This is a genomic window from Nocardia macrotermitis (genome assembly GCF_009604405.1).
GTDB classification, from domain to species: domain Bacteria; phylum Actinomycetota; class Actinomycetes; order Mycobacteriales; family Mycobacteriaceae; genus Nocardia; species Nocardia macrotermitis.
This window is the reverse complement of sequence record NZ_WEGK01000002.1, coordinates 403,245-460,915: the sequence shown is the minus strand read 5'-3', so window position 1 is coordinate 460,915 and position 57,671 is coordinate 403,245. Positions and strand designations below refer to the sequence as shown.

At 66.0% G+C, this 57,671-nt stretch carries 43 protein-coding genes (2 of these 43 cut by a window edge); 9 read left to right on the top strand and 34 right to left on the bottom strand.

The features are described 5' to 3' along the window. Positions 1–1,439: the 3' portion of a prolyl oligopeptidase family serine peptidase gene (locus tag NRB20_RS05800; protein WP_406603784.1), read on the top strand. 643 nt of this gene lie to the left of the window's left edge; only the last 1,439 of its 2,082 coding nucleotides appear in the window; the start codon falls outside the window, past its left edge; it ends in the stop codon at positions 1,437–1,439. Between the two features lie 187 nt (positions 1,440–1,626). Here NRB20_RS05800 and NRB20_RS05795 read toward each other — a convergent pair whose 3' ends face one another. The 6 genes from NRB20_RS05795 to NRB20_RS39500 all read right to left on the bottom strand — a co-directional run bounded on the left by NRB20_RS05795 (position 1,627) and on the right by NRB20_RS39500 (position 7,989). Then, positions 1,627–2,487 (bottom strand): alpha/beta hydrolase family protein, encoded by an 861-nt coding sequence (locus NRB20_RS05795; protein WP_153408182.1) that lies wholly within the window; start codon positions 2,485–2,487, stop codon positions 1,627–1,629. Positions 2,488–2,768: 281 nt separating this feature from the next. Further along, positions 2,769–4,442 (bottom strand): NAD-binding protein, encoded by a 1,674-nt coding sequence (locus NRB20_RS05790; protein WP_153408180.1) that lies wholly within the window; start codon positions 4,440–4,442, stop codon positions 2,769–2,771. A 265-nt stretch (positions 4,443–4,707) separates the two neighbouring features. Beyond that, on the bottom strand, positions 4,708–5,340 hold the full coding sequence (locus tag NRB20_RS05785; RefSeq protein WP_227833225.1) for a TetR/AcrR family transcriptional regulator: 633 nt from the start codon (positions 5,338–5,340) through the stop codon (positions 4,708–4,710). Between the two features lie 423 nt (positions 5,341–5,763). Then, positions 5,764–6,810: a 4-hydroxy-2-oxovalerate aldolase gene (dmpG, locus tag NRB20_RS05780; protein ID WP_153408178.1), complete on the bottom strand. Its 1,047-nt coding sequence runs from the start codon at positions 6,808–6,810 to the stop codon at positions 5,764–5,766. A gap of 14 nt (positions 6,811–6,824) precedes the next feature. Then, entirely contained in the window at positions 6,825–7,748 is a 924-nt protein-coding gene (locus NRB20_RS05775) for an acetaldehyde dehydrogenase (acetylating) (protein WP_319944516.1), read from the bottom strand. Then, on the bottom strand, positions 7,741–7,989 hold the full coding sequence (locus tag NRB20_RS39500; protein WP_406603783.1) for a hypothetical protein: 249 nt from the start codon (positions 7,987–7,989) through the stop codon (positions 7,741–7,743). Before NRB20_RS39500 ends, NRB20_RS05775 begins: the two co-directional genes overlap by 8 nt. Before the next feature lie 127 nt (positions 7,990–8,116). Between NRB20_RS39500 and kstD the strand changes: the two genes are divergently transcribed. Continuing rightward, positions 8,117–9,802, top strand: a complete 1,686-nt coding sequence (kstD, locus tag NRB20_RS05765) for a 3-oxosteroid 1-dehydrogenase (protein ID WP_153408176.1) — start codon at positions 8,117–8,119, stop codon at positions 9,800–9,802. 104 nt (positions 9,803–9,906) lie between these two features. Next, a complete protein-coding gene (locus tag NRB20_RS05760; protein ID WP_153408175.1) occupies positions 9,907–10,770 on the top strand; it encodes a MaoC family dehydratase in 864 nt (287 codons plus the stop codon). A gap of 138 nt (positions 10,771–10,908) precedes the next feature. On the opposite strand, the gene NRB20_RS05755 is transcribed toward NRB20_RS05760, so the two are convergent. From NRB20_RS05755 to NRB20_RS05715, 9 genes are all read right to left on the bottom strand, one after another. Then, positions 10,909–13,323, bottom strand: a complete 2,415-nt coding sequence (locus NRB20_RS05755; protein ID WP_153408173.1) for an SDR family NAD(P)-dependent oxidoreductase — start codon at positions 13,321–13,323, stop codon at positions 10,909–10,911. A gap of 136 nt (positions 13,324–13,459) precedes the next feature. Continuing rightward, a complete protein-coding gene (locus NRB20_RS05750) occupies positions 13,460–14,485 on the bottom strand; it encodes a zinc-binding dehydrogenase (RefSeq protein ID WP_153408171.1) in 1,026 nt (341 codons plus the stop codon). A gap of 560 nt (positions 14,486–15,045) precedes the next feature. Beyond that, positions 15,046–15,729 carry an O-methyltransferase gene (locus NRB20_RS05745; protein ID WP_153408169.1) on the bottom strand — a complete coding sequence of 228 codons (684 nt, stop codon included), beginning with the start codon at positions 15,727–15,729 and terminating at the stop codon, positions 15,046–15,048. Next, positions 15,716–16,528, bottom strand: coding sequence for an L-tyrosine 3-hydroxylase (locus NRB20_RS05740; RefSeq protein ID WP_194289737.1), 813 nt, complete (start codon positions 16,526–16,528; stop codon positions 15,716–15,718). The genes NRB20_RS05745 and NRB20_RS05740 overlap by 14 nt, the downstream gene beginning before the upstream one ends. Further along, entirely contained in the window at positions 16,525–18,051 is a 1,527-nt protein-coding gene (locus NRB20_RS05735) for an aromatic amino acid ammonia-lyase (RefSeq protein ID WP_194289736.1), read from the bottom strand. The genes NRB20_RS05740 and NRB20_RS05735 overlap by 4 nt, the downstream gene beginning before the upstream one ends. A 186-nt stretch (positions 18,052–18,237) precedes the next feature. Next, positions 18,238–19,479: a wax ester/triacylglycerol synthase domain-containing protein gene (locus NRB20_RS05730; protein WP_153408167.1), complete on the bottom strand. Its 1,242-nt coding sequence runs from the start codon at positions 19,477–19,479 to the stop codon at positions 18,238–18,240. Positions 19,480–19,817: 338 nt separating this feature from the next. Next, positions 19,818–20,261 carry a hypothetical protein gene (locus NRB20_RS05725; protein ID WP_153408165.1) on the bottom strand — a complete coding sequence of 148 codons (444 nt, stop codon included), beginning with the start codon at positions 20,259–20,261 and terminating at the stop codon, positions 19,818–19,820. A gap of 537 nt (positions 20,262–20,798) precedes the next feature. Next, positions 20,799–21,395, bottom strand: a complete 597-nt coding sequence (locus NRB20_RS05720; RefSeq protein ID WP_153408163.1) for an NADPH-dependent F420 reductase — start codon at positions 21,393–21,395, stop codon at positions 20,799–20,801. 25 nt (positions 21,396–21,420) lie between these two features. Continuing rightward, on the bottom strand, positions 21,421–22,245 hold the full coding sequence (locus tag NRB20_RS05715; protein WP_153408161.1) for an inositol monophosphatase family protein: 825 nt from the start codon (positions 22,243–22,245) through the stop codon (positions 21,421–21,423). Positions 22,246–22,380: 135 nt separating this feature from the next. Between NRB20_RS05715 and NRB20_RS05710 the strand changes: the two genes are divergently transcribed. Continuing rightward, positions 22,381–23,304: a LysR family transcriptional regulator gene (locus NRB20_RS05710; RefSeq protein ID WP_319944515.1), complete on the top strand. Its 924-nt coding sequence runs from the start codon at positions 22,381–22,383 to the stop codon at positions 23,302–23,304. Positions 23,305–23,410: 106 nt separating this feature from the next. Here the strand turns inward: NRB20_RS05710 and NRB20_RS05705 are convergent, their stop codons facing one another. Then, entirely contained in the window at positions 23,411–24,049 is a 639-nt protein-coding gene (locus NRB20_RS05705) for a Uma2 family endonuclease (RefSeq protein ID WP_319944514.1), read from the bottom strand. 114 nt (positions 24,050–24,163) lie between these two features. On the opposite strand from NRB20_RS05705, the gene NRB20_RS05700 reads away from it, so the two are divergent. Beyond that, the gene (locus tag NRB20_RS05700; RefSeq protein WP_153408157.1) at positions 24,164–24,916 is read left to right on the top strand and encodes a hypothetical protein; all 753 of its coding nucleotides are present in this window, start codon (positions 24,164–24,166) and stop codon (positions 24,914–24,916) included. A 42-nt stretch (positions 24,917–24,958) separates the two neighbouring features. Here NRB20_RS05700 and NRB20_RS05695 read toward each other — a convergent pair whose 3' ends face one another. The 6 genes from NRB20_RS05695 to NRB20_RS05670 form a co-directional block, all read right to left on the bottom strand. Then, positions 24,959–25,720: an ESX secretion-associated protein EspG gene (locus NRB20_RS05695; RefSeq protein ID WP_194289735.1), complete on the bottom strand. Its 762-nt coding sequence runs from the start codon at positions 25,718–25,720 to the stop codon at positions 24,959–24,961. Beyond that, positions 25,717–27,063, bottom strand: coding sequence for a hypothetical protein (locus NRB20_RS05690; RefSeq protein WP_153408155.1), 1,347 nt, complete (start codon positions 27,061–27,063; stop codon positions 25,717–25,719). Before NRB20_RS05690 ends, NRB20_RS05695 begins: the two co-directional genes overlap by 4 nt. Next, positions 27,063–27,476: a hypothetical protein gene (locus NRB20_RS05685; protein ID WP_153408148.1), complete on the bottom strand. Its 414-nt coding sequence runs from the start codon at positions 27,474–27,476 to the stop codon at positions 27,063–27,065. Before NRB20_RS05685 ends, NRB20_RS05690 begins: the two co-directional genes overlap by 1 nt. A gap of 74 nt (positions 27,477–27,550) precedes the next feature. Further along, positions 27,551–28,105 carry a DUF3558 domain-containing protein gene (locus NRB20_RS05680; protein WP_194289734.1) on the bottom strand — a complete coding sequence of 185 codons (555 nt, stop codon included), beginning with the start codon at positions 28,103–28,105 and terminating at the stop codon, positions 27,551–27,553. Positions 28,106–28,374: 269 nt separating this feature from the next. Continuing rightward, positions 28,375–28,575: a DUF397 domain-containing protein gene (locus NRB20_RS05675; protein ID WP_319944513.1), complete on the bottom strand. Its 201-nt coding sequence runs from the start codon at positions 28,573–28,575 to the stop codon at positions 28,375–28,377. Continuing rightward, positions 28,572–29,465 carry a DUF5753 domain-containing protein gene (locus NRB20_RS05670; protein ID WP_153408145.1) on the bottom strand — a complete coding sequence of 298 codons (894 nt, stop codon included), beginning with the start codon at positions 29,463–29,465 and terminating at the stop codon, positions 28,572–28,574. The genes NRB20_RS05675 and NRB20_RS05670 overlap by 4 nt, the downstream gene beginning before the upstream one ends. A 975-nt stretch (positions 29,466–30,440) precedes the next feature. Here NRB20_RS05670 and NRB20_RS05665 point away from each other — a divergent pair. Further along, positions 30,441–30,839 (top strand): prevent-host-death protein, encoded by a 399-nt coding sequence (locus NRB20_RS05665; RefSeq protein WP_153408143.1) that lies wholly within the window; start codon positions 30,441–30,443, stop codon positions 30,837–30,839. Positions 30,840–31,097: 258 nt separating this feature from the next. On the opposite strand, the gene NRB20_RS05660 is transcribed toward NRB20_RS05665, so the two are convergent. The 8 genes from NRB20_RS05660 to NRB20_RS05625 form a co-directional block, all read right to left on the bottom strand. Continuing rightward, positions 31,098–31,526 (bottom strand): hypothetical protein, encoded by a 429-nt coding sequence (locus NRB20_RS05660; protein ID WP_153408141.1) that lies wholly within the window; start codon positions 31,524–31,526, stop codon positions 31,098–31,100. Next, positions 31,523–32,797, bottom strand: coding sequence for a DUF58 domain-containing protein (locus tag NRB20_RS05655; protein ID WP_319944512.1), 1,275 nt, complete (start codon positions 32,795–32,797; stop codon positions 31,523–31,525). The genes NRB20_RS05660 and NRB20_RS05655 overlap by 4 nt, the downstream gene beginning before the upstream one ends. Before the next feature lie 94 nt (positions 32,798–32,891). Beyond that, positions 32,892–33,854 (bottom strand): AAA family ATPase, encoded by a 963-nt coding sequence (locus NRB20_RS05650; RefSeq protein ID WP_153408140.1) that lies wholly within the window; start codon positions 33,852–33,854, stop codon positions 32,892–32,894. A gap of 32 nt (positions 33,855–33,886) precedes the next feature. Continuing rightward, complete coding sequence (locus NRB20_RS05645; RefSeq protein ID WP_153408139.1) at positions 33,887–34,408, bottom strand: hypothetical protein; 522 nt, start codon at positions 34,406–34,408, stop codon at positions 33,887–33,889. Positions 34,409–34,487: 79 nt separating this feature from the next. Beyond that, complete coding sequence (locus tag NRB20_RS05640) at positions 34,488–35,429, bottom strand: DUF4129 domain-containing protein (protein ID WP_319944511.1); 942 nt, start codon at positions 35,427–35,429, stop codon at positions 34,488–34,490. Positions 35,430–35,637: 208 nt separating this feature from the next. Next, a complete protein-coding gene (locus tag NRB20_RS05635) occupies positions 35,638–36,864 on the bottom strand; it encodes a PucR family transcriptional regulator (RefSeq protein WP_153408137.1) in 1,227 nt (408 codons plus the stop codon). Between the two features lie 112 nt (positions 36,865–36,976). Continuing rightward, positions 36,977–37,243, bottom strand: a complete 267-nt coding sequence (locus tag NRB20_RS05630; protein WP_153408136.1) for a hypothetical protein — start codon at positions 37,241–37,243, stop codon at positions 36,977–36,979. 530 nt (positions 37,244–37,773) lie between these two features. Next, on the bottom strand, positions 37,774–38,121 hold the full coding sequence (locus NRB20_RS05625) for a hypothetical protein (RefSeq protein ID WP_153408135.1): 348 nt from the start codon (positions 38,119–38,121) through the stop codon (positions 37,774–37,776). Positions 38,122–38,172: 51 nt separating this feature from the next. On the opposite strand from NRB20_RS05625, the gene NRB20_RS05620 reads away from it, so the two are divergent. Together NRB20_RS05620 and NRB20_RS05615 are read left to right on the top strand one after the other, a co-directional pair. Continuing rightward, entirely contained in the window at positions 38,173–38,760 is a 588-nt protein-coding gene (locus tag NRB20_RS05620; RefSeq protein ID WP_153408134.1) for an LppU/SCO3897 family protein, read from the top strand. 212 nt (positions 38,761–38,972) lie between these two features. Continuing rightward, positions 38,973–41,207 (top strand): 3'-5' exonuclease, encoded by a 2,235-nt coding sequence (locus NRB20_RS05615; RefSeq protein ID WP_153408133.1) that lies wholly within the window; start codon positions 38,973–38,975, stop codon positions 41,205–41,207. Here NRB20_RS05615 and NRB20_RS05610 read toward each other — a convergent pair. Together NRB20_RS05610 and NRB20_RS05605 are read right to left on the bottom strand one after the other, a co-directional pair. After that, positions 41,170–46,161 (bottom strand): DEAD/DEAH box helicase, encoded by a 4,992-nt coding sequence (locus NRB20_RS05610; protein ID WP_319944510.1) that lies wholly within the window; start codon positions 46,159–46,161, stop codon positions 41,170–41,172. The two genes, NRB20_RS05615 and NRB20_RS05610, sit on opposite strands and share 38 nt — an antisense overlap. Then, positions 46,158–49,526, bottom strand: coding sequence for a hypothetical protein (locus tag NRB20_RS05605; protein ID WP_153408131.1), 3,369 nt, complete (start codon positions 49,524–49,526; stop codon positions 46,158–46,160). The genes NRB20_RS05610 and NRB20_RS05605 overlap by 4 nt, the downstream gene beginning before the upstream one ends. 243 nt (positions 49,527–49,769) lie before the next feature. Here NRB20_RS05605 and NRB20_RS05600 point away from each other — a divergent pair, with 243 nt between their 5' ends. After that, positions 49,770–51,533, top strand: a complete 1,764-nt coding sequence (locus NRB20_RS05600; protein WP_153408129.1) for a DEAD/DEAH box helicase — start codon at positions 49,770–49,772, stop codon at positions 51,531–51,533. Positions 51,534–51,538: 5 nt separating this feature from the next. On the opposite strand, the gene NRB20_RS05595 is transcribed toward NRB20_RS05600, so the two are convergent. Together NRB20_RS05595 and NRB20_RS05590 are read right to left on the bottom strand one after the other, a co-directional pair. Further along, entirely contained in the window at positions 51,539–56,671 is a 5,133-nt protein-coding gene (locus NRB20_RS05595; protein WP_153408127.1) for an AAA domain-containing protein, read from the bottom strand. A 99-nt stretch (positions 56,672–56,770) separates the two neighbouring features. Further along, a protein-coding gene (locus NRB20_RS05590) for a serine/threonine-protein kinase (protein ID WP_319944509.1) crosses the window boundary here: on the bottom strand, positions 56,771–57,671 show its 3' portion. 572 nt of this gene lie beyond the right edge of the window; 901 of the gene's 1,473 nt are visible here — the last part of the coding sequence; its start codon lies off the right edge, out of view; its stop codon occupies positions 56,771–56,773.

The window sequence follows — 57,671 nt, the reverse complement described above, 5'->3', positions numbered from 1 at the left end:
CCATCCTGGAAGGTGCGGCGAGCGACGTCACGGTATCCGCCGGATACGACCGCACCCCCGGCTATGAACGCCATTTCGTCTCTCGCGCAACGGATTTCTACAACGAGATCTCCTACCTGATCGAGGACGACGGCACCCTGCGCCGCCTGGACACCCCCACCGACGCATCGGTCTCCTGGCACCGCGACTGGCTGCTGCTGCGCCTGAAGACGCCATGGGAGGTGGGCGGACAGACCCATCCGGCGGGCGCGCTGATCATCATCGACCTGAACGAATTCCTGGACGGCGCAAGGAATTTCGACACCCTCTTCACCCCCGACGAGCACACCGCACTGCACGGCTACGGCTGGACCGAACACCATCTGCTGCTGATCACCCTCGAGGATGTGCAGACCAGGCTCTACGTGCTGACCCCGTCGCAGGACGGCTGGACCCGCGAAACCCTCGCCGACGTCCCGCCGATGGCCACCACCAACGTCATGAACCTCGACCCGCTCGACGGCGGCGACGAATTCATGCTCACCTCCAGCGGTTTCACCACACCCGCCACCCTGCTGTCCGGTTCGGTGGGCGGCGCGACCACGCTGCTCAAACAGGAACCCGGCTTCTTCGAGGCCGAGGGCATCGAAACCGAACAGTTCTTCGCGCGGTCCGACGACGGAACGATGGTGCCCTACTTCGTGATTCGGCATCGCGACCGGCGTGGGCAGGCCGGGCCGACGGTGATGTCCGGTTACGGCGGCTTCGAGATCTCCCGCACGCCGGGCTACAACGCGGCCTCCGGAATGGGCTGGCTCGAACGCGGCGGCACCTGGGTGATGACGAATATCCGCGGCGGCGGCGAATACGGGCCGAGTTGGCACACCCAGGCGGTCAAGGAGGGTCGGCACCTGGTCTACGAGGATTTCTCCTCGATCGCGAAAGACCTTGTGGCGCGCGGTATTACGACCGCCCCGCAGCTGGGTGCGGTGGGTGGCAGCAACGGCGGGCTGTTGATGGGCGTCATGCTCACCCGGTATCCGGAACTGTTCGGCGCGATCGTCTGCCAGGTGCCGCTGCTGGATATGCGGCGCTACCACCTGCTGCTCGCCGGAGCCTCCTGGGTCGCAGAATACGGCGATCCGGACAAGCCGCAGGAGTGGGAGTACCTCGGCAAATACTCCCCCTACCAGCACACCGACCCCGATCGCCCATATCCGCCGATCCTGCTCACCACCTCCACCCGCGACGACCGCGTGCACCCCGGTCACGCCCGCAAGATGGCCGCGCTGCTGGAGGAACAGGGCCACACCGTCTGGTACCACGAGAACATCGAGGGCGGTCACGGCGGCGCGGCCGACAACAAGCAGATGGCGTTCCAGGCGGCGTTGATCTACGAGTTCTTCACCCAGACGCTCATGGACGAACAAGCAGATGGCACTGCGCCGGACGGGCGCTGATCCACGAGTTCTTCACCCAGACCCTCATGGACGAACAAGCAAATGGCACTGCGCCGGACGGGCGCTGATCCACGAGTTCTTCACCCAGACCCTCATGGACGAACAAGCAAATGGCACTGCGCCGGACGGGCGCTGATCCACGAGTTCTTCACCCAGACCCTCATGGACTCCTGACGCTCCGCGCGCATCACCGCTCCCGCAGCCAGGTCTCGATTCTGTCGACAGTGCTGCGCGGATCGGTGATCCATCCGTTGTGCCCCAACGGTTTCGGCTCGTGCCACGTGCTCACCGAGGCGTTGGGCAGTTTCTCCAGCAGATGCCCCGCCGAACCGCGCGGGCTCAGGTCGTCCCCCTCGACGGTGATCGACAACACCGGCAGTTTCAGCCGCGCGATGCGTTCCTCGTAGTCGATATCCGCGCCGACGGGCACGAATCGCCCGGTGCGGGCCAGCCGCGCCCAGTCGGAGATCAGTACCTTGGATTGGCGGCCGAACCCACCGGCGGTGATGCGGTCGCCGGGCCAGAAGCCCGCGAGGTTGGCCGTCAGCGAGATCGCGGCCGGGCCCAGCAGCATTCCGGATCGGAAGATACCGCTGTAACCACGGAAATACGGTGTGCCGGAAGCGATCAGGATCAACCCGCCGAGCCGGCCCCGGATCCGCGCCGCGTACATCACCCCGAGTTGCCCACCCATGCTGTGCCCCAACAGAATCGGCGTACTGTCCGGAAACCGGTCCCGCACCACCTCGAAGATCGCCGGAAAATCCACCGATACGAGTTCGTGGTACCCGTACGTACTGTCCGCATCCGGCTTCGGCCGCGAATCCCCGTTCCCGCGCAACTCCCCGATCGCCACATCCACCCCGCGACCGGCCAGTTCCTTCGCGAAATCGCTGTAGAAGATCCCCGGCACCCCGAGCCCGGGAATGATCACCACCACCGCCCGCGGCGCATCCGGCGTGATCGGATGCCGATGCTCGCCCCGCGCCGCGATCAACCGCACCGGCACGGTACTACCATCGGGCACCTGAATCGGAACAGTCTCCATCAGGGCACGCTACCGCGCCCGACAGCTACTTTCGCGATCCTCACCCGATCCCGCGAGCCGACCGTCCGCCCGGCAGCCGCCCACGCGAACGGATGCGCGCGTACTGCCCTGCTTCCCATGATATTTCGGTATCCGATCGAATCCGGCACGCTACCCGATCCGGCCCAGGCAAAGCCCAGCCAGGTACTGAGTGCATCCAGCCCCGGAGCCGCGCGCTCGGTGCCCGCCGATGCGGCAGACATTCACCGCGTCCGGCCACGCTCCGCGAGGCGCCGACCGATTCAGGCGCTGACGGAATCCGGTTCGGCCGGATCGCCTTCCGCGCCCTCGCTGCGCTGCAACAGTTCTCCGAGGCCGGTGCGGGTGGTCACGACGACGATCTGATTGCCTTCGGCGAGTTCGGTATCCGGGGCGGGCTGCCATTCCAGGCCCGCGCCGCCGCTGCGCTGCATGGCGATGACGCGGGTGTGTTCGGGCAGGTCGGCGGTGTCGAGCGGCTTGCCGACCAGGTCCGAACCCGGTTGCACCGGAAGTTCGGCGACCATCAGGGTGGCCGCGCCGACCGAGAGCGTCGCGATCACCCGGCGTTCGCTCATCGCCGCGGCGAAACCGTCGGCGGCGAGCTGGAAGACGCTGCGCACCACGGCTTTACGCAGACTGCGCTGCACCCGGTCGGCGAGGTCGTCGTCGGACAGGCGCAGTACCACGCGCAGATCGTCGCGATAGGACTGACCGAGCATGGCGGCCTCGAGATTCACCGCGTCACTGCTGGTCGCCACCACCAGCGCCTGCGCGCGTGCGACACCGGCCGCGCGCAACGTATCGTCCCAGGTGGCCTGCCCGATCACGACCGGAATCCCCAGCGCGCGGGCCTGCGCCACCCCGCGCGCGTTCTCGTCGTGATCCAGTCCGACCACGCGAACCCCGAGGTCATGGAGCTGTTCCACGACCCGGCGGCCGACATTGCCCAACCCCGCCACGATGACGTGATCGCTGAACCGCGCCGGATCGGGCACCCCGACATCGGACAGTTGCGCCCGCAGCACCCCGCCCACCACCAGCGCGGTCACCACCGGCGTCATCGCCAAGCCCAGGAAGGTGATGCCCAGCTGCACCACCTTGTACATCGTGGTCTTCTCCGGTTCGGGCGCGGCCGACCCCGCCGCGTCCAGCATAGTTTCGTAAACTGCTGCACCCCAACCACTTCCGACCACGACCAGCAGGCAGCAGCCGAGCGCGATCAGCGCGATGATCCCCATCAGCAGCCGAATCAGGTCGTGCCGCACCAGATATCGGATCAGGTTCAACCAGACCCGGCGCGCACCAGGGGAATACGGTTCCCGCCCCGACAACGCCAGCACCCGTCCGCCCGCGGGTACGACGGATGTCAGCGCGATATCCGACCCGACCCCTTCGACGAGCCCGCACACCACCCGATCCGCGGGCGTCTCGGCCGAATTCCCCACGTACAGCGCGCGATCCGCGAGCCGCAGATAGTCGACCGCGCTCTCACTGACCGCCGCCGCGATGAACGAGGGCGCGGCCATCTGCGACATGGACAGCACCACACAGTCCGCGAACAGCGTCCGGATCCGAAACCCCAACCCGGTGTTGAACATTCGGATCACCAGCCGGATCTCCGGATTCAGCTCGTTGGCCCGCAACGCCGCGTGGAAGTTCTCCACATCGGCCTGATCCACCAACGCCAACGCCCGAGCCTCCGCCACCCCCGCCGCCCGCAACGTCTTCTCATCGATCCGCGAAGCACACTGGATCCGAACCCGCTCCAACCGCTCCAACTGCGGAACGTAACTCCCCTCCAGATTCGGCACCACCACCGTCACCGTGGCCCGGGAAAACCGCGTAACCAGCTGCAACGCCAACTGATACACGAGCGGATTATCCCCGCACACAACAAATCCCGGCCCCACCGCACCTTCCTGCCCCGAACTCACACCCCGATGCTAACCGGCCGCACCCCGCCGCACCGGACCTCCATGATCCAACCGGCCGCAATCGACTCCGCCGACACCGTGCTACAACACCGATTCACACACGGAGACAACCCCGCACCGCTTCTGCCGAGCTCGCGACCCGATAAGCAAGCAGGCCTTCACTTCGCCCAATCCCACAGCGACACAACCACTTCCACCCAGCGCCGTCGAACACCGGAAGCAATGTTCGCGGCCCGGTGCGTCTCAGGGGGCCGCGAGCTACAGCTCAAGCGCCCACCGCGCCGATGATGATCCTGCGTAACACCCGAATGATGTCGTCCAGGCTGGGCCGGGGGTCGGTGCCGCTCCACGCGTCGACGACGTAGTTGACCGCGCCGATGATGGCCAGCATCCGCATCTCGTAATCGCCCGTGGGGATTTCGCCGTGCAGCGCGGCGTCTTCGGCGGCGCCGGCCAGTAGCGCACCCCAGGTGCGCCGCAATTCCAGCCGGAACTTCTCCACCTTCGGGCCCGCGCCGACCACTTCGACCAATGCCACGCGGGCCTTGCGCGGATCGCGGCCGACGGCCTCGATATACGCGCGCACGCAGGCGTCGATCACCTTGACGGCCGGTTCTTCGGCATGGTCGGCCAATGCGGCGGCGACCGCGTCGCGTGATTGCCGGTCGATCTGTTCGTAGAGCTCGAGTAGCAGCGATTCGCGGCCGGTGAACTCCTCGTAGAACTGTCGCGAGGAGAGACCGGCGTCTTTGCAGATCGCTCCGACCGAACTATTCGCGTACCCGTCTCTGGCGAACACCGTCAATCCGGATTCCAGAAAACGCGCACGTCGTTGTCGCTGCCGGTCTTCTACGGGCTGCCCGGCGTACATCCTGCCCGCATTCGTCTCCTGTGACATTGCGCCAGACAATACAGAAAGGCCCGATCCCCTCGTCATGGATCGGGCCCTTCGTTTTCACCTTCGGCCAACCGAGCATTAGCCGAAAGTTGGCTGTATAACCGGTATTACCGATGACCTACCGCATCGGGCCGGTGACCAACCGTTAGCCGACTCGAAGCTTTCCGAGCAGCCCTGGCAATCATAACCGTTTTATAGGATTTTTCTAGAGTTAATTTGAACCGTCTCAATGAACGCACGTCGAACCGCCCGCCATTCCGGGAAAACATCCGGGACGACCCAGTCCACACATCGGCGCCGCCCCGATACTCGTTACACCCGAAATCTGACACCGGTTCCAGCGCGACGCCCGACAGCCCTTCCCGCACAACGACGGAGGGCCGCGAACGGCATTCCGTCCACGGCCCTGCCACGCGCCTGGGCTCAGGCGGTGAGTTGCTCCCGCTGGAGTTCCAGCGCGATATCGATCAACTGATCCTCCTGCCCACCGACGAGCTTGCGCTGCCCGGCCCGCACCAGCATCTCCGCCGCGGAAACCCCGTACCGCTCGGCCTGGCGCTCGGCGTGCTTGAGGAAACTCGAGTACACCCCGGCGTATCCCATCATCAGCGCCTGCCGATCGAGCAGACACTCCTGCGGCATAGCAGGACGCACCACATCCTCGGCCGCGTCGGCGATCGCGAAGAAGTCGATCCCGGTCTTGATCCCGATCTTGTCCGCGACCCCGATGAACGCCTCGACCGGAGTGTTCCCGGCCCCCGCGCCGAACCGCCGCGCACTCCCGTCGATCTGCTTGGCCCCCGCGCGCACCGCGTAGATCGAATTCGCCACGGCCAGATCGAGATTCTCGTGCCCGTGGAACCCGACCTGCGCGTCGTCACCGAGCTCGGCCACCAGCGCGGAGATCCGATCGGACACCTGATCCAGCACCAGCGCGCCCGCCGAATCCACGACGTACACGCACTGACATCCGGCGTCAGCCATGATCCGCGCCTGTTCGGCGAGCACCTCCGGCGGCTGCGAGTGCGACATCATCAGGAACCCCACGGTCTCGAGGCCCAGATCCCGCGCGTACCCGAAGTGCTGGATGGACACATCGGCCTCGGTGCAGTGCGTGGCGATGCGCACGATCGACGCGCCGTTGTCCTGCGAGATCTTGATGTCCTCCTTGACGCCCACCCCGGGCAGCATGAGCACCGCGATCTTGGCCCGCTTCGCGGTCTGCGCCGCGATCGTCACCAGTTCCTGCTCGGGGGTTCTGGAGAATCCGTAGTTGAACGAGGAGCCGCCGAGGCCGTCGCCGTGCGTCACCTCGATCACCGGAATCCCCGAATTGTCCAGCGCCGCAACGATATCGCGCACCTCGGTGGCGGTGAACTGGTGTCGCTTGTGGTGCGACCCGTCCCGCAGCGAGGTATCGGTGACGCGAACGTCCAACTCCTGCGAATAGGGCTGCTTCACGTAAGTCATGACGATGCTCCCTTCTACACCCGGGCCGAGATGATCTGATCGGCGACGACCTCGCCGACCCGCGTCGCGGCGGCGGTCATGATGTCCAGATTGCCCGCGTACGGCGGCAGGAAATCGCCCGCGCCCTCCACCTCCACGAACACCGAAACCTTCGCCATCCCACCGGATATCACGCTCGGCTCGTCGTACTGCGGTTCGTTGAGCAACCGGTATCCCGGCACGTACTGCTGGATGTCCGCGACCATCCGGTGGATGGATACGGTGATCGCGGCGGTGTCGGCGTCCTCGGGAATCGCGGCGAAGATGGTGTCGCGCATGATCATCGGCGGTTCGGCCGGATTCAGGATGATGATCGCCTTACCGCGCTTCGCCCCGCCGATGGTCTCCACGCCCTTGGACGTGGTCTTGGTGAACTCGTCGATGTTGGCGCGGGTGCCGGGCCCGGCCGACACCGAGGACACCGACGCCACGATCTCCGCGTAGGGCACCTCGACCACCCGCGAGACCGCGGCGACGATCGGAATCGTCGCCTGCCCGCCGCAGGTGATCATGTTGACGTTGGGTGTATCCAGATTCGCGTCCAGGTTCACCGGCGGCACCACCGCCGGACCCACCGCGGCGGGCGTCAGGTCGATCGCGCGGATCCCGGCCGCGGCGTACTTCGGCGCGTACTCCCGATGCACGTAGGCCGAGGTCGCCTCGAACAGCATGTCCGGCTTCTCCGGCAGCCCCAGCAGCCAGTCCGCGCCCTCGTGCGAGGTCTCCAGCCCCAGCCCGGCCGCGCGCTTCAAACCCTCACTGTCCGGGTCGATTCCGATCATCCAGCGCGGTTCGATCCGGTCGGACCGCAGCAGTTTGTACAGCAGATCGGTGCTGATGTTGCCGGACCCGACGATGGCTGCCGTGACCTTCTTCCCGGCATTCCCGTTGTCACTCACTCGAAATCTCCTCGGTGCAAACGCAGACGGACAGCGCCGAGTCCGTCGAACTCGGCATGGCACTCATCCCCCGGCCGGGCACGAATCCGACCTCCACCTCGACCCTCGGACAGAGATATTTCGAGGTGTCCACAGGTGTGTTCTCGAACACTTCCAACTCGCCGAGCAGGTGGCCGTAGTCGGGTTCGTCGACGCCCATCAACTGCCGCATGGCCGCCCAGGAGAGCCCGTCGGACAGCACGCTGGTTCCTTCCGCCGGGGCCCGGCCCGGAAACTGGAACGAGTTTTCCTGCGAAAACCCAGCCCAGCAGTCCCATCTGCCAGACCAATATAGACCAAACGTAGTCTGATTCTATAACGTGTTCTACATGACTGATCGGGAATACGACGTGGTGGTGGTCGGCAGCGGTGCCGCCGGTATGACAGCCGCACTCACCGCGGCGCATCACGGCCTGCGCGTGGTGCTCATCGAGAAGGCCGCGCACTACGGCGGGAACACCGCGCGCAGCGGAGGCGGTGTGTGGGTCCCGGGCAACAAGGCGTTGCGGGCCTCGGGCCGCCCCGACGACCGCGAGGACGCGCGCACCTACCTGCACGCGATCATCGGCGACGGCGCGCCCGCCGAGCGGATCGACACCTACATCGACCGCGGCGCGGAGGCGTTCGACTTCGTGCTCGACCACACGCCGTTGCAGATGCGGTGGGTGCCGAACTACTCCGACTACTACCCCGAAGCCCCCGGCGGCCGTTCCTCGGGACGTTCGTGCGAACCCAAGCCGTTCAACGCCAAGATCCTCGGCGAGGAGCGGTTCAACCTGGAACCCCCGTACGCGAAGGCTCCGCTGAACGTCGTGGTCACCCAGGCCGACTTCGTCAAACTGAACCTGATCCGGCGTCATCCGCGCGGCATTCTGACCGCGATGCGCGTCGGCGCGCGCACCTATCTCGCGAAGTGGACCGGCAAGCACCTGCTCGGCATGGGTCAGGCGCTGATCGCCGCCATCCGCAAGGGCCTGCTGGACGCGAACGTGCCGCTGCTGCTGAACACCCCGATGACCGGCCTGGTCGTCGAGGACGGGCGCGTGGTCGGGGTCGAGGCGACGCAGAACGGCGAGCCCGTCACCTTCCGCGCGAAGTACGGCGTCGTGCTCGGTTCGGGCGGTTTCGAGCACAACGAACAGATGCGCCACAAGTACCAGCGTGAGCCCATCGGCACCGAGTGGACAACGGGTGCGACCGGAAATACCGGTGACGGCATCGTCGCGGGCATGGCCGTGGGCGCGAACATCGACGTCATGGAGGATTCCTGGTGGGGTCCGACGCTGTTCAAGGGTGGTAAACCGTGGTTCGCGCTGGCCGAGCGGAATCTGCCGGGCAGCATCATGGTCGACGCGGCGGGTAAGCGTTTCGGTAACGAGTCCGCTCCTTACGTCGAGGCCGTGCACACCATGTACGGCGGCAGGTACGGACAGGGCGAGGGTCCGGGCGAGCACGTGCCCGCGTGGCTGGTGTTCGACCAGCGCTACCGGAACCGCTACATTTTCGCGGGTCTGCAACCGGGACAGCGGATTCCGTCCCGCTGGATGGAAAACGACCTGATCGTCAAGGCCGACACCCTCGCGGAGTTGGCGGGGAAGATCGGTGTTCCCGAGGACGCGCTGGCGGCGACCGTCGAGCGGTTCAACGGCTTCGCCGAGACCGGTAAGGACGAGGACTTCGGCCGCGGCGACAGCGCGTACGACCGGTACTACGGCGATCCGACCGTGAAGCCGAACCCGAGCCTGGCCGGGCTGGTGCAGGGGCCGTTCTACGCGGCCAAGATGGTGCCCGGCGATCTGGGCACCAAGGGTGGGCTGGTCACCGACGTGTCCGGGCGGGTGCTGCGCGAGGACGAGAGCGTCATCGACGGGCTGTACGCCTCGGGTAACTGCTCGGCTCCGGTGATGGGTCACACCTACGCCGGTCCCGGCGCGACCATCGGGCCCGCGATCACGTTCGGTTATCTTGCGATCAAGGACATCGTCGACCGGGTGAAGCCCGCCGCCGCGAAGTAGCCGTCGACGGTTGGCCCACACATCGAATACATTGCGGGCCAACCGTTCCCGCGTACGCCGTCGCCGGACACGGGCCCGGCAGCACTCGTCTAGGAGCACAACACATGCCGATTGATCCGAAAGTCGCTCTCGGAGCGGCACTTACGCCGCAGGAGTTCGCCTGGACCCCTTCGGATGTGCAGCTGTACCACCTCGGTCTGAGCGCGGGTGCGCGCTGGACCGATCCGGGTGAGCTGCGTTATCTGGACGACCGCGCACCGCAGGTGCTGCCGACGTTCGCGACGGTCGCGCCGACCATGCGCGTCACCGAGCCGCCGCGGGTGAGCTTCCCGGGCGTGGAGATCGACCTGGCCAAGGTGGTGCACGCCAGTCAGGAAGTGGTGCTGCACCGGCCGATTCCGGCGGCGGGCAAGGCGTCCAGCACCGGGCACATCACCGAGGTGTGGGACAAGGGCTCCGCGGCGGTGGTCGCGCACGAGACCGAGGTGACCGGTTCGGACGGGGAATTGCTGTGGACCGCCAAGTCGTCCATCTTCGCCAAGGGTGAGGGCGGCTTCGGCGGCGAACGCGGACCGAGCAGCAAGATCGAATTGCCGGACCGGGCACCGGATTTCAATGTGACCACCCCCACCCTGCCGCAGCAGGCCCTGCTCTACCGCATGTGCGGCGACCGCAACCCGCTGCACTCGGACCCCGAATTCGCCCGCGCCGCAGGCTTTCCCAACCCGATCCTGCACGGACTGTGCAGCTACGGCCTGGTCTGCAAGACCGCCGCGGACACCGTCCTGGACTCCGACACCAGCCGGATCACCGGATTCCGAGCACGTTTCGCCGGTGTGCTGTACCCCGGGGAAACAATCCGGTCCCGAATGTGGTTGGAAACAAATGAACTTGTCATCGCGGCCACAGTGGTGGACCGTGAAGAAGCACCGGTTCTCAGCGACGTCCGCCTGACCTTCACGTCGTAGAACCGCCCGAACTCCGCCGCCCCGGCGCTGGAGAAGACCCGCAACGGTCCCTCATCCCGCTGCGGTCTTCGGCCCGCCGGGGCGGCGGACGCCATTTTCGGGGGCCGGATCGATGAGGGCGGACGCCGAAGCCGGGGCTCAGCGGCGGCCGGGATGGATGAGGGCTTCTTCGACGGTGACGTAGTTGCCGGTTGCGTGGTCGGCTGAGCCCAGGGCGATGTCGACGAGGGCTCGGGTCGAGTGGGCGATCGGGGTGAGGCCGCCGGATTCGCGAAGGTCGGTGGCCCAGGCGAGGATTCGGTCCTCCCACGGGTTGCCGGTGTGGCCGCGGTCGAAGTGGGCTCGGGTGATGCCGATGTCGACCAGGCCGGGATCGAATGCGAGCGTGGTGATTTCGGTGCCGCGGAGTTCGGCGGCGAGGTTGGTGGTCAGGGAGATGATCGCGGCCTTGGAGACCGAGTAGGCGGCGGCGTGCGGCCAGCGGGTGCGGCCCGCCTCGCTGACGATGTTGATCACCCTGGCGCGTCCGGACATTCGGGGGAGCACGGCCCGGGTGGCGGCGAGGGTGCCGCGCAGGTTGACCTCCATCGTGTGCCACCAGTCGGATTCGTCGACCTGCCACAGTTTGCCGGTGGGGCCGGGGATTCCGGCGTTGTTGACCAGGACATCGATGGTGTCGAGGGCGTCCACGGCGGCGGTGAGGGCGGCGGGGTCGAGGAGGTCGGCGACCACGTAATCGGCTGTGCCGCCGGCGTCCCGGATGCGTTTGGTGGTGTCCAGGAGTCCGGCTTCGTCGCGGCCGAGCACCGTCACGGCGGCACCGGCGGCGGCGAGCGCGTCGGCGAATGCCCTGCCGAGGCCGCGACTTCCGCCGGTGACGAGAACGTTGATCGGTTGTGGGACTTGGGGTTTGCCCGTTGACGAACGTGGGATCGCGCTGACCCGTTCGATCATGCGGATGCGTTGGGCAGGGGCGACGCGTTCGCTCACGTGGCGTACGAGATCGGCCAGCGGGACGTTCTCGTCGAGTACGACGTGCGCGCGCGGCAGCTCTCCCGCGACCGGGTCGGGCACCCCGCTGACCTTGGCCTCCCTTACGGCAGGATGGGTGAGCAGCACCTCCTCGAGCACGGCCGGGGAAACCTGATGGCCCTTGTACTTGATCATCGCCTTGAGCCGACCGACGATCCGGACGAAGCCGTCCGCATCCTGGGTGATCAGATCGCCGGTGCGCAGGAAGCCGTCCTCGGTCCGCACCATCGACGGATCGTCCCCGGCGGGCACCACCTGTGGACCGCGCACCCACAATTCGCCGGACCCGCCCATCGTGACCGCCTGCCCGGTGTCCGTGTCGATGATGCGAATCTCCGTGCCGGGCACCGGAATTCCCACCGAACCGGCCGGAACCTCCCGATCATCCGGACTGAAGAACAGGCACCCGGCCTCGGTCATCCCGAACCCCTGCACCACCGGAACGCCCAGCCGCTCCGCCGCGTCCCGCGCCACCGAATCCGGCAGCGGCGCACCCCCGGAAACCACCCGCCGCAACGCCGGATACCCACCGGTCACCGGTTCGCGTCCGATCTCGGCCAGCACACTGGGCACCAGGTAGGCCAGCGTCACCCGGTGTGCCCGCAGCGTATCCAGCAGCTCCGGAATGGACAGCGGCGTCGCCGGAAGCACCAGCGTGCCCCCGGCGCGCAACACCGGATTCAACGCCATCTGCATCCCGTAGATATGCCGCAGCGGCGGCACCACCGCCACCGCCTCCCCCGCCTCGACCCGATGCACCGCGTGGATCTGCGCCAGGTTCGCGACGAGGTTGTGGTGAGTTACGGTGATACGCTTCGGCTTTCCGGCGCTTCCGCTGGAGGAGAGCGCGACGGCGGCTCGTTCCCCACCCGTGAACGTCGGCAACTCGCCTTCGGTCCGTAACGCTTCATCCCACGGAATAGCCTCTCCCGCAGCAGTATCCGAATCGGCGACCGTATTCACGCCTGCATCGGCACAGCCATCGGCATCGACACTGGTAGTCGCTTCGGCTTCGGCTTCGGCTTCGGCTTCGGCTTCGGCTTCGGCTTCGGCTTCGGCTTCGGCTTCGGCTTCGGCTTCGGCTTCGGCTTCGGCTTCGGCTTCGGCTTCGGCTTCGGCTTCGGCTTCGATGATTATCGTATGTTCCTGCGCCACATCACAATCCGAGACCGCAAGCCGTGACTCCCGGACCAACGCCGCAGCCCCTTCGAGCAACCCCACCCACCGCTGCGGATCCCGGGGATCCAACGGCAACACCACCCCGCCCGCGGCCAGCACCCCGAAATACGCGACAACGAACTCGATACTGTTCTCGGTCAACACCCCCACAGCCCGATCCGCAACACCGATCCGCCCGAGACACGCCCCCAATCCCCTTACCGCCGAACGCAGTTCACCATAGGTCAGCTCCCGCCGCTCCCCACGGGTGTAATCGATGACAGCAACGTCATCCGGATCGCCTCCCGCCCCGAGGACATAGTCCCCCACAGCGACATCCCCCGGATCAGTGAACGTGTACATCAGTGACTCCTAAAGGCAGCGACTCCGCGTCGACCGATACCCGGTAGCCGACGGCCGTCCATAACGAATCGACCATCGGCCCGAGCACGCGGTCACCGACCGGGACACCGATCGGCGGCAGACGTGTCATCGATTTCTATACTCGGACAAGGACTTTGGTAGCTTGCCGATCAGCCATCAGCTGGTACCCCCGAGCGGCGTCGGCCAGGGGAACGGTCGCCTCGAAGATCGGCGACGGGTCGAGCCGACCGGCCAGAACTTCGTCGAGGAGCTCGGGAAGGTAGCGGCGGGCCGGGGTCAGACCGCCACTGACGGTGATATTGCGCAGGAAGCACCCCATCAGATCGATGCCGCCGTGCGGACCACCGACCAGGCTCAAGGCCCCGCCATCGGCGCAGATCGCGAAAGCGGTGTCCAACGCCTCCTGCTCCCCGACCGCATCCACGACCAGATCAGCACCGGCCCCGCCCGTGGCCTCGAGCACCTGCGCGGCAGCCTCGCCCTCGCGAACGGTCACGATTTCCGTTGCGCCGAAAGACTTCCCGATCCGCAACCGATCCTCGTGCCGCCCGAGCAACAGAATCCGCTCGACCCCGGCCGCCCGCGCCGCCAGCACCGCACACAGCCCGACCGCACCGTCCCCCACCACCGCGACCACCCCGGGCACACCCCGCCCCGGCCCCGCGATCGCGTGATGCCCGGTGGCCATCACATCCGCGAGGCTCAACACCGCCGGAATCCGCTCATCGGTCACATCCACCGGCACCGGCACCAACGTCCCGTCCGCGAACGGCACCCGCACCGCCTCGGCCTGCGCACCCCCGGCCGCCACGGCCCACATCCCACCCGCCCGGCACGACGTCGGCACCCCGCGCACACACTGCACACACACCCCATCGGCGAACATGAACGGCGCGACCACCACCTCCCCCCGCCGCAACGTCACCACATCCGCCCCGAAATCCTCTACGACACCGACGAATTCATGCCCGCAAGCAGGCCCCATCACCGGCCCCGGCCGCCCCGCGAACGCCCGGATGTCCGTCCCGCAAACCCCGGCCGCGATCACCCGCACCACCGCATCGGTCGACTCCCGCACCCCGGCATCCTCGACCTCCCCGACAACAATCTCACCGGGCGCGTTCAGCAGTACAGCTCTCATAGACTTTCCTAACGAAAACACCTGCGCGACAGCACTTCCGTGCGCCCGACAGGCAACTACACCGACCCCGATCGAAGGTCGGCAAGCATATATCCGGTCCCACAGGACAATTCCGCAAATATCGAATGTCCCGACCGCGGCGGTCATGTCGGCCACCACCGAATTTCCGCCGCAGCTCGACAGTCGCCCCCGACGCCTGGACGACCCGCTCACACGACAACGCCGAGTACCTCACCCGAGGGTGAACGCGGACCGCTCGCGCGACAACGCCGCCCCGCTCACTCGCGCTGATGTCGCCGTATGCATTCAGCACCGTTCACCGACCGGGTGTGCTTGCGGGCCAGCGCTATAACGCCGGGTCTCGAAAACAGCGCCGAACACGAGGAACGGCCGACCGAACACGTTCAGCATCGGCCTATCACTCGAGAAAGCCTGCGGGCCTGTGCAATTAGGTCGAATCCCGGAAACAGCACCGAACACACCCGACGTTCGACGAAGCCCTCGCACGGCAACGTCGACCATCTCACTCACGCCGAGTGTGTTCCGCACAGTCCCACCGATCAAGAAAGCTTGCGTGCCAGGGTGATTCCGTCGGCGACCGGGAGCAGCACCGATTCGACGCGCGGGTCGGCCAGCACGTGGTCGTTGAATTCCCGTATGGCAGCGGCATTTCCGGTGGCGTCGGGGGATACCGCTTCGCCCGCGTAGAGCACGTTGTCGGCGATCAGCAGCCCGCCGGGGCGCACGCGCGGCACCAGCAGCTCCCAGTATCCGATGTAACCGACCTTGTCCGCGTCGATGAAGACCAGGTCCGCGAAGGGGTCTTCCGGCAGCGTCGCGATGGTTTCCGACGCGGCCCCGATCAACCGGCGAATCCGCTGGTCGACGCCCGCTTCCTGCCAGGCGCGGTCGGCGATCTCGGACCACTGCTCGCTGATGTCGCAGGTGATCACCTCGCCCTCGACGCCGACGCCCTCGGCCAGCGCGAGGGTCGAATAGCCGGTGAAGGTGCCGACCTCGATTGCCGTGCGAGCGTTCAGCAAACGGGCGAGCAGGGTCAGCAGCACACCCTGTTCCGGCGGGATCTGCATCTCGGCCGGTCCGCCCAGTGCGGCGGTCTCCTCGATGAGCCGCTGCTGCACCGTCGTCAGCGGGCCGACCTGCGCCCGCACGTAGGCGGCGAGTTCGGGCGTCGCGGCGAACATCTTGTCCGTATAAGGCTGTGACGCTTCAGATGTGGTCATTGTCGGAACTCCCGTCGAAGAGCAGCGGTTCGCCGAGCCGCAGCGGCGTGGCGATATGGTCGGCGAGCTCGAGCCCGAACTCGTCGGTGGCGGCGTGGCCGTAGACGGCCCGCACCGGATTCGCGGCCAGATCCGCCAGCACCGCCTCGGCGCGCGCACGCGACTGTGTGGCGAACCGGTGGCGGCAGATCGGCCCGCGTTCGGTCCGGAAGAAGGCGTCCATCGTGTCGCTCTCGCCCGAGGTCACCTTCTGCCGCAGGTCCCGTCCGGAATCCTGGAGCAGCGACCGCCCCTCGGGCACCAGCCGCGCTGCAACCTTGATGTGCACCTTGCGATTTCGCCGCACCGCGGCCGCCAGCGGCGAATCCGGCGGCACGGTCAAACGCGACTGCAATTCCCGCACCCGGTTGAAATCACGCGCCCAGGTGCCGCTCATCGCCGGATCGGCGGCGTACATCCGCGGCCGCAGCACCCGCACGTACGCCTCGGGCGTACAACTGCCCGAATACAGCAGCAACGCCGAATAGGAGTCGTACAGCGCGGCCAGCCTGGGCTGGGTCAGCTCGTCGTCGGCCGCCAGCGCGGCGAGCATCAGCCGCCAGATGCCGAATACCACATGATGTCCCAGCAACCAGCGATACCACGCCACGGTGTTCGCGTCGTTGTGCAGACAGACCGGCGGATCCGCCACCGGCCGACATCCCGCACACGACTCGAAATCATCAGTGGGATAAGGCAATCGCAGCAGACCCAGCTCGATGTCGTGCACCGGACCGGGTAACCGGGTCGACGCGGTCATACCGCACTCTCCCGCGCGCCCGCACTCTCCCGCTCGACGAATTCGTCGAGAATGTCTGCGGCCAACCGGATTTCGCCGTCCAACGCGCGATCCACCTCGATCGGCGGAACGGCCTCGATCAACGCCTCCGCCAACGCCACACACCGGGGCGCGGTCGGAACCCGTTGTCCCACATGGATCGCCTGCCGCAACGCCACCGCCAATGCCCCGTGCAGCAGCCGCAGTTTCCCGCTCTGCTCGTACGCGGTCAACGCCGCCTGCGTCCCGAACGGCACGACATCCTGATTGTGCATATTCGTCGGCACGGACTGCATTCCGGCCGGAACACAAGCCCGCCGCATCGCCACCACGGTCGAGGTCGACAGCACCTGCAACCCCTGCACCGCGTGCTGCCGCCCCGGCTCGGGCGACAACATCGGCGTCCGCCCGCCGTTGCGATGCGGATCCACCAGCAGATCCACCTGACGTTCGGCCAGATTGCCGACCTGGGTGAGCACGATGGACAGCAGATCCCCCGCGAACGCCGCAGGCTGCCCGAAGAAGTTCCCGCCGTGCGCGATCAGATCCTCGTCGGGGAAGAACAGCGGATTGTCGCTGACGCCGTTGAGATCTCGCGTCACCGTGCGCGTCGCCCAGTCCAGCGCCGCACTCGCCGCGCCGAGCAGCTGCGGGGTGCACCGAATGCTGTAGGGCTCCTGCAAGGGTCGCCCCTCCTCGGGCACCACACCCGCCAGGCGCGCGGCCAGATCCGCACCGACCGCCGTGACTTCCGGATGCCCGTACGCCGCGAGCAACGCGGGTTCCAGGAACGCCGGGGTGCACCCGAGCACATCGGCCAGCAGCGCCACCAGCGCGGACGCCGCCCGCAACGACCGCGCCGCCGACACCGCCGCCAGCCCGCACAGCGCCGTGGTCACCGAGGTCCCGTTGACCAGCCCCAGCGCGTCGCGCCCGTCCAGCTCCAGCGGCTCGAGTCCGGCCCGCCGCAACGCGACGTCGGCGGGCATCCGCTCCTCGCCGATATACGCGAATCCGTTGCCGCGCAACGCTTGTACCGCATGCGCGAGCGGCACCAGATCCCCACTGGCACCGACCGAACCCAGCACCGGGATGGCCGGGGCGAAGTCGGTGGCGAGCATCGCGCGCAACCCGTCGACCACGGTGTCGGCGACACCGGAGAGCCCACGCGACAGCGACGTAAGCCGGGCCAACATCGCCGCGCGTGCCACGGCGGGCGGCAGGTCCGGGCCCTGCCCGACGGTCAGATGCTGCAGGACGTTGTCGCACTGATCGGCCGCGGTCGCCCGGCCCTCGAAGAGCACCAGCGGCCCGAATCCGGTGGTCGAGCCGTAAACCGCACGGCCGGTACCGATTTCGCTGCGCACGAAGTCCTGTCCGCGCTTCACCGCGGCGGCCGCGTCGGCGGAGATCTCGATATCGAGCGGGCCCGCGGCCGACTCCAGATCACGCAGTGTCGAAGGTGACCCCAGCACCAGCCGGGCGGGGTCGGTGGATGGCTTCATCGTTCCTCGTCTCGTACCCGAAATACACCCGAGCGGACCTGGCCGGGTGTTGGAAGAATGTCGAAATACATTGGAGCGCTGAACTATTCGCATCCTCGCTGATGCCCACGCAATCTACTTCGCGGCGGTGACGAAGCAGTAGCCGCGGCGCGTCCGCCGGGCGACGCCGAGTTCAACTCGCGCTGATCACGTCGACATCACCGGCGCCGCAGTGTCTTCGGCGTGCGGCGCGACCCCGGCGGCGTCGGCGAGCACGGCAACCTCCCGCGCCCACCCCCGAGCCAGCTCATCGGCCCCGCGCACACCGGTATCGGTCAGCACCGACAACGTCGCCGTGGCCCCGTAACGAGCGAGAATCGTGAAACACCCGTGCCCCGGCGGCAGCCACGGCAGCGCGAACAGATCCGCCACGGGCCGCCCCAGAATGCTCAGCCCGGGTGCGGACCGGAACACCGACGCGGTCAGCGCCACCTTCCGCCGATCGCCGAGCCGTTGCAGCGCGGGACCACTCCACCGCACCGGAACGTTGTCGATCAGGGCTCGCGCACCGATCCGCGCCGAGGACATCCGTCGCTGCGACATCCGTTGTGCCGCAAGACGAATCCGCCGCATCGGATCCTCGGTCGCGGTCGGCAACGCGATCCGCACCAACCCGAGATGCACCCCGCTGCGATCGTGTTCATCGGACCGCCGGGTGTCGACCGGCACGCACACCGGCACATCCGCGTCGACGCCCGTCCACCGCCGCACCGCACCCGCCATCGCCACCAGATGCACCTGCCCGACACTCACCTGCGCGGCATCCGCGATCGCCCGCAACCGCGCCACCGGCACCGCCGCCGTATCCGACCGCCGCTCCCCGGTGAGCTCACCGAACACGTTCAACTCCGGCGCGGATCGCAAGGTGCGCAACATATTCGGTACCGCACGCAGCGCCGCCACCGCACTCCCCGACACCTCGTCGTCGACCGTGGAACCCGCCCGCCCGGCGAACAACACCTCGAGCGCCCGCATCACCCCGGTCCCGTCGAGCACCCCGTGATGCACCGCGAACGCCAACCCCCACTCCGCACCCGTTCCCGGCAGCAACCACATCCGCCACAGCGGATGATCGTGCCCCGGCGGGTCCGGCATCCACTCCCGCACCGGCCGCACGTCGACCGGCCCGTCCGCGACCAGCACATGATTCTCGATATCGAACTCCGGATCCGGCTCCCACTCGACCGCATCGTTCAGCCGATGAGTCAACGCCGGAACCATCCCGACCCGGCTCATCACCTGCGCGCGCAATTCCCCCACCGACGGAGCCACCCCACCACAGCGCAGCAACACCCCGAAATACACATCGCTCGCATCCGGAGCGGCCTGCTCCATGGCGAGGAACGTATGCGTCAGCAGATCAGGAGCAGCCGGACGGTACAGCGACATGATCGGGACTGTGGCACGCGCCCCGACCTCGCACAATCCCCCCGTCGCAAACTTCCGGCACCGGCAATAAAACTTCACATACCGGCCACAATCCTCTTACCGGCGTTCAACAGATCGTCACGGCGAGAAGGTCATTCGCCCCTTGCGCAATTCGTCCCGACCGCAACCACGACGCGCGACATCCAGCCCACTCGGCCCCAACGGAATTCAGTGTCCCGGCCTTCCCGACACACCACGGCCGTGGCGACCATCAACCGGACCCGATCGCCCGATCCGCTCCTGAAGGAGCTGGCAGTGCATCGAAAAGGGTTGCGGGAACAGCATTTCGAGTTACCGAATCACCCGGCGGATCCGGTCCCCGACGACCAGGGCAAGGCCGGGGCCGGAGTATGGGAACTGTCCACCACCGCACGGCTGTACCGAGCCCCGTTCACCCCGCCGTTGTCCACCTGGTTCAGATTGTCCGGCGTGCTCCAGGTTTGCGGCGGACAGTACGCATCGTTCACCCCCACCCCCAACTCGATCAGCGAGTGCGGCCCGATCCAGGTCTGCTCCGGAACCTCGATCGCCGGGACCCCCGAATTCACATACGCACACGTCGCGGTCCAGTCGATGCGATAGGTCTGCCCGGTGTCGTTACGACACTGCAACGCAATGGCCCCACACTCCACCCCCGGCGCCAGCACATCCCCCGCATCAGCCACCGCAACCGGCGCGAGCACCCCGACAGCCGCGACCCCCACCACCGCAATCCCGACGACGCCAACAATTCGCTGACTCATTCCGCATCACTCCAAGGCTCCGAAAGATGCTATGCCCACCCCAATACTGTTGTCCCTCACTGGGAATCACCTGGCAGCCACCTCGAGAACCGGCGTGAATCCAATTCGCACCCGGCCCGATCCGCTGAAGCACTCACCGCACCGGTTCAGGTAGGTAACCGAGATGGTCCGCAACCCGCCGACGCAACCGCAGATACTCTTCCCACCTCCGCGGCAACCGCCCCCGTGGTCGTTCGCTCGGGAGATCCCAGGCGCTCATGACCGCAGCCTGCCATCATGAAGCGCCACACGACACCGAAAGGTGTTGTCAGATCCAGGCTTTGAGCGGCTCGGTGTCGAGGGTGAGGTCCAGGGGGTGCAGAACGGATGTCGACCGCCCAACTCGACCAGGAACCACGAGGTCTCGGTCGGGACCGACTTTCACCAGCTCCCCATCCGCGGCAACACAAGTGATCGTCAGCGGGCGTCACCTTCCAACGCGATCGACCTGTGCCGCCTCGGTCGGCGGCGGTGTCATATGCGCAGCGGAACCTCGAATCAGCGAGCGATCGAAATCGCGAAGGGCGCGAACCCGCTGGATCGAATCACGTGCGGTACGAACAGGATCGCCGCTTCGGTGGCGCGGGCGGTCTCGATCCCGCCGAGGTCGGTGATCCATTCGGGGTGCCAGCCGAGTTCGGTGAGGAGATCGCCGACGATCCGCTTGGCCTGCGGGTCGTTACCGGACAGGAACGCGGTCGGGGGCTGGGTGAGGGCGGCGGGTGCGGTCATCACCGAGTACAGCATCGTGTTGAGCGTCTTGACGACATGTGTGTCGGGCAGCGCCTCCTGAAGTTGTTCCGCCAGGCTCGAATCGGGGTACATCAGCCCGGCGGGCAGTCCATCCGGTCCGTCGACGGTGGCATTGGAGACGTCCACGAGAATCTTGCCGCGCAGTTGCTCGCGCAGCGCGGTCAGCCGCTCCACCGAGCCGGCGCCCGGCGTGGCATTGATGACGATCCGGGCTGTGCGGGCAGCGGCGGCGGCCGCCCCCGGGGTGCGACCGGCCACGGTCACCCGGTGTCCGGCAGCGGTGAGGGCGGCGGCCAGGCCACCGCCGACGCGGCCGCCACCCAAGACAGCGATTTCGTTCATGATGAATGGTCCTTCTGTGTCGTGATCAGCGGGAGAGGGTGGCGACCGCGGCGGTGTGGACGCCGGGCGCCGAGGCCAGGAAGCTGTCGCTGTCCGGGGTCCAGGGCTGGCCCGCCGCGGTCGAGATCCGGCCACCGGCCTCGGTGACGAGCAGGGCTCCGGGAAGCAGGTCCGCGCGAGCCCCGGCGAACTGCCAGAAGACGTCGATCCGGCCGGCGGCCACATTCAGCAGATGCAGGGTGGCGGGCACCGCGATCCGCACCACGAGCGCGTCCAGGAGCATCTCGGTGATCGAGGAACCGACGCGGCGCACGACGTTCTCCTGCTCGTCCGGCCTGGCCTGACTCGTGGCCGCGATGCTCAGCCCGAGATCCGCCGTCTCGGAAACACGCAGCGGCCGACCGTCCAGGTGGGCGCCGCCGCCGGCGAGCGCGGTGTACGTCTCCCCGGTCAGCGGCAGGTGAACCACGGTGAGCACAGGCCGGTTGTCGCGCACGAGGGTGGCGGTCACCGCCCACTCCGGCAGCGCGTGCAGGTGATTGACATTGCCTTCGGCCGGATCGACGACCCACCATTCCCCCGCCGGCAGCGCACCGCCGTCCAGTTCCTCCGCGACCCAGCCGGCATCCGGACGCAGCGCTTCGAGGCGCGGTCGCAGGCTGTCCAGAACCGCGTTGTCGTTGTCGGCGAGCGCACCCATCAACTCGTCACGCGTCCGGTATCGGACCACCTCGCCGAAGCGCTCCCGCAGCACCGACCCCGCTGTCCGTACGGCGGTCGCGGTCTGTTCGAGCAGGTCGATGCCCTCGGGAGCAGGGTGCGCGACGGCGGCGCGGGTTGGTTCGGACATGACAAATGCTCCTATCTGAGCAGGTGGATGAGACATCGGGGCGGCGACCGTGGGCTTGCGCGCCTCGCATCCTCGACGGTATAGACAGCCATCGTTAACTACAAGTGCATGTAAAGCACGTATAAGATGACTGTCGTGCAATTGGATTTGAACCTGCTCACCGCGCTCGACGCTCTCCTGGAAGAAGGCAACGTGGCCGGCGCCGCCGCCCGCCTGCACCTCACCGCCCCCGCGGTGAGCCGAAGCCTGGCCCGGATCCGCCGCACGACCGGCGATCAGATCCTGGTCCGCACCGGCCGCACGATGACTCCCACGCCCTACGCGCTCGCCGTCCGGGAACAGGTGCACGACCTGCTGCGGCAGGTCCGGGACGTACTGGCGCCGAGCCGGGAACTCGACCTCGCGACGCTCGAACGCACCTTCACGCTGCGCTGGCACGACGCACTGGTCGCCCTCAGCGGTCCCGCCCTGCTCGCCGCCGCCCGCGCACAGGCGCCCGGTGTGCGGCTGCGCTTCATCGCGGAGTCGAGCATCGACACCCCCGAACTACGTCGCGGCGAAGTCGACCTCGCCGCGAACGCGGACCGCCCGACCGCGCCCGAGATCCACGCCGAACGAGTAGCCGAGACCCGGCACGTCGTCGTCGTACGGCGAGGGCACCCGCTCACCCTGATCGAAACCATCACCGCCGCTCGGTACGCCGCGGCCGAACACATCACCGTCTCCCGGCGCGGCAAGCTCGCCAACCTCCTCGACGACGCACTCACGCGCCTCGACCTCACCCGAATCGTGGTGGCGACCGCGCCCACGGAAAGAGCCGCGTACGAATTCGCACGGGACTCCGACCTCGTCGTCACCACCCCCGAAGCCACGGCGCGCTCGGCCGCCGACGACCTCGGCCTGGTCCTGCTCCCACTGCCACTCGACCTGCCACCGGCCCCGGTGTACCTGTCCTGGCACCAGCGATACGACACCGATCCCGCCCACATCTGGCTGCGCGATCTCGCACGAAACACGTTGACCAGCGCGATGAGCGGGCCGGCCGAGACCGCCCGCTGAGACCACCAATCGCAACGGCGCGGACAACGCGACAACAAGGTTCGAATCCCCTTGCGCCATGGCGCAGCTGCCATCGTGAAGCGCCACACAACACCGGAAGGTGTTGTCAGATCCAGGCTTTGAGCGGCTCGGTATCGAGGGCGAGGTCCAGGGGGTGGGGAAGTTCCACCGTGTCGCCGATGGAGACGGTGACACGGCGCTGGTAGCGGTTGTCAGCGGGATGGCTGTGGACGGTGATCTCGCCGAATTCTCGATCGATCAGCAGATAGATGGGAATTCCGGTGGCGGCGTACGCGATCGGCTTCTCGCGGCGGTCGCGAAGTTCGGTGTCACGGTCGCTGGAGGTCACCTCGACCACCATCAGGACCGGTTCCGGATCAGCCCATTCACCCTGCCCGACGAAGGCGTCGGCATCGGCGAGCACCCCGTCCGGGCGTGCCCGCCCCTTGCGGTACTCCTCGACCCGCAGGCCCTGTTCGGTGCTCAGGAACAACTCTGGTCGGAGCATGATGAAGACACGGATCAGCCACTGCAGGATCCGTCCGTGGTCCCCGTCCCGTATTCCCTTGGCCCCCAACCGCTCACCGATGTATTCCAGTCGAATACCTTCGGACACCCGACCGGCCAACCGGGCAAGTTCTTCGAACTCCTCGGTCGTCATGATCTCCTCATGCATGGCAGTTAAGGCCCAACATTGCCGGTCGATACGTCGTGGCATGATGCCGATCCCGACACGTTGGTCCACCCGTCACCGCCCCCGCCGCTGGAACCGGTCCAGCTGTTACCGGGCACGCTACTGCTGATTCCGTTGCCGCTCAATACATTTCCGCTGATGTGGCCGAGCTGCTAGCATCCGATGATGGTGGGCAGCAGGGAATTCCGCTCGGTAGGTACCGTGCTCGCGGGGCTGGACGCGGTGTTCGCGCAGGCAGAGCGGCCGGTGCGGATCGATGCGTGTTCTTGTTGCCTTCGACCGGACGAGATCGAGGTGCTGCTGCGCACACCACGTCAGCTGCTGAGCGTGGAAGATATCCAACCCTATGCGAGTGTCGCAATGCTCGGGGCCGGGTCTGCCGCGGACCTGCGGTATTTCACACCACGCATTCTGGAGTTACGCCATACCGGGGAAATGCACTTTCTCGATATCGAGATCGTGTACGACCACATGCATCGCGCGGACTGGAAATCGTGGCCCGAAGCCGAGGCGATAGTCGAATTGATGGAAGCGTTATGGGCCGAAGTCCTCACCGACTATCCGGATTCCGAGGATCCCGGTGCGCTGTTACCCGCGTTCGGGACAGCAGTGGGCACTGTAGCGCCGAATCTGGCGAGTTGGTCGCGACTGACGACCGCCGCGGCCGTGCACAGCCTCCGGGATTTCCTGACCGATGAGGTGAAACTGCGGCACGGGACCCTGATGCCCAACAATGCCTTCTGGAACGTCGACGGGGACGCGCACCACGAGGTCATCGAATGGCTCAACGGTGGCGCAGCGCGACAGGCCGTCGATCGGGCGCTGGCGCGCGGCACCGAAGATCAGGATCGATCACGTTCGCTCGTCGAGTCGCATGCAGTGCTGGCCCAGGTGAGGGCGGCGGACCACCCTACCTGACCGCTGTTGACGCTCTCGGTGCGGTGCCTACGCAGCTGCGGTTCACCTGACGTAGGCGTGTTGGGTGGCGGCTATCAGGCGCTGGATGGTGCGGGTGAGTTCGTCGGGTGAGGCGGGGTCGAGAGTGAATTCGTTGCCGGGGTGGTGGCGTAGGAGGTAGCGGCCGTCGGTGGGGAGGTAGTCCATCCAGTGGACGCTGCGGCCGTCGTGGGTGGGGCGGGAGTCGGCGGCGGGGCCGGGGTGTACGGAGATTTCGCCGACGGCGGAGCGGGGGCGACGGACTATGCGCTGGACCTGTTCGGCGTGCGAGAGGTAGAGGGGGTTGCGGGAGTATTCGACGGCGTTGACGTCGGAGCGGCGGCCCTTGATCGAAGGATGTTGTCCCGGTCGGCATTTGGGGATGTTGGCGACGATGCGCGCGGGCAGGGACTGCGCCGCGCCGGACACGATCACCACATCACCGCCGTATTCCGGTGTGCTGCCGGGCAATTGGAGCGCGAGAGTGGCCATGGGCCCGGATATCCCCGCGTGCATCCGGACCACGCCGCTGAAATCCTTGCGGAAATATCCGTGAACCTCAACGCGCACTTGGGGTTCGAGCAATATGGTGAACGCGTCGTACAGCTCGGGCCCGACCATCCGATACAGATTCTGCGCGGCCTGCTGCCGCATCCGCTCGTAGTCGTCCAGCGCCTCGACACCCTCGGCGATATAGCGCAACGGATACGGCAGACGGTCCCGGCCCAGCGTCTCGAGTGCGAGTGTGAACGTCAAACCGTCCAGCCGCCACTGGTTTTCGTTCATCCGCCGATGACTCCACCTGGCGGCAAGGCCGGGGGCTGGGTTCCCAAAAGTTCGGAACCGCGGTCGTATACCAAGTAGTCCTTACGTGAAACAGTACCCTCTTCGTCCTGCTTCGACTTACCCGCGTGCGGCATGCCGGTCATATTGCTCATATTGTTCGACTTCGCGGAAGTCGTTGCCGCAGTGGGGGTTTTGGTGCCGGTACTGTTGGTCCCCGGAATGCTCTTACCCGCGCCACCACCGGTGCTCGAGTTGGTGCCGCCGCCGAATCCGCTGTAGTCGCCACCCGTGCCACCGCCCGTGCCGGAGTAGTTGGACGGCGTCGTATTCAGCCCCGACAGCGACGAACTCAGCGACGGGTTCTGATATCCAGCGGTCGAGGTGTTCCCCGACGTGCCGGTGTACGAGGCCGGACTACTCGAGGTGCCGGACGTACCGGAGTTGCTGTTGCCCGACGAATCCCCACCGGACCCCGAGCCGACCCCCGACGCATTCGTCCACCCGTTACCGCCCCCGCTGCTGGAGCTGGTCCAGCTGTTACCGGGCACGCTACTGCTGATTCCGTTGCCGCTCAACGCATTTCCGCTCACCGACGAACTCGGGGTCGGAAGGATCGGCCGAGAGCTGTCTACGTCGTTGATGACATTCTTTTGATAGACATCCGACATAACTCGCTGAGCCTCGTGCTCGGCCTCCTGCTGGCGGTAGTGCGGCCCCTTGAACACACTCTGCAACGGCAGATGTTCGACAACCTTGTCCGTGATCCCACCGGATCCCGGCGGCGCACTGATCGAAGCCTTCGCCTGCCCCAGATAGTCGGCGTGATAGGCCAGCCCACGAGCGACAAGCCGTTGCGCCACAGTCAATTTGCCGAGTTCGGTGGCGAACTGATGGCTCGAGTCTATGAAGGCCCCGGCGGACTTGCCCTTCATCTTCTCGGACACGCTCTGATCGACGTTCTTGGTGAAGTCGTTTCTGGCGGTGTCGAGATTGTCGGCGAGCGTCTTCCAGGTCGTCGCGGCGTCGTTGATCGTGGAGGCGTTCGTCGGGTTGGCCGCATCGGTGAGCGTGTCCCAGATCTTCGAATGCTTCCAGGTGTTGAACGCTTCGCGCTTGTCGCCGACCACGACCGGTGCGTCGTATCCAGCGGTGTGCTCGGATTTGAGCTGGTCGTAATTGGTGTTGGCCGAACGCCGCTGGTCGTCGTACTGCTGCTGCGCCTTGGACTCGGCGCTGTTGCGGTCGTTCTTCTGATTCTCCGCGGTACTGCGGGATTTGGACGTCATACCGACGCCGATCCCGACGACGCCACCAAGGGTCTCCGCCCAGTCCTCCCACCCCATCAGAGCTTCCCCGTCTGCTTCTTGAGCGCGGCCGCAGATTCATCATCACTGCTGGTCAGCTTGCTCAGGACGATCTGGTAGGTGTCACGCATGGTGGTGGCGATGTCGATCGCGGCCTTGTACTGCGTCGTAAGGGCGTCCGGGGCGGTCGTCGCCTTGGCCTCGAAAGCCGATTGAAGCGCAGTCGACGACGGCAGCGTACCGAAGCCTCCGATATGCCCCAACCTACGAGCAGTGGGGTAAGCCTCGTCTTCGAGATGGTGCCGCAGGGCTTCGGCATGCTTCTTCATGTCCGTCGCGAGACTGGCGTCAAGCGTGAACGTCCCGTCTTCAGCCTGCTGCTTGAGACTCTTCCAGTAGGTCAGCTGATCACCGAACTGTGGCTGACTGGTGCCGTCTGATGAATCGCCCATCATCCCCTCCTCATGATCCCGATGTCAGTGTGGTCAATCGGACCGCTGCTTGTCCACCTGGTGCCGCTATCGACTTACTTCGGCAGGAAGGGTTCCAGTGCGACCGCATGAGACAGAGCGAGCCCGCACGGTGGCGACTGAGTGATCTTGTCTCGCTCGCTGTACCGCCAGTACAGGTAGACGTCAAATGTGCCCTGCGCAAAGGGGAAAGACACATCGCAGGTCAGCTTGTCCGAGGCATCCTGCTTGTCCTCGGAGGTAACTGCTTTGCGCGACCCGACTTGAACATCGCCAATTACGGTCAGGGCAGTGTTAGCGCGTACCTGATCCAGCGTGAAGCGATCCGCTGCAACACCCACCTGGTACGGACCTTCCGTCGAAGTCCACGCGCACGACTTCTCAGTGGTGTTCACGGCACCATTGACGTCGATGCCAGTGACCTTGCTGGCGGGATCGAGCTTGGCGGCTTGAAGTGCGTCAGCCGATACCAGGTTGCAAGGGTTCCAAAGCGCTTCATCGAGATGACCTGCGCCGGTCGTCGTCGGGCTCGCGGCCGGTGTCCCGGTGGTCTCTTTCGTGCAGCCGGTGACCAGGCCGACGACGGCGACTCCGGTCAGCGCCGCGCTCACGGCCATCCTCCCCGGGGCTGTGATGGTGCGCATTTCCCTCCTGAGCTAGCACGGACTACGCCTCATAGGGTATGACGCATCGGAGAGCCTCGCGGTTCCAGGCCGATCAAGATTGTTTCGGAAAGCGCTGGACATCCGGTCTCCGAGTTCCGAATGCGCTTGTGCCGCTCCAGAAGTCGGAGAAGCCGAGTCCCGGAAAGTCGAGAGCTGAGCAGCCAGGGCAACCGGCTGCGCAGCTCTACACCCAGCGCAAGCAGTCGGTCGTCGGACTAACGGAACCAACCGGCCTTGACTCCATCGGTGAACGCATCCCATTCGGCAGGAGTGAAAACCAGTGCGGGGCCGGCGGGGTTCTTCGAGTCACGGACGCCAACCGCGCCGGTGGCGAGCTGGGCGACCTCCACACAGTCGCCACCCGCCTGGCTATAACTGCTCTTGAACCAGCTCACGCCAGAAAATTCCGTGGTCACGGTGCGTACTCCTCTGCGATACCTTCCACCAGCAGCCTGGTGTCCCCCTCACTCAACGCTACCTGCCGAAGGTCCGCCATGGTCGACTTGTGACGCTCGACCACAGCAACGTCTTCGAGGAACAGAGCGCCAGTGAAGCCCTCTACGAACACAACTGGCGGTTCGGTCAATCGCACCTGCTGCTGTACGGGGAATTCGAACAGCGTGAAAGACTGCACGACCAGGCCAGGATGCGCACCAGCATCGATGGGGATCACGCGGATCGAAACGTTCGGCAGATTCCCGACGCTCACCAGGTGGCGAGCCTGTTCGCGCATCACGACCCGGCCGCCGACCTGATGCCGCACCGCCGACTCCGACAGCAGCACTTCCAGCGAAAAGTCTTGATCTTCAACGATTCTGCGCTGTCGTCGAGCAATCAGTTCGAGCCGCCGATCCACATCTGCTGCCGACATCTGCGGGTCGGTGATGCCAACGATCCATCGCCGATACGCCGCGGTCTGGAGCAAGCCCGGCAACAGCGTCAGTTGGAAGGTCGTCATCCGCGAGCACGCCTGCTCGAGTCCCATGAAGTGGTCGAAATGCGGGTTCACCACATCGGAATATGCCCGCCACCAACCGGTGGTCGGATCACCCTTGGTGGCCCGAACCTCCTGCACCAACCCCATAATCTCGGCAGCCGCCGCCTCATCAGCCCCGTACAACTCCAACAACTGATGAAACTGCGCAGTGCAAATCCGCACAGGCTCACCATCTTCCAACCTACCCAGCCCCGATTTCGAAATCTCGATCGCCACCGCGGCCGCGAGCTTGCTCTTCTGCGCCGCGACCCGCAGCGCCCGCAGTCGCCGCCCGAGCGCCCGCCGGGGAAGCGTTGACCCACCTGACATTTCGAACCTCACTTTCCGAGGCGGTCCATCCCGGACCCCCTTGTACTGGACCTATTCCCGCTGAACCCCCGCACACCGGACACCCGACGGACATCCGCGAAAGGTTCGAATAGGCATGCATGACGAACACAGTTCCGGTATCCACTGATTCACCCCGATGACCGGGATTTCCCGGAATCGCCCGCCACACAATCCTTTCCCAGCCGTGTGACCCGCCCGAGACACCTGTGCAATCGCCCGGAAAACGACCGCCGAGATCGCCCATATTAACCACATCCATCCCCCTTGCCAACCCCGCAATCCCATTGGAACCCAACCACTTTGGAACAGTTCCAAAGCGAATTCCCGATCCCGCTCACGCAGATAATTCCACTCCCGATCGCAATATCCGCAATGATTTCCGTCTCTCCGAAACTCGCGATACTTCCATCGAAATCCTCTTCACACCCCGATTTCGAAGCCGTATCCGAGACCACCAACGTGATCCACTCGGCCGGCGTCAGCGGCGGAATCGAGGCAGCGCGGCTACCGACAGCGCGACACGATGCGGCGACAACCCACAGATGTCGTCCGATCCGGACCCCTTCGCACTGGACCCGTCCTCGATGAACCACCACCCACCGGACCCCCGACGGTTATCCACCGAAAACCACGAATAGACCTGCACAACAACATGATTCCGTTGTCTACTGACCCCACCCCGATGACCGAGAGTTCGGAACCGCCTGCCGCGCAACCCGTTACCCGCCGGTGCGGCACGCCCGACGTCTCCGCGATCGCCCGGAATACGACCGCCGAGACGCCCGTCCCCTCGGTCATCGGGGCCTGCCCCTCGGTCATCAAGCCCGGCGAGAACCAGGGACGCCAACACGCCGTGAACAGTCCTGGGCGCGAACGAGACCCTCACGACGCAGCACGCAACTCGCCCCCCGACACGCCAAACCCCTTGACCTACAACATGATTGGAAGCACCCGATGCCCGAAACCCCAGAGGCGACAGTCCCCTCGCTGGAACCTCACCTGAACGCCGCAGCGACGGGAAACGTGGCGCTCATAGAATGGCGCACAACCCGAATAGCACTAACCGACGCCGACCAACTCCGCACAGCCCTGGCCGCCCTGTGCCCGTCACCGGTAGAAGTGGTGCGCGAGAACGGTTCCTGGTCGGTAACGGTCCGCAGCCTCCCGATCGCCGTCGAGGCCACCGACATCGACACCGCCATCACAGCGGCACTCACCGCACTCCGCACCCAAACCCACGAACACCGCCCCCACAACTACGGCGAATGGGTCCTACGACAACTGATCCACCTCAGCGACGACACCCAACTACGCGAGTGGGCCATCACCGGCGCCTGCATCCACCTCTACTGAACCGAGCCCACCCGCCCGAATCAGCCCCGCACCGAACGAGATCCGAGCAACCGAGCCCGAACTAGTCCTTCGGGAACCCGGTCGAGAACAGGCCACCGATCGCAACGGCACAGATAACGGCGACAACAGGAATGATCCACATACCCCTGACACTACAAGCCGTAGTAGTTACCTCGGCAAAATTGTGCCCAGCATCACCGCAGGCAGACCCTCTTCATGACCCCGCCCAACCACCACGCCCGGCCCTGACACAGCGACTCAATCATCCGCCCGCGCAGCCACCCCATGCACAACCACCGCGAAAACCAACACAGCCAGCACCGGCGCAGCCAACGGCACCCATTCGAACCGCACCGGCACCTCGGTCGCGATAACGGCGACGGCAGCGAAACTCACCGCCCCCGCCACCGACGGCAATGTCGTGGGAACGACTCCGATCGGCGCGGACACCGTGGCGGTGTTGAGCAAGTAGGTGGTGGCGACCAGTCCGGTCGCGGCGGCGGCGAGGACGCTGGAATCGGCCCAGGCCAGCGCGCCGAGCGCGACCAGCACCGCACCCACCGCGCAGACCCGCGACCACCATCCGGCGACCACGAACACCGCGGCCGCGATCGCGAACCAGGGCATGACGATGCCGACCGCCGTGATCAGCAGCAGGCCGGACAGGACCGCGAGGAATCTGGTCATCGCCGCACCCGCACCAGTCGTCGGCGGTCCGGGATCAATCGCATCACCTGATCCAGCCGGGTGCCCTCGGCCCAGGCCACGATATCGACCCCGACCGTCCCCATGTCCCGGTACATCGCCATCCGTTCCAGCTGCCACATACGCGCCATCGTCGGATCCAGCTCCTCACGAAAAGGCGTGCCGCGCAACACATCCACGACCACCACGACGTGTCCGCGCTTACGCAGATCGATCAGCGCGAGCGCGAACTCGGTGTCCAGCAGCGTCGAGAACGCCACCACGATCGCGCCCAGCGGCACCGCCGAATGCGGGGCCAGCGAGCCGGAGGTGGACATGTGTTCCTCGCCGACGTCGAGCACGGTGTCGACGATGCGATAGAACTGCCGCCGCCCGATGTCCGCGCGCAGCCAGCGCGGCGACTGCCCCAGGCAGACCACGGCCGTACGGTCGCCCGCCTGCAACGCGCTCTGCGCGACCTGCGCCGCACCGCGCACCGACAACTCCAGCGAATCCGCCGCCGGACCCGGTGCCTGCATCGAATGATCAAGCAGAACAACGACATCCGCTGCTCGGTTGGTGAGCCGCTCGGTGACGTGCAGCCTGCCCCGGCGCGCACTCACCGACCAGTTCACCGTGCGCAGCGGATCGCCCGGGGTGTACGCGCGAATGTCGGCGTACTCCACGCCGGGCCCGTGCCGCCGCGTCAGGTGGGTGCCGATCCGTTCGGGATATTCGGTGCGCGGCAACCGCATCGGCTGCGGATCGGCCACCGGATACACGTACACCTGCCCCGCGGGCAGACTCACCGCCGCGGTCGCCAACCCGGCCGGACTCAACGCCGTCACCCGAATCCGCATCGGATACCGCCCCCACCGCGCGGCCGACAACGCCATCCGCAACCCCGCGGGCGCGGTCCCCGAATCGACGGACTTCTCCACCCGCAGCTCCATCCCGTCGAGCTGCTCGGGCTTACACCGCAACAACGCATGCCCGTCCTCGACGAACGCCGCCGCCGAGAGCACCACCTCCTCCCCCTCGAAGCACCGCAGCACACCGCCACCGTCAACCTGAATCTTGGTCCGCGCCAACTGAATCGGCGCACTCGCCAAAACCCCCAACATAGGCGCGGCGAACACCACCAACTGCCACCGCCCCAAAACCACCGCCCCCGCCAACGCAATCCCCCCCACCACAGCCAACATGTAGATCAACGCAGCAGGCCGCCACCGCAACTCCGCCTCGGTAGCCGAACTCGAATCCCTATGCCTCACAACAACTCCCCCACACTCACCAGGTCGGTGGCGACCATGCCCGCGCGCACAGCCGCATCACCCGCCGCGCCCACACCCCCCGCGCCACGCCCGCTCATGCCCCTACTGCCCGCGGAACACGCAGGCGGCGAAGCAATTCGGCGATAACGTCCTCACCGCGGATACGCCGCACCCACATCTCGGGTCGCAACGTGATGCGGTGGGCTATGGCCGGAATCGCAAGGGCCTTGACATCTTCCGGGACAACGTAATCGCGGCTCTGCAAAAGCGCTCGGGCACGGGCCATTTGGATCAGGTCGAGTTCCGCGCGGGGGCTCGCGCCTACCTCGACCTGCGGATGGCTGCGGGTTGCGGCGGCCAGCGACACGACGTAGCCGACGACGTCCGGGTGCACGGTGACGAATTCGACCGCGTGCCGCATCTCGAGCAGTCCGGCCGCATCCACAACCTGGCCGACTTGCGGTGGGACGGAACCCCTTTCGAGGCGACGTCGGATCATCTGGGTCTCGTCCTCCTCGGACAGGTACCCCAGACGCAGTTGCAGTGCGAAACGGTCGAGCTGAGCCTCGGGCAGCGGGTAGGTGCCCTCGTACTCGATCGGGTTGTCGGTGGCCAGCACGATGAAAGGCTGTGGCAGCGGGAAGGTTTCGCCGTCGATGCTGACCTGGCCCTCGGCCATCGCCTCGAGCAGCGCGGCCTGGGTCTTGGGTGGCGTGCGGTTGATCTCGTCGGCCAGCAGCATATTCGCGAAGACGGGGCCCTTGCGGAAGTTGAACCGGCCCGAATTCATGTCGTAGATGGTCGAACCGATCAGGTCCGCCGGTAGTAGGTCGGGGGTGAACTGCACCCGGGTGAAGTTCAAACCCAGTGCCGCGGCGAAGGATCGGGCGATGAGCGTCTTGCCCAGCCCGGGGAGATCCTCGATCAGGACATGCCCGCCCGCGAGTACCGCGATCATGATCAGCTGCAATTCGTTCTGCTTACCGACCACGACCCGCCCCACCTCACGCAACACCGCGTCGGTGCGCTTGACGGTCGCGTCCAAAGGTTTCGTCATGACTGAACTCGCACGTGTTTCCAACCCTGTTTCTACATTTCTTGAAGCCGACGCAGGATCTCGTCCAGCGCGGCACGTCCCGGTGCACGCGAATTGTCATCGCGCAGTTGAGAATCGGCCGGATCCACCCAGCGCCACAGTTCCGGCCCGAATTGCAGCCGGCCCGCGGCCTCGGTGGCCCGCCGGTCCTTGGCGATGCGATGTCCGCTCGACAGTTCGAACTCCTTGGCCAGTAGCGGCCGCAGATGCCGATCCCAGTCCGCGCGGCTGCCGTCGGCTCGGTCGACGAGCATCTCCGCGCGGGCCCGCCAGCGGAACAACATCTCCGCAGGCCCGTTCTCGATATCACTGTCCGCCGGATCGGCCGGACCGTCGGATTTCTTCCGCTCGGCCAGCGACCGCACCAGCATCCCCACCGCGAACAACACCAGTACCCCTGTGAGTACCGGGAGCAGTGCGCGCTGATTGTCGTAGCCGATCGCCTCGATCAGCAGGATGAACGCGATCGACCCACCCACGACCGCACCCCGCCCCCATTCGGACAATCCGGTCATGGCCTCACCTCGCCGCTCGATTCGAGCGATATATGTTGAGCAGCAAGCCTTTTCGGCAACTCATCCGCAGCGCGCACGGTCACGATTCGGCCCTCTGTAGATCGCCCAGCACGATGCGCAACAACTGTTCCGCTCGCATACGCTGCCACTCCAACATCGAATGCGGGCTGAAACGCGCCTCCTCGAACAAAATGACCAGCTCACGAGCCGAAGCGTCCCGCAGCACGCCGCGGTCGAAGGCGCGAGCCAGCACCTCCGAAGGCGTATCGGAGATCAGCGGCGCCACCTCCCGCGCACGGGCCAGACCGCTCTCCATCGCGACATAACATGCGATGATGGCCGCCCGCGCGTCCTTGCCGGAGGCGATCATCGCGGCCAGGCCCATCTCGGCGACCTGCGCGAGCGACACCGGCGGCGCCACCGGCGCGGCCTCGGCTTCGGCGGCCGGTGCGTGCACGCGACGTCGCGTACCGACCCCGACCACGATCAACCCCACGATCGCCGCGAGAATCAACGCCCCCGCGGAAACGCCGATGACGATCATGGCGTCGGTGCTCAGCGGCGGTTCGACATTCGGCCCCGACGACGACGGCGGCGGCCCCGTGGTGCTCGGCGGCACCGGCGTCGGTCGCGCACCCGATCCCTGCGACGGCGACACCGGATGCGCCACACTCAGCTGATAGATCGCCCAGCTCAGCGCGCCGAACACGGCGAGCACCGCCAGCCCGACGACCAGGAACAGACCCAACCGGCCCATCCGCACCGGCCGCCGCACCCGATCCGGATGCGCGTCGGGCAGCGCCAGCGGCAGCCGATGCTGGCTGGTGATCACACCCGCCAGCAGAATCACGACCGACACCAGCGACAACACCGGCATCAACGCCACGGCGATCACCGACGGCGGCGACCCGATGTGCGGCCCGCTACCACCCGGCAGATATCCACGCAACGCGATGACCACGAGCGCGAGCAGTGCGATCAACCCGATCGCACGCGGTATCGCCGTACCCACCCCGACCACGGGCTGCTCTCCAATACATAGCACTGCAACAAACAGGCACATCGTTACATGCCGAACGGTCCGGGAGAGGCGAAACGGCCAGACCAACCGCATTTCTACCGCGTATAGCCCACGCGCTCGAGGCAGCATCGGAAAAGTTTGTGAATCAGCACAACGGACCGGCCACACGCTGGCGTTCAGCGCGAATCCGGACGGGACCGGACGCGGTTCAGCCGTCCCGCTCGGCGTCCAGACGCACCTTCGACAGATCCGGGAAGAGTTGGATCGCCTCGATCGCGGCGGCGAATTCGGCGTGTTTGAACGGATCGTCCAGGGAGATACCGAGCCGTTCCTCGACGCGTCGCATGCGGTAGCGGACGGTGTTCTCGTGGCAGTACAGGACCCGACCGGCCTCGGCGGCCGAACCGTGCGCCTCGAGCCAGACCTGCGCGGTGGACAGCAGGGTGCTGCGGTCGTCGTCGGGCATCGCCAGGATTCCGCCGAGCACGCGCCGGACGAAACGACGGGTCGTATCCGGGTGGCTCAGCACCAGTTCGCCGAGCGGAGTGTCGGGCAGCTGTTTGACGCCGGTCGACCCGGCCGGCAGCGCCTCCAACGCGATACTGGCGAACTTCGCGCCGCGAGAGGTGCGGTCCAGGCGGGTGTACTCGGGGCTCACCCCGACCCGCGACGTCGCGTTGGCCTCGATCAACTCCAGCACACTCGCGGCGGTGTGCGTCCGGTTGCGGTGCACGATGCCGACCTCACGGTCGTACTGCGAGAGCCACGCCGACTTGATGTCGTACCCCCGCAGCACCCCCTCCAGATGCGGTAGCGCCGCGACATCGGTCTGCGGAATCTCCGCCACCACCACGAGAAACGCTCCGCCATAAGGCATTTCGAGCAGCTGCCCGATCTCCCAGGTGGTCTGCTGATCCCCGAGCGTGCCGTCGATCAACCCCGCCACCAACGCCGAACGCCGCCGATCCAACGCCACGGTCTGATCGGTCTTCTCGTCGCGATACCCCAGCGTCGTCGAGGTCGAATACTCGTCGTTGACCTCCCAGATCCGCCCGACCGCGTCGATCAGCGCGCCCACCGCCCGCTCCCCCGACTCCCGCGCCACCCCCAGCATCCACTCCCAGAACGCCGCGAAAGCAACCCGATACCCCCGCAACACCTCCGACAACGGCACCCCCATCGCCGCCCGCGCCCGCCCCAACTGATACGCCACACTCAGATCGGGCACACCCCCGAACTCGAGATAATCGATCACCCGAACAGTGCTGCTACGCAACGACATAGCCAATTTCTCATCGGAAACCATCGACTCGTCCCGATACATATCGATCGTCCCCCGAATAGCCGCCGCCTCCAACGCGACAACCTCCTCGAGCCGCGGCCGCACCACACGCAGCAGGGCCAGCAGGTCCGGATCCGGTTCACGATGAGCCACGGGGTGCGATGCTACCGGGTTGCCGGTGGGGTCGACGCGGCCACGAACCCGACGAAAGAATCGCGATGGCCACTCCCCAGCCTCCGGACCAGCAACCGTACGGCTCACGAACCTATCCTCCGCCGCCGTACGTGCCCCAGCCGCCACGCAAACGGATGGTGTGGCCGTGGATTCTGATCGGCGCGTTGATCCTTATGTGCGGCGGTTGTTTCGGGATCGTCGGGGTCGCGGGTAAGTCGTCGCACTCGGCGAGCGGCAGCACCACGAATGCGGTGGCAGCCGAGCCGCGGGCGTCGGCCGGTGCGCCGACCAGGCCGAGTGCCGCGACGGCCGGATCGGAGGTTCGCGACGGCAAGTTCTCGTTCGTCGTCACCGGCATCGACTCTCCCGTGAAGACGTTGGGGGACAACGAGATCCTGCGTCGCCAGGCTCAGGGGGAATTCATCGTCTCGCCGATATCAACCCGGGCAACTCGGTTGCGGTGGCCATCGCGTTCGACGTCTCGCCCAGAACCGTCCCGGCGAGCTTCGAGATCCACGATTCGATGTTCTCCGGCGGTGCGCGGGTGGCGGCGCGATAGCAGGACCGGGGCATCCGCATCCGGACCCCCACGCAGTGGCAACCGCTGTGGTGCGACGGTAACGTTTCGTCGGTCGTGTCGAGGAACGTCGGGGGAACACTGTGCAGGCGGCGGTTGCCGGTTGTGGATTCGTGTTCGCTCGGCGGTGCTCGGCGACCGACGGGGTGTGGCGGTGGCACGCGAGGGTGCCGGGCCGCGGGAATCTCGCACCCCTGGTGGACGAGAGACCGTGAAGGACGCCACGAATGCAACCGCAACCCCCGCCGGGACCGTCGAACAACCCGTCGGGACAGTCCGGGCACCCGCAGGACGGGACCGATCAGACTGTGTCACAGCCCGGATATCCGCAAGGGCAGTACGGATATCCACAGCCCGGACAACCTAGTTATCCACAGCCGGGTCAGCCGGTTCCGGGGCAGCCGGGTTATCCCCAGGCCGACCCGACCGCGCAGATTTCGGGTCAGCCAGGCTGGGGACAGCCGGGTTATCCACAACAAGCAGATCAGGGCGCTTATCCACAACAAGCTGACCCGACGGTTCATATCGGGCAGCCCGGGCTCGACCCGACGATCCAGGTGGGGCAGACACCGGGACAGCCGGGTTATCCACAGCCCGGTTATCTCCAGCCGGGACAGCAGAACTTCGCGCAGGGTCAGCCGGTTTATCCACAGGGACAACCGGTTGCCGGGCAGCCGGGTTACGACCCGAACGCCTATCCACAGGCCCCGATGCTCACCCCGGGCGGACAGCCGCCGTTCACCGGTGGCGGCTCGGGTTCCGCACTCGCCGCCGGTGCCGCGGGCGCGGGCCGCCGGCTGATCTCCGCCTTCGGCTCGCTGATCGGCCTGGTCGTCGTGGTCGGCCTGATCTACCTGGTCAGCTGGGGCTGTCACCAGGTCAACAAGCCCGACGCCGAGAAGGCCCAGGTCGGCCAGTGCGTCAAGGTCGGCGGCACCAACACCGACCCCAAGGTCGACATCACCGATTGCGGCAGCATCGACGCCAACTACAAGGTCGCCGAACGCCAGGACAAGAGCAGCTCCAGCTGCCCCGACGGCAACTACGCGAGCGTCTGGCAGACCGGCTCCGGCGGCTACAACCTCTGCCTGCAACTGAACGTCAAAGAGGGCGACTGCCTCGACAAACAGTTCGACAACACCACCAAGGTCACCTGCGGCAGCTCCGAAGCCAACTACCGCGTGACCAACGTCCTGACCGGCACCACCAGCGCCGACACCTGCAGCAACGCAGCCACCAAATACCTCACCTACTCCAAGCCCGAACAAATGGTCGTCTGCCTCAGCTCCGTCAACTGACCGAGCCACCCGATCGGCCCCGGACGTCCCGCGTGTGCGGGTGTCCGGGGCCGATTGCGTCGAATCCCGTTGCAGCGCACCGGATCACCACATCATCGTCACCGGTACAACGCACATCCGCTCATCCCACGAATTAGGATGGCCCGGGAACTTATCGATGGAGTGCGGCGGGCCCGAGCGGACGCGCGCAGACAGGGGATCGAGGCGTAGCGATGGCATTTGTGGTCAACGGGGTGAACAGCAGATCGATGCCGAAGCTCGACGGGTCGATCAAGGGCAAGATCTTCGATTTCATCCAGAAGGTCGGACTCGACGACACCGCGCCCGGGCTGCACATCGAACGGGTCAAGGGTGCGGCCGATCCCAAGGTCCGCACCGGGCGGGTCGACCTGAATTTCCGCGCCATCCTGTTCCGCATCGACACCAGACTCGGTGACACCACCTACATCTACCTGGGCACATGGAAGCACGACGTCGCCAACAAACTGGCCGAACAGTCGGTATTGCGGGTCAATCCGGTCAACGGTGTGCTCGAGGCGATCATCGGCGAACTGGACGGCCGCAACGATCGCAAGAAACGTTCCGTCGTCCCCGACCCAACCGGCAAACTCGCCGAACTGGCCACACAGGCACCCGCAGGCTATCTCGCCCACGTCGGTTTCAGTGTCGGCGATCTCACCGAAAAACTGGGCCTGGCACCGGAACTCGCGCAGCTCGCGCTGGCCGCACCCGATCAGGACGCTGTGCTCGCCGCCGCGCAGACGACCGATGTCATCTGGCAACAGAACGCGCTGCTGGAGTTGGCGGTCGGGCGCAGCATCGAGGACATCCGACAGACCCTCGGTTTCAACGAGCAACCGGTGGACCCGGCGCTCGACGAGAGCGAACAAATCCTGGCCGCACTCGATCACCCCGCGACGAAGATGCAGTTCGTTCTGATCGATGACAACGACGAACTGCGCCGCGTCATCGAGGAGGGCGATTTCCGCGCGTGGCGGACGTTCCTGCATCCGAATCAGCGCAAGTACGTCGAAAAGGATCTACCCGGCGCATTCCGGCTCACCGGCGGTGCGGGTACCGGCAAAACCGTTGTGGCACTGCATCGTGCGCGCGAGCTCGCACACCGCAATCCGGACGCGCGGATCGTCCTGACGACCTACAACAAGACCCTCGCACTGACCATGCTGGAGGATCTGCGCATCCTCGATCCCACCCTCACGATCGCCCCGCGTCCCGGCGCGCCGGGCATCTACGTCGCCGGACTGGACAAGCTCGCCGCCGCCGTATTCAACCAGGCGAGCGAACTCGCCCCGGCCTTCGAAGCGGTGTTCGGTCCGGATGCTCCGGTCGTCGCGGGTCGAGAGACCGGCAAGTACAGGTGGGCAGGAGCCATACGCTCCGCCGCGACGAGTCTCGATCCACGGCTACGCCACGCGTCGTTCCTGGAACCCGAATACGTCACCGTCGTACTCGGGAATCTCGTGAGCTCACTCGAGGACTATCTGCGGGTGCCGCGAGCCGGGCGCGGGGTCCGGCTGTCGCGAACGCAACGGGCCGAGGTCTGGCGGGTGATCGAGCAGTACCGCAAGCACGGTCGTACGACGGGGAAACTGACCTTCCCGGAAATCCTCGCGGTCGCCGCCGCGCACCTGCGCCTGCGCACGGAGTCCGGTGCGGGATATCTCGCCGATCATGTCATCGTCGACGAAGCACAGGACCTGCACGCGACCCACTGGCGGATATTGCGATCACTGGTGGCCGAGGGCCCCAACGACCTGTTCATCGCCGAGGACGCGCATCAACGGATCTACGGCCAGCCGGTGGTACTCAGCCGGCTCGGCATCAACATCCGGGGCGGCCGCTCCAGCCGCCTGACCCTGAACTACCGCACCACGGCGCAGAATCTGCATTTCGCGGTGGCCATCCTCGAGGGAACCGACTACCGAGATCTCGAGGAGGGTGAGGAATCCACCGCCGGATATACCTCGGCTCGTCTCGGCCCGAACCCGCAGCTGATCGAATGTCGTAGCGCGACAGAGGAATCGAACGTCGTCGCCGATCGCGTCCAGCACTGGCTGGATCAGGAGCACATCGCTCCGGACAGCATCGCGATCCTGACACGTGGCCGGGACCGCCGCGACACGCTCCGAGATGCGCTGGCGAGACGCGGTATCGAGGTGGAGGTCCTCGAGGAGGAGCCGGCCACTCCGAACCACGTGCACGTTCTCACCATGCACCGCTCCAAGGGTATGGAGTTCCGGTGCGTGATCCTGGCGAGCGTCGACCAGGACCACGTTCCGGCACACGCCCAGCTGCGGGAGGTGCCCGAAGAGGAGCAGGCCGAGGCGCGGCAACGGGAGCGATCGCTGCTCTATGTCGCGGCCAGCCGCGCCCGGGATCAGCTGGTCGTCACCTGGTCCGGGGAACGCTCGGAACTGCTGCGCTGACCATGTCGCGCAGGCTCACCGCATCCATCCCTTCGACTCGGACCACCTGGAAACCGTCCGCGGTCAGCCCGATGTCCCGATCGTCGTCGTCACCTTCGACGACCACGACTTTCGCTGTGGGCCAAGCTATTTCAACCGGCCAGTAGTGTCTGCCAACTTCGATGCCGACCTCCGGCTCAGGCAGCCCGGAGCCGGACAGATCCGCAAGCAGCTCTCGTACCGCACGGGAAGCGAGCACCGCCCCCACGTACAGATCCTCAGGCGCGGGAGCCTGGGTACCGAGCAGTTTCAACTGCTCGAACACCTCCATCGCGCCTGCTCGGGTGAGTCGGTCGTGGAACCATTCGTTGCGATAGGAGCGAAGACATCCATAGCAGGAGGTCTCGGCCCCGCACTCACAGCGCTGGACCCGGTCCGCAGCGCAGCGCAGGACCAGTTCGAGCTGCTCGGCGATCTGCTTGGCGGCGCCCGCACCGGCGGGAACGGTATCGAACAGCACGATGCTGCGACTTCCGGCCGCACTCCAGGACAAGGTCCCGTCTATATCGTCGCGGCTGATCTCCAGCGCTTCGGAAGCCCCTTCCAAGAGCGCATAGAGCACGGAGAGCCAGGCTGGTTCCGCGTCCTTGTCGTAGGCGAAGTCCGGGAAGGTGAATTCGGCGACGTCGGTTTCATAGCGGTGTGCCAGTGAGACCACATGTAAGGGACCATCACACGCGGTGCCGGTGGCAGGACGGCTGTGCGCCTTGGCCGATCCCTTGCCTTTCGTGTACGGCTCGGCCCAGCCGCACCAGGCGCAGAGCCGGAAGCCGCCGCCCGCGCCCTCACTGATCACCGCCAATTTCGCCCGGGTTCCGGCGCGGGCCTGTACCTCGACGTGTCCGTCGGGCGGCCAGCAGAACACGCCCGAGCTGTCGCCGATGGTTTCCACATAGCTGGCACCCGACCGAGTTCGTTGTGGCGGTTCGGAACGCACGTCCTGCGGCATCCGGTCGGCGTCGAAGCCGAATTCGGGCAGTACGCACGTCCGGATGGCACCGAAATCCTGCTTACAGTTCGGGCACACCGCGGCGACATCGAGGACGTGACCGCATTCGAAGTGGTTGCACTCCTTGCACACTCGGTATTGCAGCTCTTCGAGTTCCCGCTTGGGCAGCTTGTGCAAACCGCGCGAGGTCCACAACTTGCCACCGGCCACGATCTGGTTGCCCGGCGCGTATTCGTAGATCGCCTGGCCGAGGTCGCGCGACAACTCCAGCGCCGCACCGATATCGCCCTCACAGTGCGAGGTCCGCAGTTCGACCGTGTCGACGGGGAAGCCGTACTTGGGCAACACGTTCTTGTTGGCGAGGTAGCCGAGCAACTGCCGATCCCGGATGGTTTTCAGTGTCTTCTGCAACCGCGCGCCCAGTTGCAGTTTGTCGGCATGTTTGGCGTCCTCGATCAGGCCCTGGAAAGTGGCGATATCACTGCGGATGTCGTGTTCGGCGTTACCGAGCAGGTCACACAGTGTCTCGACCCATTCGTCGGTCTCGACTCCGATCTCCCCGGCCACATTGGCGGACAACACCTTCCGTAGCGATTCCCGGATCTCGGGCGGCACCGGTGTCAGGAACTCGCGAACCTGCGTCGCGGCGGATTCACCGGTCTCGGGGTCCGGCTCGAAAAATGAACCCGCATAACGCCATTCCCGCTCGTCCTCGGTGTCGAAACGATGCCTGAAGTACGCGGCCAGAGCAACCGAATGCGCGTGTCGCCTGCCGATACGGACATTGTCGATCGGCACCCAGGGAATCCGCATCCGGCCGGCGATCATCGACTCGGGCTTCTGGAACTTCGACAGATCGTGCGAACTGCGTTTGGCGTACGTGACGACCAGAGCCGCCGAGGCCGCGCGTCGTCCGGCGCGTCCGGCGCGCTGTACATAGTTGGCGGTCTTGGGCGGCATGTTGCGCAACATCACCGATTGCAGTTCGCCGACGTCGACGCCGAGTTCGAAGGTGGTGGAGCAGGACAGGACGTTGATATCGCCCGCGATGAACCTGCGCTGCACGACCGCGGCCTCGGTGGCCTCCCACTGCGCAGTGTGCTCCTGCGCGAACAGCGGCACCATCGCCAATGTTCGATAGGCGGTCCGATAGTGGTTGGTATCCAGATCGATTGCGGGAACGACATATTCGCCCAGCACACCATCACACGCACCCTGCGGGCACAGCCCGCGAATGTTGTGTGTGGTCAGCCTGCGGCAGGCATCACAGCGGTACCAGGTAGCGCTCGCGCCGGGACCGAGACGCAGTTTCTCCTGGTCGAGCTGGTACACCACGCCTTCGGAGGAATTGTTCTGGACTGTCAGATAGCCGTGGTCGACGAGAAACTTCCAGCATCCCTCCAAAACCTTCTCCGCCGGGACATCGACGGCCAAAGCACCCAATACTTTGCGTATCAACAGGATTCGGTTGTTCGTGGTGCCCGGTCGTCCGCCGGGCAGCCAGCTGATGATGCGTCGCTTGCGATCGGATTGCATCGACCGCAGGTAGATTCGGGTATTGCGCGGTTCGAAGATGGACTGCTTGATGTCGACTTCGGGAAGCAACGTCATCGCGCCCTGTAGGCGAATCGACTTCACGAGTTCTTCCAACAGACCCCAGAACTCATCGCCGGTCAGGCCCAAACCGGTAAAACCCCTTGGTATTTCGGTCTTTCGAGACCGGAACAGCGATACCGCCATGAGTCCCAGGCCCTCGAGCGACTGCCGCTGATCCATCGACATCAGCTCCGCCATCACCCACGGGTGCACCGCGCGTAGCCTCGTCGAACGAGTGGCGGACTCGTCGAAATGACCGACGCGTTCCGCGACCGCCCGAGCATCCGCGGCCAGATCCTCCGCCGACAGCAACTCCCCGGAGTTCTTCGGATCGTGCAACGCCTCGGTGAGATAGCGGCGTTCCAGCATCCGCCCGTAGGTGCTGGCCAGATAGGGCGCGGCGAACGCAGCCGATTGCCGGGAGTCGGAGAACATCAACAGCTTTCGGCCACCACCCACCAGCTCGGCCGTCTCGAAATCGTCCGCCGCCGGGAGGTTCTGATACAGCGCCGTGGTGATCACCGCGGGCGCGGCATTCACATCGGTGCGCAGCCGCCTGATCACCTGTCTGGACCGCGCACCGCATTCGGTGCATTTACTCATCACCCGCTGTGCGGTGGGATGCTCACGCACCTGCAGCACCGGTCCGCCGGGACAGCCGGCGGCACAGCCGGTGGCTCCCACCCCGAGCACCCCGCATCCGGTGCACAGCGCACCCACACCGGTGCTGTTCGCGGATTCGTCGTCCTCGGACAGGGTCGTCTCGTCCTCGTCGATCACGTCCTCGGCAGCGTTCGCCCGCAGCACCAGCCATTTGACCTTGGAATCACGTTTGGCGGGACGGAAGAACCGACGACCCTCGACGGTGGTCGGCTCACCGGCCAAGTGGACCGCGCCGCACCGCTGACAGGTGCCGAATTCGAAGACCGCGCGTCCCGTGACCGGGTCGATCTCGTGCCTGCTGAGCAGCACCCGCGGGCCGTCCTCGGCGAAACTGACGTACGCGCCCTCGGTGGCCCGGACGAACAGGTGGTACCGCGCCGACAGCACCGGATTACGCTCGTTGACAAGCGCTTTGGAGTGCCCCTCGGCGTCACGGACTCTCGAGCCGAGCGCGACGAGTGCCTCCAGCTTGCGAGAGGCGAGTTCATCGCCCGGCCACAGTTTGGCTGCGAGATCGTCGACCTCGACCGGGCCGGCTGCAGCATGGGCGGTCAGATCGGCGATATGCCGTTCCCGATGCAGAGCATCCGCGACATCGCCGACCGGCGAATTGGTCGCGATCCAGCCGAGCTCGGCATCGGGTGCGGCGAGTTCGAGCAGTTTCGCATCGTCCAGAGTCCAAGTCGGTTCGTCGCGTCGACGCATCCGGGCGGCGGTCACGAGATCCTGTCGGTCCCGGTCGCCGTCGACGAACTCGAATTCGGCGTCGAACAGCTTCTGCGCGAAGGCCGTCGCCTCGATCCCCTGCCGATCCTCGGTACTGCCGGACAGCGACGCCGAGGTGGCGACGCACTGCACCCGGCGCTCGTGCCCGACCCGGTCGCGCAGCCGCCGCAGTAGCGATGCCACCTCGCTGCCCTGTGCACCGTCGTAGACGTGCGCCTCGTCGAGCGCGATGAACCTCCAGGTGCCCGCGTACTCGCCGTCGAACAGTTCCACATCACGCGGACGCAACAGCAGATATTCGAGCATCGCGTAATTGGTGAGCAGGATGTGCGGTGGTGTCGCGCGCATCTCGTCCCGGCTCAGCAGCTCGTTCGGCAGCCGCATTTTCCCGGGACGCAGTGCGCTGTAAGAGGATTCGCCGTCGGACTGCCGCTGCGGGGTCTCGCCTGTGTAGCGCCCGAAGGTGATGTCCGGCGTGGCGGCCAGCAGCCCGCGCAGGCGCTCGAGCTGATCGTTGGCCAGCGCGTTCATCGGATACAACAGCAGCGCCCGCACACCGGGGCCCAGCGTCCCGGCCGCCTTCTCCGCGATCAGCTCGTTGAGGATGGGGAGCAGGAAACTCTCCGTCTTACCGGAGCCCGTTCCCGTACTGACCACGAGGTTGCGCCCCGCCACGATCTTGCGCACCGCGGTTTCCTGATGCCGGTACAACGGCCGGTCCAGACTCATGGTGGCGGCGAATTCGACGAAACCCGGATGCAACACGCCCTCGGCGATGAGTTCCCGCAGCGACGCACCGGGTTGGTAGGGCGGTGTCAGCTCGAGCAGCGGTCCCCTGGTCAGCAGCGAGGTACGGTCGACAGCTTCGTCGAATGCCGTGGCCAGGTCCGGAACCCGCGGCGCGAGAAGCGTTTTCAAGTACCGCTTGTAGCCGTCCTCGATATCGGCGGCGGCCGCGAGGGGATCGAGACGATCGGTCACTGGACATCTCCGTTCAGGTCACCGTGGAGTTCGTAGCAGGACAGGGCATCGGCGATGAGCAGATCGGCGGCGACCATCGCCGGACACAATTCGGCCAGTCGCGCCCACGCCGAACGCATCGACTCCGATATCGGTGAGATCCGGAACCGGCGGCGCGCGGCGAGCCGGGCCACCATCGCCATCAGCAGCGATTGCATCGACATGAGCATCCACGGCAGCTCGGTGGTGTCGATACCACTCAACTCCTCGTTGCGGGCCAGCACCGCGTCGTAACCGGGCGCGGACACCCGGCGAAGCGCGGCGAGCAGCTCCCACGAACCGGTGGTCAACCGCATCAGAGCCGGGTCATGCTGCCAGGCGAACCGCTGCGCGAACGCCTCGAACATCGCAGCCTGACGCATACCCTCGTCCAGCAGCGCGCCGGGAACGATTTCACAGCTGTCCTTGATGGCCCGGATGCGCTGATCGTCGTCGACGTTGTTCATCCACTCGGCACTGGCATCGAAGATGCCGACGCGGGGGTTGGCGAACTTGCCCGACAGTAGTTCCAGCAGTGCCGGACCGCCCTGATCTGCGAGATAGCCCCGCAGTTCCGCACGTACCTCGTCCATCCCGGTGCGCAATGCGATGAGCGGCAGATCCGCGATATCGATCAGGCAGCCCAGCCACGGATTGCTGTGGAATCCGTGGCGGACGACCGAGGCGAAATCGGACTCGGCCAACCCGGTCCGGACCAGCAGCGCCGGGTGCTCGTGCTGCGCGATGGTGCTCTGCCCCAACGCTTCCAGTGCCGAGCGGGCATCCGAGACGAGCGCGTGGGCCACAGCGGGCCGAATCCGCTCGGCGTCCGCCGGGAGGCCAGCGAGCACGGTCCACATATCGGCGAAAACACCTCCGCCCGAAGGGAGTTCACCATGCCCCGACAGAAACCGGGACAGCTGCGTACGATCCGGTTCCGGATCCGGCATCCACCCCGGCTGATCCACCCGGATCGCCGTCGCATCCGGTGCGGAGGGCACGGTGATCGACGCCCAGGGGTCGTCGACGAACACCTGGACCGTCAACGGACCGCCGGCGACGAATTCGGGCGGCAGTTCGGCTCGTCCGGCATCGATCGTCACCTGCGACGGGCCGCGCCACGGCGCGGAATTCGCCCAGATGAACGCGCCCAGCTCGGCGCCGGCGACACCATCGAAGATCAGCGCACTCCCGTCCACCCGAACCCCGGTGCACAGGTGCGGCGGCCGGATCAGGACCAGGGGCACCTCACGGGTCGTCCCGTCCGGCAGATCGATGCGGGCGAGCAGCCGCGCGGTCCGCAGGCTCCGGGCGGTGTCCAGGAAGCTGCGAATGGAAACACGGAAGACGTTGCCGCGCAATACTTGCGGCATCTCGGTCTGAACGATCCGACCGGCCGCGTCGGCGAGTACGACATCGACTTCGACCTCACCCGACACCCGCACCGCCGCGTGTGCGTGGTCGGCCAGATCGTCGGCGGACAACAGCACCGGAGTGGTTTGCCAACGCGCCGCGGCGTCGTGCCGGTCCACGCGCAGTTCGATCAGCGGCGGACACAGCACAAGTCGCTCGCTGCGCTCCCCCGAACACACCCGGATCTCGGTCTGCCGCATACCGGTGTCGAATTCGATGACGTCCCGATCCGGGATCAGCGGGCCGAGTCCGGCCAATTCCGTGGTGATGCTCGAAAGCCCCTCTCCGACAGGAGTTCTTACCCGTTCGCTGTGGTCGACGAGCAGACCTTCGGCGAGAAATACACTGTGGCGCAGATCAGAACCCGGCGCACCGCTCACGACGATGTCGAACCAGCCCAGCAGCCCCTCGGGAACTCCGTCGAACGGACCCAGCTCGGTCGATTCCGCGCCCGCCTCCCGTTCCTGGTCGGTCAGCCAGTCCGTGGTCCGGGCCCGCCGGGTCCGAATTCGCCAGCAGGTTGCCTCGGCGGTGCCGCGCGGCAGTAGCACAGTCGGCCGCTCGGCATACACCGCCAGTCCCGTGCACGTGGTCACCCCCGGGATCGGTTCGCCGAGATCCAGCCGAGGCGCCCCAACCGGCCGCACCTGCTGTATCGGTCCGAGCTGCCCTTTCCGCTCCAATCGGATGCCGTCGACATCGTCGAGATCGCAGACCCGAGCCCGCCAATCGCGCCACCCGGTGGGTACGGCCTGCTCCACCGCGATGATCGGCACCTCGCGGTAGGCGTCCAAGAGCGTCGCGTCGTGCGGATGCACGACGACCACCTCACCGCGCGGCAACGCCATTCGTCGAGCCAGCAGATGTCCTCGCTCGTCGAATACCAACAGCGGATTGTCCTTGTCCACCAGAGAAATTCGATGTTCCGCGCCCGAAGGCGGATGGGTGAGCACGATCTGTCGCACGCGTCGCGGTACCGGGACCGCGGTCGTGGGTTGCGCCTCGTCGTCGGAAAAACCCCAGGCCCGTTCGGCATACACCTCCCGCACGTCACCGTCGAACGACACCAGCCACGGCACCTCGGGTGAGCGGGCCGGATAAGGCACCTCGACGACGATCTCGTCGTCGATACGCGAATACGCGACGGTCGGGCGATGAGCCCGGGCCGCGGGATTCGAGGCGACCGCGTACGAACCGAAGGGGCGTTCCGTAAGACGGTCGATGAGCGCGTCGAGCAGCACGTCCGGTAATCCGGTCGTCGAACTGTCCAGGCCCAGATCATTGGCCGCGTCCGGATGTTCGCGCATGTAACCGGCGAATTCGATGATCCGATCGACGATGTCGACCGCGACCTCACCACCGAAACGCAGGAAGTTGCGTACAGGCACATCGAGCTGATTGAGGCGGTAGCCCATACCCGGCTCGGTCAGCCATTCGAACAATGCCGCGCCACTGGGATCCCGGCCGTGCGCGATATGCTGTTCGATCACGTCGACCAGATCGCCCAGACAGTGCACCGGAATACCCGCGTGCACGGCCATGACCTGCACATACTGGTGGCCGAGTTCCGGAAATTCACGAAGCCCGAATCTGCGCAGCAACGTACCGAGTTCGGTGCGCAGCAACTGTTCGAAATCCGCGTCACGGGCGAGATCCAGTTCGGACCAGAAACTCTCCCAATACCTCCCCTGCTCGTAGGCCAGCCCCGCGTGGCCGATCAACGTCGTCAGAGTCAGCGCGGGGAACCGCTGCACGATCCGTGCGAACCCGGCGGTGCGCTCATGTCCGTGCACCACCTGCGCGAACAGATCACGGGCCCTGGCGATCTCGTCCGAATCGAGATTCAGCTCGACGAACAGCGATACCCGCCCCACCTTCTTCGCGAGGATGAATTCCTCATCACCAGCATGCTCCCAGACGAACGACTCCACCATCGACCCCCGACCTCGACTCACCCACCGCGGCCGACCCGGCCGCGGTTATCCGACATCGCCCATCACATGATCGCATCCGAGCGCCTGCCCCGTAGTCGGGAAATGACGTCGATTCGTTTCTCCCCCACCACGAATTGCCGGTACCCGGGGTAACAACCGCAACGGAACTCCCGCACTCGCCGCACCAGAGGTTACGCTCTCCTGGACGACACGGGGTAGGTCCGGTTCCGAGTAGGTGATCGAATGGGTGACACACGACCAACGGCTCTCGAACCCGCGTATGCCGGTCCCGAACTCCGGGCGTGGCAGCGAGAGACACTCGCTGCCTGGGTTGATATGGATCATCGCGGCATCGTCGAATCGGTGACCGGTTCCGGTAAGACGATCCTCGGAATCGCCTCGGCCGCACGGGCACTCGACGAATCCCACCGAGTCGTCGTACTCGTTCGAGGACCGCACGAGCAACAGGATTGGCTGCGCGCGCTCGAATCCGCGCTGCCACGTCATCGGGTCGACGGGCCGTCCGGGATGAATTCGACCGACACCGATGTACTCGTCGCGACCGTGCACGCGGCCGCACACGTCAAATCGTTCCTCGGTGCGACGAAGACACGGCCGACAACTCTCATCGTCGATGATCTGTACACCTATGGCCTGGGCACCTACGCGCAGGCACTGAACGAAAAATACACCTGGCGGCTGGGCCTGACCGCCGTTGTGGAACGTCAGGACGACGCGGTCGAGACGAAGGTGTCACCGTTCTTCGGAAAAACGATCACGGGTTGCGATTACCCGCGCGCGATCGCTGACGGACTGCTGCCCGCGATTCGCATCGCGCAGGTCGGTGTTCAGCTGTCACAGCGGGAGGCCACCCGTTTCCATCGAACCGAGGCGCTCGTCGAACAGGTGATGGACACCTTGATCGGTACCTACGGCGCGCCGGCGACGCCACTGCGCGAATTCGACAGGTACGTCCGGTCACTCGCGAGCGAGCGCGGCCTCGAGGCGCAATACGCGAAGAAATACTTCGAGCTGGTCACCGAGCGGACCGCGATCCTGAACGACTGCGAAGAGAAGCTGGAACTGGTCCGCACCATTCCGATGTCCGTTCTGGAGTCGACGCAATCGGTCTTCTTCACCGACCGCCCCGCTTCGGCGGGGCAGGTCGTACGCATCCTGGGTGCGGCAGGACTCGAGATCGCTCTGAACAGCAGCGGTATGGCGCGCGAGAAACGCGAGGACATCGCGCAGCGGTTGCACGCGGGGACCCTGCGGGCTGTGGCCGAACCGCGTGTGGTCGATGCGGCCGTCGAGGTGCCGATGGCGGATCTGAGCGTAGTGCTGGCGGCAAGTCGGTCCGATCGGCAGATGCTCGCGCGGATGGGGCGGATCATCCGTACCAGCCCTGATCGGCTGCCGGTTTTCGTCGTCGCATTCGTCCGCGGAACACCCGAGGATCCCGCACAGGGTGCCAGCGATTCGCGCCTGCCCCTGCTCTGGCAGATCAGCGCGGAGACGATCACCACCGACGTCGCGGACCTGGGCTCGGTGCTACAGAACTGGCTCGTGCACGACACGGATCACCCCGCCCCGGACACGCACCCCACGGAGCCGGAATTGGACAGCGCCACAATTGAACTCGAAGCCGAACTCCGCACCCAGGGTGGTGTGGCCACGACCGACGAACTCAGCGATCTACTCGGCCTCACCGACCCCGAGGAAATGTTCGCGGTGATCGCCGCATCGGCCGCCGTCGGACATCTGGACTTCCGCCCGATCTCCGACGGCGCCGACGAACTCCTGCTGCTGTCCGCGGACCTGGCACGAACATCCGAACTGCGGCGCGCGGCGCTGACTACCCTCACCCGATGGGCAAGTGCCGCCGCCGACCCGATCGAGGAGTTCCACGCGGTGATCCGCGAGCTGGGGTCGGTCCGGGTGCCGGCGTATCGGCTCGTTCAGATCGCCGCATTCGTCCGGGATGTCACGCCGACCGGCCTATTGTGAGATCGTCACTCATCCGCGAGTGTGCGAGCCAACGGAAGTACGAGCGCGAGTTCGGCGATCGCCTGATCGTCGAGCTGACGCTGTCCGAGGTCGCGCAGCACACCCCGCATCAGCGCGGCACGATCCCGCCAGCCGAGTTCAGCGGCACGATGCGCCATGATCTCGGCCAGTTCACGGGCCGGGACCTGATCGATCTGTCGCGCACCGAGTGTGCGTGGACGCGAAAGTTGTTGGCCTGGTACGCGATAGGTCAGACGATTCTCGTCACCGAGTTCCAGTGGATCCTCGTCGAGCAGTCGCTCCGCATCCACCGCGTGGCGCAATGCCGCCGCGACCCTGTCGACGGTCGCCGCCCGCGCAGCCCCGTCCGTTCCGCGCAGGTACATCGCCCGGATCCGCGCACCGGACACCGGACCTTCCACCTGTACGACACGCAAAAGATCCTCGGCAACGTGATCGAGGCCGGCATCTACCGGTGGTGCGAGGAGTTCGGTGAATGCGGAGTAAGGCTCGATCGTCCACACCGTGGCGGTGGGCAGGGCATCCTCCGTTCGCCCTGCCGACGCATCGACAGATTGCGAAGTCCCGGGACGGAATTCGGCTGATGTGGCCGAAACCTCCTTCTCCGCAGCCTGTTGCGGCCATTCGCTTTCGGTCGTCCGTGGCGCGGCCGCCGCATCCAGGTCGGTCTCGGTCTCGGGGCCAGAATCCTCCACCACCGCACCGACATCCGTGCCGATCGGCTGTAATCCCAACTCCTCGAACAGTTCCCACAACGGCTCGAGACACTTCTCCGGATCGGCGGCGAACTGTGATTGACGGATTCGGAAGAACGGCCAATCGCAACGCTCGAGGTCACGCTGCCGGGCGAGATCGCGATGGAACTGCTCCGGGCCGTCCCATCGCGCACCCTCGCATTCGATCGCGACCCTTGCGTGCCCACCGATCACGACCATATCGATGACGTAACCGGTGACCTCGTAGTGCGCGCTGACCTGATACCCGCGATCGACGATCGCATTGAAAACCCGCTGCTGGAACAGCGATTCGAACGGCGTTGCGAGCCGGTCGTCCGGGCACCGCTCGGGACGTTCGGTCAGGTCGCCCGGATGCGGCCGCTGCTGGTCCAGGCAGTAGTCCAGCAGTCGGTACCGCATATCCGAGCTGTTGCGGAGCTGTTCGAGCGTGACCGAATGGAACAGCCACAATTGATCTCGCGCACGGGACACCGCTACGTTGTAGCGCTGCTCGTATTGTTCGGAGGTCTGCGCGACCAATCGAGTGTCCGATCCGGCCGCCTTCACCATGGACAGGAAGATCACATCGCGTTCGGCACCCTGAAAATCCGCCGCATCACCGCAGCGCAGCTCTCTGCGTGCCAGCTCCTCCGGTTGGAAACGCAGCAGGATCCGATCCCAGATCAGCTTCGCCTGCGCGACACCCAACAGTGAGATGACGCCGAATGTCTTGCCGTCGTAGGCGGGATCGTCGATACACGCGGCGATCCGATCGACGATCGCCTCGGCCTCGGCCTCATTGGTGTTGGACTTCGTCGACACCCCATCGGCAACGTGCACCGTGCGAATCGGCGGCAACCGATCCGAACCGTAGAGCCGCACGGGTATCAACCGCACATTCTGCGGTTCGTAGGCGATCATGTTCGAGAAGCCGATGATCTCCGGTACACAGCGGCGATGTTCCACGAGCGTGAGCCGAGCCGAGAAACGCATGGTGGCTTCGTCGAACAGGCTGCGTTTGGGTTCGGACCAGGACGCGAGGAACCGATCCCCGGACAGATACTGTGTGGCCAGACCACGAAGTTCCCGCTGATCGATACCCACCCCCGAGGGCGAGACCTGCTTGTCGTCGCCGATCACCACGATGCGTGGGGCCAGATATTGCAGGAAGACCGCCTCGAGCCCGGCCTGGGAAGCCTCGTCGACCACGACCACATCGAACATGTCCTGTTCGATGTCGAGCTGTTCGACGACGCGGTAGATCGGCATGATCCACACGGGTACCGCGGACCGGCAGCGTGCCAGTGTCTGCTTGATGTCCGCCTCACGCCGCGCGGCGTACCGTCCGGTGCCCTTGCCTTGCTTGCGGACCAGCTGCGCATACAGGCGCAGGTCCGAGCGCGAGGTCTGGCTGAGGCGGCCGGGACTCACCGCACGATCCCACGCGCGAGTGACCGCGAGCTCGGTCGCCACGTCGCGCAACCCCGCCTCGATCCGGTCGAGTTCGATGAACAGCTCGTTGACCTGCCTGTCGGTGCGTTCGGCGAGCCAGCCCCGCACACCTGCCCACGCCCATGCCTCGGGCAGATCACCGAGCCGCCGATCCCACACCGGATCCTCCGGAGCCGCGGAGACTTCGTCACGAAGACGTGGCAACTTCGACATCCGCGCCCCGAGTTCGTGCCGCAGTCCGTGGTCACGCCGTTGTTCGTGTAGTTGGCTCAGCCGCGCGAAGGCCGAGCGGTAGGCGCTGATATCGGCGTTCTCGACCGCATCGTGCAAGCTCGACACGTTCTGCGTGGCGTGTGGCTCCGCACGCAATATCCGCAACTGGGCTTCGAGACCGTCGATCGGGCCCTCGCTGGCCCGCAGTTCCTCCATCGCCTCGACCGCATCGAAGGCGTCGAACAGCGTCCGCACCGAACTTCCGTCGGACCAATCCGGTTCGGCCACACCGTATTGCCGCAGTCGCTGCCCGGTCTGCGACACCTGCGTGCCGAAATTCATCACGCTATGCAACCGTGCCTGCCGATCACGATGCCATGCCAGCCGCGTGGCGGGCGGCGCGCCAGCGGTCACCTCCAGCACGCCATACCACACCGCATCCAACTGATTCAGCTGCCTGACAGCCCGTTCGAAGTGCAGGAATTTCGCCAACTGGTCGGCCGAGGTCGGTACGCGACCGTCGACGCTGACCCGCTCGAACAGCTCCTTGCTCGCCTTGACCACTTTCGGTGTCATCAGACCGGTCTTGGGCAGACCGTCGGGACGCACGTCGATAGCGCCCTTGGTTCGAATATGTGTGTCGAGCGACTCCGCCATCGAGACCAGTCGCGCCCAATTCTCACCCTGTACCTGCACCTCGGTGATACCGAGCGCCTCGGCACTCCGTTCGATCGGTGGCAGCAGTCCCGCCGTGCGCACCGCACGTTCCTGCCATTCGGCGGCACGTCCGCTGCGGACCGCGGAAATGGCTGCGGCAACCCATGTTTCACGATCCGCCGACAACTCCGTCCCGATCCGCTCCAGGCTGTGCACCAGCTCGCCCAATTCGGCGCGCTTCGCCGGGGCGAGCGCGGCGATGCGATGGACCCATTCGCTGTGTCCCACATGGCTGTAACTGCGACACCGCTCGGTCGCCTCGGTACGCCGAACGAACCATCGCGCGAGCTCATCCGGGTGCGGCAGCTCCGCCGCGGTGACCACGTCGGGGGCGAGGACCTCCGGATCGCGCAGCGCGGGATCGAGCAGCAGCTCTCGCCACCGGATGATCTCCTCGGCCGGTACCGGCAACGGCCGGTTCCGGTCCGGTTGCGCGAATTCACCTATCCAGCCGTACTTTTCGGATTCGTCGAGGTGGCGCAGCACGATATCGGTGAGGGTGCCGGTATATCCGAAGATCGAGTGGTTCATCACCTCGCTCTCGCGCATCTCCACAAGCTGCTGTTTCAGGGTGGTTCGCCGAGCGATCAGTTCGGTGATCCGCTGCTGGGCCGACCGGGTCACCTTCGCGGAATACGCCGGATCATGCTCCGCGGCCGCCTCCGAGATGCGTTCCACCGCGACCTCGAGATCGGTGAAGGCATCGCGCGAAGTACCGACCACCGCGACACACAGCGGTTTGATCTCCTCGCGCAACTTGCCACGCACCTCCTCGAGCGCGCGATCGGTCTGCGCGGTGACCAGGACACGTTTGCCCTGCGCCAGCAGATGGGTGATCAGCGCGGCCGCGGTATGCGTCTTACCCGTACCCGGCGGTCCCTGCACGATGGTGTGCGCGCTGCGATCGACATGTTCCAGGATCCGCAGCTGAACGTCGTTGAGCTGCAACGGGAGAAAGCAATCGGCACCGTCGCGCACGATCGCGCCGTCATCGGGAGTGGCGGCGCGGACCGGAACACTGTCGGGATCGATCAGATTGCGGATACCGTCGGGCAGCTCACCCTGTGCACGGATACGGGTGGCGATCGAGTTCAGCACGCGGACCAACCCGCGTTTACCGCGCGCCCGCACGATCAGAGCGGGCGCGTAGGCGGCGTTCGGCTCGGCGCTCGGCGCCACCGCGATCATGTCATCGGTGTACGTCGCGGTGGGGTCGACACAGTTGATCAGCCGCCGCACCAGACTGCCGACCACCGGACGATCGAAGGGGTCGACACCGTCCGACCGCGCCGAGTCCGTCGCCTCGTGCAGCAGGCTGGGAGCGCCGATCCGGGCATTGTCCAGAAAATCCATGAGTTCGACGGTCAGCCCCGCCGCACCGTCGTCCAGGACCACCGAGAGGTCGCCGGAATCGGTGTCGAACTCGATCTTGACCGGCGCTGTCAGCACGTGGCGACGCACCGTTCGGGGTTCGGGCAGTCGCCAGCTCAGGCAGCCCAGACCGAGTACGGCCTCGGTGGTCTCCGACGCGGCGGTCAGCTGTGTGTAGCAGTCGTAGACATCCCGATAGAGACGCTGGACGCGCAGATCGCGACGAGCCTGCACCGCCCACCCGCGCCAGTCCGGCAGCCATTCGTCGAACTCCTCGACGATCTCCGGATGATCCGACAGGTTCTCCACACCTTCATTACCCGGACGGCTCTTGCGCAGCGTCGGTTCGGTGTCCGGATCATCCACTCGGCCCGGCACCAACCAGAGGCGAACCTCCTGCGGCACCGGCACAACCGGCCGCACACGCACTTTGCCGACCATCAGAAACGGCAGGCCCGCACTCCGCAGTTCGACGCGGACCATGGGATGGTCCGGCAACTCCGCCAGCCAGATCACCGAGCCGAGATCGGCAACGTCGGCGATCGAGGTCATCCCGATCTGCTGCACCCGCGCCAGGAACTCGAACAGCCGCGCACCCCGATCCACCAGATCGGATCCCGTGGCACCTTCACCCCTCACGACCTGCATATTTCCCTCCTCGTCCCGGCTGCTTCGATCAGCTATCGCCACCCCGGCCGGTCGTGCTACATCGCGAGCACACTCCGGCCTGCACCGCCGCTGCCCAGGTCAGCGACCTCGATGACCGCTCTCGAACCCTGGACGGTCCATCGACTCGATCCCCACTTCGATGTGCCGGATCTGATTGCCCAGTTCGACCGCCCGCCGGTCGTTCTCCCCGTACCGGATGGACATCTGACCGTGCAGTCGCCGCAGTCGTGCCAGCGCCGCATCGATGTCCCCGGTCCGCACATTACAGGTGGCCAGCTGCCGTTGGCAGAACATGACCTGTTCGTCGTAGGGCCCGCGTTCGGCGGTGAGGTCGTCGATGAGGGTACTGAACAGCTCCGCCGCTGCGGGGAAGTCGTTGTTGTCGAGGTACAGCGCGGCCAGCTTCGAGCGCGCCTCGACGACGTCCGCGTCGCGCGCACCCAGCTGCGAAACTGCGGAATCCACAACGGTTTTCAATCCATCGATGGCGCGGGTGTACCGGGATTCGACGGCCAGATCGCGAGCACGACCGATCGCCCGCCGGATATCGGACCGGCTGAAATCGGAACTGCGCGGCGGTGCAGCGGCCGACGCCCCGGTGGCAATGATCCTGGCCGGTGACACCTCTTTCGGTACTCGAGCCACCGCCGAGCTCACCGCCGCGGCGTACATGCGTGCCGGACCGTGGAAGTCACCGATTTCCGGCAGGTCACCCAAACCATCCGCGTGACGCATCAGCACGGCGTGCACGATGGCGGCATCCTCGGGCCGTCGGTCCGGTGACTTCGCGAGCATGCTCATGATCACGCGTGCCATATCGGCCGGCACCTCGGGACATTCGCGGCGGATCTCCGGTGGCATCCGCTTGACCTGGTTCTCCCACACCACATACGGCGAGCTGCCGGTCATCACACGGTCTCCGGTGAGCAACTCGTACAGCACCAGCCCGAGGGCATAGAGATCGGTTTGTGGCACCACC

Bases quoted from the DNA above. Each gene is read 5' to 3' on its own strand.
- NRB20_RS05735 (WP_194289736.1), bottom strand. From the start codon at position 18,051: ATGAAGCCATCCACCGACCCCGCCCGGCTGGTGCTGGGGTCACCTTCG.
- NRB20_RS05605 (WP_153408131.1), bottom strand. From the start codon at position 49,526: ATGGTGGAGTCGTTCGTCTGGGAGCATGCTGGTGATGAGGAATTCATC.
- NRB20_RS05595 (WP_153408127.1), bottom strand. From the start codon at position 56,671: ATGCAGGTCGTGAGGGGTGAAGGTGCCACGGGATCCGATCTGGTGGAT.
- NRB20_RS05745 (WP_153408169.1), bottom strand. From the start codon at position 15,729: ATGACCACATCTGAAGCGTCACAGCCTTATACGGACAAGATGTTCGCC.
- NRB20_RS05750 (WP_153408171.1), bottom strand. From the start codon at position 14,485: ATGAGAGCTGTACTGCTGAACGCGCCCGGTGAGATTGTTGTCGGGGAG.
- NRB20_RS05755 (WP_153408173.1), bottom strand. From the start codon at position 13,323: ATGTACACGTTCACTGATCCGGGGGATGTCGCTGTGGGGGACTATGTC.
- kstD (WP_153408176.1), top strand. From the start codon at position 8,117: ATGACTGATCGGGAATACGACGTGGTGGTGGTCGGCAGCGGTGCCGCC.
- NRB20_RS05630 (WP_153408136.1), bottom strand. From the start codon at position 37,243: ATGCCGGTGACGACGAACGAGAACTTGCCGTCGCGAACCTCCGATCCG.
- NRB20_RS05690 (WP_153408155.1), bottom strand. From the start codon at position 27,063: ATGGGGTGGGAGGACTGGGCGGAGACCCTTGGTGGCGTCGTCGGGATC.
- NRB20_RS05730 (WP_153408167.1), bottom strand. From the start codon at position 19,479: ATGTCGCTGTACCGTCCGGCTGCTCCTGATCTGCTGACGCATACGTTC.
- NRB20_RS05615 (WP_153408133.1), top strand. From the start codon at position 38,973: ATGGCATTTGTGGTCAACGGGGTGAACAGCAGATCGATGCCGAAGCTC.
- NRB20_RS05725 (WP_153408165.1), bottom strand. From the start codon at position 20,261: ATGAGTCAGCGAATTGTTGGCGTCGTCGGGATTGCGGTGGTGGGGGTC.
- NRB20_RS05600 (WP_153408129.1), top strand. From the start codon at position 49,770: ATGGGTGACACACGACCAACGGCTCTCGAACCCGCGTATGCCGGTCCC.
- NRB20_RS05785 (WP_227833225.1), bottom strand. From the start codon at position 5,340: ATGTCACAGGAGACGAATGCGGGCAGGATGTACGCCGGGCAGCCCGTA.
- NRB20_RS05715 (WP_153408161.1), bottom strand. From the start codon at position 22,245: ATGTCCGAACCAACCCGCGCCGCCGTCGCGCACCCTGCTCCCGAGGGC.
- dmpG (WP_153408178.1), bottom strand. From the start codon at position 6,810: ATGACTTACGTGAAGCAGCCCTATTCGCAGGAGTTGGACGTTCGCGTC.
- NRB20_RS05670 (WP_153408145.1), bottom strand. From the start codon at position 29,465: ATGTCAGGTGGGTCAACGCTTCCCCGGCGGGCGCTCGGGCGGCGACTG.
- NRB20_RS05760 (WP_153408175.1), top strand. From the start codon at position 9,907: ATGCCGATTGATCCGAAAGTCGCTCTCGGAGCGGCACTTACGCCGCAG.
- NRB20_RS05700 (WP_153408157.1), top strand. From the start codon at position 24,164: ATGGTGGGCAGCAGGGAATTCCGCTCGGTAGGTACCGTGCTCGCGGGG.
- NRB20_RS05685 (WP_153408148.1), bottom strand. From the start codon at position 27,476: ATGGGCGATTCATCAGACGGCACCAGTCAGCCACAGTTCGGTGATCAG.
- NRB20_RS05660 (WP_153408141.1), bottom strand. From the start codon at position 31,526: ATGACCAGATTCCTCGCGGTCCTGTCCGGCCTGCTGCTGATCACGGCG.
- NRB20_RS05665 (WP_153408143.1), top strand. From the start codon at position 30,441: ATGCCCGAAACCCCAGAGGCGACAGTCCCCTCGCTGGAACCTCACCTG.
- NRB20_RS05720 (WP_153408163.1), bottom strand. From the start codon at position 21,395: ATGAACGAAATCGCTGTCTTGGGTGGCGGCCGCGTCGGCGGTGGCCTG.
- NRB20_RS05645 (WP_153408139.1), bottom strand. From the start codon at position 34,408: ATGACCGGATTGTCCGAATGGGGGCGGGGTGCGGTCGTGGGTGGGTCG.
- NRB20_RS05695 (WP_194289735.1), bottom strand. From the start codon at position 25,720: ATGAACGAAAACCAGTGGCGGCTGGACGGTTTGACGTTCACACTCGCA.
- NRB20_RS05620 (WP_153408134.1), top strand. From the start codon at position 38,173: ATGCTCACCCCGGGCGGACAGCCGCCGTTCACCGGTGGCGGCTCGGGT.
- NRB20_RS05650 (WP_153408140.1), bottom strand. From the start codon at position 33,854: ATGACGAAACCTTTGGACGCGACCGTCAAGCGCACCGACGCGGTGTTG.
- NRB20_RS05740 (WP_194289737.1), bottom strand. From the start codon at position 16,528: ATGACCGCGTCGACCCGGTTACCCGGTCCGGTGCACGACATCGAGCTG.
- NRB20_RS05795 (WP_153408182.1), bottom strand. From the start codon at position 2,487: ATGGAGACTGTTCCGATTCAGGTGCCCGATGGTAGTACCGTGCCGGTG.